Genomic DNA, 53,809 nt, shown 5'->3' with positions numbered 1-53,809 from the left:
GTCGAGCCCCGTCACCGGGGCAGCCGCCGCCGTGCTCGATCGCGTGGAGGACCGCATCGTCCTGCCGCCGCTGGAGCCGGGAGACGTGCAGCAGCTGGCTGCCCGCGCGGGCGTCGCCCTGCATCCCACCCTGGCCGACCGGTTGTGTCGCTTCACCGCCGGACGCCCCGGCCCGGTGCTGGCGCTGCTGGCGGAGCAGCCGGCCGAGCTCTGGGCCGACTTCGAGCCCGTCCTCCCGGCTCCGGCCGCGGTGGCCGCCGAGGTCCACGGCCGGCTGGCCGGATCGAGCGACTCCGGCCGAGCCCTGGCAGAGGCCGTCGCGGTGCTCGGCCGGGCACCCCTCGCCCTGGCGGCGTCGCTGGCCGAGGTCGGCGACCCCCTCGCGCCGGTCGACGAGCTCCTCGGGACCGGACTGGTCAGGTGGGTCGAGCACCTCGGGCTGGCGCTCGTGGAGCCCGCCGACGCGATGGTCGCCGCGGCCGTGCTCGGCTCGCTGAGCCAGGTCAGACGTGCCGACCTGCACCGGCGTTCTGCGGCACTGGTCGCGGACCCGGTGGCCCGCCTCAGGCACCTCGTCGCCGCCAGCCCCCTGCCGGACCCGGTCCTGGCCGATGAGCTCGACGCCCTCGCCGTCGCCCGTGCAGGCACGGGGGAGTGGGCTGCCGTGGCGCAGCTGCTCGCCAGTGCTGCCCGGATGACCCCCGACACCCTGCTGCGGGAGGAGCGGCTCGCGCGGGCGTTCGACGCGCTGGTCGGGTCCGGCGACACGCTCGGTGCGGCGGCCGCCGTCGCGGAGGTCGAAAGCCTCCGCGAGACCCCGCTGCGCAACGCCGCCCTCGGCTACCTCGCGATCGTGCGGGGGCGCCCGGCCGAGGCCGAGAACCGGCTCGGGCGCGCGTGGGACCTCGTCCACCCCGACCGGGACCCCGAGGTCGCTGCCCTGGTCTGCCACCGCTGGGTGCTGCACAGCCTGGCCCGCTGCCGGGGCGAGGACCTGGTCGGGTGGGCGGACCGCGCGATCGCGCTGGCCGCACGCGGATCACCCGCCGCCGTCGAGACGGCCGCGATCCGGGGCCTCGGGGTGGCCGGCACGGGTCGCGGCGCGCAGGCACTGGCGCAGTACGCCGCCCTGGCCGAGGAGGTCGGTCACGGTGCCCAGGCCCAGCGGGTGGCGATGGGCCGCGGCTGGACGGCCCTCTCGCTCGACGAGGTCGACGTGGCCCGGGAGAACCTGTCGTCGGCCACCTCCACCGACTTCCTCGGCGGGTCGACGCGGATCTCGCTGTGGGCGCACGCGTGGCTCGCCCGAGCCCACTTCGTGAGCGGGGAGTGGGACGACGCGCTGCGCGCGGCCGACCAGGGAGAGCTGCTGGCCGAGCGCACGGGGATGCGGCTGATCGAGCCGCTGCTTGCCTGGACCCGCGCCCAGGTCCATGCGCTGCGAGGGGACTGGCCGCTCGCCGACCGCGCCGTGCGCGACGCCGACGTCGGGCCGCGGGACTACGAGATCATGCGCGTCGCCGGTGCGCTGGCCCGCGCGAGCGTGGCCGAGGCGCGGGCCGACTACGCCGCCGTGCTGCGCGCGCTCGACCCGCTCCGCCAGCCGTGGGCAGGCGGCAGCGTCGACGAACCCGGCGCGTGGCCGTGGCCGGACGTCTACGCCAACGCGCTCGCGGTCGAGGGCCGCTACGACGACGCCGACGCCTTCCTGCGCCCGCACGAGGAGCTGGCGGACGTTCGCGGCCACCGGTCCGCCCAGGTCCGGCTCGGCTATGCCCGCGGTCGCCTGCTCGGCGGCACCGGCGACCTCGCGGCAGCGCGTGCGGCCTTCCAGCGCTCGGCCGACCTGCTCGAGGACCTGCCGCTGCCCTACGACCGGGCCCGGGTGCACTTCGCCTGGGGACAGACGCCCCGACGGGCAGGGAAGCGCCGCGAGGCCGACCCGCTGCTCCGGACGGCGCGCGACCTCTACGCCGGCCTGGGCGCCACGACGTACGTCGATCGCTGCGACCGTGAGCTGCGGGCGGGCGGTGTCCATGCCGGTCGCCCCGTCCCGGCAGGGCGAGACGTCGCGGCGCTGACGCCCCAGGAGGAGCTGGTGGCCGACCTCGTCTCACGAGGCATGACCAACCGCGAGGTGGGGACCGAGCTCTTCGTCTCGACCAAGACGGTGCAGTACCACCTGACCCGCATATATGCGAAGCTCGGCATCCGGTCCAGAGGGGAGCTGGCGGCACAGCGCGCCCCCGGCTCCGGCCCCTGACCCGATTCCTGGCTCAGTCCACGGCCGGCCCCGACACCGGCTCCGAGAGGCTGCTGCGGTAGGTCTCCGGCGCCAGGAAGGCCGCCACGAGGGTGATGCCGGCGAGCACCACGACGTAGATCCCGACGGGCCACGACGCGCCGTTGGCCGAGGCCGCGAGGCTGACCGCGATGAGCGGGGCGAAGCCGCCGAAGATGATGGCAGCGAACTCGCGGCTCACCGCCGCGCCGCTGTAGCGGCTGGCGGTGGTGAAGAGCTCGGAGAGCACCACGCCCTGCACGCCGAACATGATGCCGACGCTGCCGCCCTGGGCCAGGGCGAGGGCGAGCATGGCGAGGAGGGGGCGGCCGGAGTCGACGAGCGCGAAGAACGGGAACGCGAACGCGGCGGCGTACAGCGCACCCGCCATGAGCACCGGACGTCGTCCGAAGCGGTCGGAGGCGATGCCGGCGAGTGGGGCGGTGATCATCACGACGAGGCCGGCGACGAGCAGGCCGGCGGTGCCGGTGACGCGGTCATACCCGTGCTCGGCCATGTAGGAAAGGGCGAAGACCTGGTAGAGGTGGCTGAACGACAGCGGAGCGGCGACCAGGCCCATCACGAGCACCATGCTGCGCCATTGAGTGCGCACCAGGGTCAGCAGCGGGGCCTTGGCCGGCGGAGCGTCCTCGGTGACCTCCTCGAACGCGGGCGTCTCCTCGAGACGCAGCCGGATCCAGAGGCCGAGGAAGATGAGCAGCAGGCTCGCCAGGAACGGCAGCCGCCAGCCCCACGACGCGAACTGCGCGTCGGTGGTGAGGGACGTCGTCAGCAGCAGGGCGGCGGACGACAGCACGAGGCCGAGGTAGACGCCGGCGGCGGAGAACGAGCCGAACAGCCCGCGCCGCCCGGGCGGGGCGTACTCCACGGCGTAGACGGACGCACCGCTGTACTCCGCGCCCGAACCCATGCCCTGCAGCAGGCGGAGGACCACGAGCAGCAGGGGGGCGGCCATGCCGATCATCGCGTGGGAGGGGATGAGCGCCATCGCGGTCGTGGAGAGGCCCATGAGCATGAGCGTCGCGATGAGTGCGGGGCGCCGCCCGTGCTTGTCGCCGATGTGGCCGAAGACCATGGCGCCGATCGGCCGGGCGACGAAGCCCACGCCGAAGGTCGCCAGCGACAGCAGCAGAGAGGTCGACTCAGAGGCGCTCGGGAAGAACACCTGGCCGAAGACCAGGGCTGCGGCCGCGCCGTAGAGGAAGTAGTCGTACCACTCGAGGGCCGAGCCGAGCAGCACCGCGGTGCAGACCCGGGTCAGCGTACGGCGGTCGGTGCCTGGCCCGGCGGGCGGTGCCGGCGGCGGGGGTGAGGCGGGCGTGGAGAGGGTGTGGGACATCGAGGTCTCCGGTGGGTGATGGCTGCGCGGGAGCGCGCAGCAGCTGGACCCGGTACGTCGTCGTGCCGGGCGGGGCCGATCGGTGGTCAGGCGCCGGCGGTGAGCCGGTCGAGGGTGCGTACGTCGGCTGCGGCGCGGGCGGGTGCCCATCCGTAGCGACCTGGAGCCCAGCCCTCGTCCTCCGGCACCCAGAAGAAGAACGTCACGCGACGCTCGTCGAAGCGCCACCGTCCGTCGTCACCGCGGACCATCCGGTCCGTGTAGCGACCGGCGGCGATGTGGGCGCGACCGTCGACGACGCACGGCTGGTCGAGCCACGTCTGCCCGGTCGCGGCGTGGGCGGGTGTGCCCACGAGGTCGATCGTCTCGTTGGAGGAGAAGTGCCACCAGGCGGACAGCGGGCCGTCCTGGAGGTCGGCGAAGAAGGTGCGCAGCTGGTCGTGGCCGCGCGCGGAGGAGAGGCCGACGAACGCGCCGTCGGGCGTGAAGAGGTCGACCAGGTCGTCCCACCGGCCGTCGTCGAGCGCCTGGCAGTAGTGGGCGCGGAGCTGGCCGATGGCGTGGAGGTCCTCGAGGCGGCGGACCCGGGCGGCGAGGTCGTCAGTCCCGGTGGCGGGGTCGAGGACGTCCATGTCAGACCCCGACCGGGAGCCGGACCGGGGCGCCGGTGCGCTCCACGACCTCCTCGAGGGTGACCCCGGGCGCGAGCTCGACGAGCTCGAAGCCGTCACCGGCGACGTCGAGGACAGCGAGGTCGGTGATGACCCGGTCCACCGCGCGGCGGCCGGTGAGCGGCAGGTCGCACGCTGCGACCAGCTTGTGCGCGCCGCTGCGGGCGACGTGCTCCATGAGCACGATGACGCGGCGGGCGCCGCTGACGAGGTCCATCGCGCCGCCCATGCCCTTGACCATCGAGCCGGGGACCATCCAGTTGGCGAGGTCGCCGGTCATCGAGACCTGCATCCCGCCGAGCACGGCGGTGTCGATGTGGCTCCCACGGATCATTGCGAAGCTGAGCGAGGAGTCGAAGAACGAGGCGCCGGGCAGCACGGTCACGGTCTGCTTGCCGGCGTTGATCAGGTCGGGGTCGACCTCGTCCTCGTAGGGGTAGGGCCCCACGCCGAGGATGCCGTTCTCGGCGTGCAGGGTCACCGTCGAGTCCGCCGGCAGGTGGGCCGGGATCATCGTCGGCAGGCCGATGCCGAGGTTGACGTACTCGCCGTCGCGCATCTCCAGCGCCGCACGCGCCGCCATCTCGTCACGTGTCCAGCTCATGCTGAGGCCTCCTCGGCTGGTCGGGGGCGCGGTCGGGTGGTGAGCTTCTCGATGTCCTTCTCGTGCGCCTGCGCGGGTGTCAGCTCAACGATGCGCTGGACGAAGACGCCGGGCAGGTGGACGTCGTCGGGGTCGATCGCGCCGATCTCCACGACCTCCTCCGCCTCGACGATCGTCAGGCGCCCGGCCATCGCCGCCGGGATGTTGAAGTTGCGCGCCGAGGCGTGGAAGACGCAGTTGCCGGCGCGGTCGACCCTGGCGGCGCGCACCAGCGCGACGTCGGTGACGATCGACTCCTCCAGGACCATGTCCACGCCGTGGAAGGTGCGCACCTCCTTGGGCTCCGAGGCCAGCGCGACGGTGCCGTCGGGGTGGTAGCGCCACGGCAGCCCGCCCTCGGAGACCATCGTGCCGACCCCGGTGGGCGTGAAGAACGCGCCGATCCCGGCGCCGCCGGCGCGCAGGCGCTCGGCGAGCGTGCCCTGCGGGGTGAGCTCCACGGTCAGCTCCCCGGCGAGGTACTGCCGGCCGAACTCCTTGTTCTCGCCGACGTAGGACGCGATGACGCGGCTGATCCTGCGGGCCTCGAGCAGCAGGCCCAGGCCCGCGCCGTCCACACCGCAGTTGTTGGACACGACGGTGAGGTCGTCTGCCCCTTGGTCGAGCAGGGCGCTGATCAGCGTCCAGGGGATGCCGACGAGGCCGAAGCCGCCTACCGCCAGGCTCGACCCGGGGGCGATGTCGGCCACCGCGTGCTCGGCGCCGGGGACGACCTTGTCGATACCTCGCTCGTCGCGCAGTCCGGTGCTCATGACGATCCGCCCGTGAGGTGCTCGATGATCGCGGGGGTGATGGCCTGCGGCTGCTCGGCGTTGGCGAGGTGCGCGGACTCCGGCACCACGAGGAGCCGTCCGTCCTGCAGGCGGTCGGCGATCGCCTCGAGGTGCGGGGGAGGGGTCGCGGGGTCGTCGGCGCCGGCGATCGCGAGCGTCGGCGCGGCGATGCGGGGGAGGTCGTCGCGCAGGTCCATCGTGGCGATGACCTCGCAGCACGACGCGTAGCCCTCGGCCGGCGTGGCGGCGATGATCGCCTCGCTGGCGGCCCTGGTGTCCGGGTTGGCCTCGAGGTAGGGCGCCGTGAACCACCGTTGGACGACGGCCTCGGCGACCGCCGCGGAGCCGCGCTCGCGTACCGTCGCGGCCCGGTCGTGCCACGCGCTCGCCGGCTCGAGCCTGGCGCCCGTGCAGAGGACGACGAGACGGTCGACGCGCTCGGGGTTGCGGGCGGCGAGGCGCATGCCGGTCATGCCGCCCAGCGAGAGGCCGACGAAATGGGCCTTCTGGACGTCGAGGGAGTCGAGAAGCGCGACGACGTCGTCGGCGAGGTCGTCGATGTCGTAGGGGCCCGGCGGCACGGGGGAGCCGCCGTGGCCGCGGGTGTCGTAGCGGACGACACGGAAGTGCTCGGCGAGCGCGTCGGCCTGGGCGTCCCACATGGACGTCGTGGAGCCCAGCGAGTTGGACAGCACGACGACCGGGGCATCCTCGGGGCCGGTGACGACGTGGTGAACCTCGACGGCGCTCATGACGCGACCCTCTCGAAGACGGCGGCGAGACCCTGGCCGCCGCCGATGCACATGGTCTCGAGCCCGTAGCGGGACTCACGGCGGTGCATCTCGTACGCCATGGTGGCGAGGATGCGGGCCCCGGTGGCTCCGACCGGATGGCCGAGCGAGATGCCCGAGCCGTTCGGGTTGAGTCGCTCGTCGGTCGGGTCGACCTTCCACTCGCGCAGGCACGCGAGCACCTGCGCGGCGAACGCCTCGTTGAGCTCGATCAGGTCGATCTCGTCGAGGGTGAGCCCGGCGCGGTCGAGCGCGGCGGCGGTCGCCGGGACCGGACCGATGCCCATCACCTCGGGCCCGACCCCGGCCACGGCCCATGACCTGAGGGCCAGCAGGGGGCGCAGGCCGCGGCGCTCGGCCTCCGCGCGGGTGGTGACCACGCACATGGCCGCACCGTCGTTCTGGCCGCTGGCGTTGCCGGCGGTGACGGTGGAAGCGGGGTCGACCTCCTCGCGCACCGGCTTCAGCGCCGCGAGCTGTTCGAGGGTGGTGTCGGGCCTGGGGTGCTCGTCGCGCTCGACGACCACGTCGGGCCTGCCGCGACGGCCCGGGACGGAGACAGGCACCAGCTCGTCCGCGAACCTGCCGGCCTCGTGGGCGGCACCGGCGCGCTGCTGGGAACGGACGGCGAACTCGTCCTGCTCCTCGCGGGAGATGTCGTACTCGCGGCGCAGGTTCTCCGCCGTCTCCAGCATGCCGCCCGGGACGGGGTGGTCCTTGCCGCCGGCTGTCTCGCGTGCCCGCACCAGGCGGTCCATCAGCTCCACCCCGCCGCCGCGGACCCCGGTGCGCAGGCCCAGCGCGTAGTGCTCGACGTTGGACATCGACTCGGCTCCGCCGGCGACGATGACGCTGCCGGCGCCACTGGCGATCTGGGCCGCGGCGTAGAGGACCGCCTGCAGGCCGGAGCCGCAGCGGCGGTCGAGCTGGAGGCCGGGGACGTCCGTGCCGAGGCCGGCGTCGAGGGCGGCGATGCGGCCGATGGCTGGGTTCTCGCCGCTTGGATAGCAGTTGCCGAGGATCACGTCGTCGACGTCGCCCTCCTCCAGGCCCGTGCGACGGACGAGCTCGGCGAGGGTGGTCGAGGCGAGGTCGACGGCGGACAGCGACGCGAAGGCGCCGCCGTAGCGACCCACCGGGGTGCGCACCGGCTCACAGATGACGATGTCAGGCATGCAACGACGGTAGGTGCCGAGAGCCATATCGGGAAGTATTCATTTACGCCAGATCGATATCGTGCGAGTCTTGATCGATGGAGCTTCGCCACCTGCGCTACTTCCGGGCCGTCGCCGAGGAGAAGCACTTCGGCCGCGCCGCGCACAAGCTGCACATGGCGCAGCCGCCGTTGTCGCAGCAGATCAAGCAGCTCGAGGACGAGCTCGGAGTCGCGCTGCTGCACCGCACCACGCGTCGTGTGGACCTGACGCCTGCCGGTGAGGCCTACCTCGCCCGAGTCCGGGCGATCCTCCAGTCGGTCGATGCCGCCGGTGACGAGGCCGTCCGGATCGGGAACGGGCTCGAGGGTCGCCTCGTCCTCGGGTGCGTCGGATCGGCGACCTACTCCCTGCTGCCCGCCCTGGCCCGGTCCCTGCGCGAGCAGCTGCCGGCTGTGGACCTCGCCTTCCGCGGCGAGATGCTGAGCCCCGAGCAGCTCGGTGCGCTCCGCGACGGGTCGATCGACCTCGCCCTGCTCCGTCCCTTCGCGGACCTCGCCCAGAGCACCGACGTCTCCGTGACCGCGCTGCGGGAGGAGAAGTACGTCGTCGCCCTGCCGGAAGGACACCGGCTGGCGCGCCGCAGCCGGGTGCGAGTGGCCGACCTGCGTGGGGAGGACCTCATCGTGCACTCGGGGCACGGCCGCTCCGCGATGTACGACGCGGTCACGACGATGTGCCGCGATGCCGGCTTCGAGCCGTCGATCCGGCACGAGGTCGCGGAGACCTCCACCCTCGTCACCTTCGTCGCGGCGGCGCTCGGCGTGGCCGTCGTGCCGGAGCCGGTCTCCGCCCTCGTTGTCGCGGGCACCGTCTACCGGCCGCTGGCGTCGCGTGCCCGGATGGCGCTTGTCGTCGCCACGCGCGCCGACGACGAGTCGGCCCTGCTCGTCCGCACGCTGCGGATCCTCGAGGAGAGCGTCGCGCGAGAGTCCTCGACATGCTGATGGCCCCGGGCTCCCTGACGGGAACCCGGGGGCGGTGTCGACGGCGTACGTCAGGCGTTCTTGATCGCGGAGATGTCGAGCTCGAGCTTGATCTTCTCGGAGACGAGGACGCCGCCGGTCTCGAGCGCCGCGTTCCAGGTCAGGTCCCAGTCCTTGCGATTGATCGTGGTCGCGCCCTCGAAGCCGACGCGGGTGTTGCCGAACGGGTCGACGGCGGTGCCGGTCTCCTCGAAGGGGATCGTGACCGACTTGGTGACGCCCTTGATGGTGAGGTCGCCGGTGATGGTCCACTCGGTGCCGTCGCGCTCGACCGAGGTCGAGACGAAGGTGAGCTCGGGGTGGTTCTCGACGTCGAAGAAGTCGCCCGAGGTGAGGTGGCCGTCGCGGTCGGCGGTGCCGGTGGCGATGCTGGCGGCGCGGATGGTCAGGGCCACGGTCGAGACGGCCGGGTTCTCGGCGTCGACGTGCGCGGCGCCGTCGAAGTCGCCGAACTGGCCACGGACGGTGGTCACCATCGCGTGGCGGGCGGAGAAGCCGAGACGGCTGTGGCTGGCGTCGATGGTGTAGTCACCGGTGAGGACCGACCCGGGGGTTGCCTCGGCGACGGCGACGGTGGGCGCGACGGCGGACGGGTTCTTGGGCTTGCGGCGGAAGATCGGCATGGGGTTCTCCAAGATGGGGGATTTGGTTGATGTTTCAACTACGTCAATGCTCGAGGCTGGCGATTCATTCCCTCTCGGCAGTGATCTGGCTCACCACCTTGTGAAGTCATTCCACAATTCCGTGGAATGACGTAGGGTCCAAAGGCATCCCGTTCGACGTGGTGCCGGAGGTGGTCATGGGCGACGTACGCGTCATCCCGCTCGTGGACGAGGGGTTGGGCAACTCCGCCTACCTGCTCGACCTGGACGACGGTCGCGCGCTGGCGGTGGATGCCAGTCGCGACCTCCGCGCCCTGCGCGACGCCTCGCAGCGTCATGGGTTGACGGTGGCCTACGCCGCGGACACCCACCTGCACGCGGACTTCCTGACGGGTGCGCTGCAGCTCGCACGTACGGACGGGGCGCAGGTGCTGGCCTCGGCGTCGGGGAACCGGGAGTACCGGCACACCGGTCTGGCCGACGGCGACGAGGTCGACCTCGGTGGCCTGCGCCTGCGCGCCCTGGCGACTCCCGGGCACACGCACGAGCACCTGGCCTACGAGCTGCTCGACGGCTCCCGGACGATCGGAGTGTTCACGGGCGGTTCGCTGATCGTCGGCTCCGCGGCCCGGACGGACCTGGTGTCGCCGGACCGCACCGAGGAGCTGGCTCGCGCCCAGTACCGGTCCCTGCAGCGGCTGGCGAGGCTCGACGACGACGTCGCGGTGTGGCCCACCCACGGTGCCGGCTCCTTCTGCTCTGCGCCGCCGGGCGCGGAGCGTACGTCGACGATCGGCACCGAACGGGCCACCAACGCCCTGCTCCGGGCCGGGTCCGAGGACGCCTTCGTGGCGGAGCTCCTCGGCTCGCTGGGCACCTTCCCGCCGTACTTCCTGCGCCTGGGGGAGATCAACCGCCGTGGCCCTGCCGCGGTCGAGGGGGACAACCTCCGCGCGCTGACGGCGGACGAGGTGGCCAGCCTCGTCGCGGCGGGGGCGCAGGTCGTCGACGTACGCCCGCTGGCGGACTTCGGCGCCGGCCACGTGCCCGGGTCGGTGTCGATCCCGCTGCGGCCCGTGTTCGCCACGTGGCTGGGCTGGCTCGTCGACGACGACCGGCCGATCGTGGTCGTCCGGAACCCGGACCAGGACCCGGGCGAGATCGTCTGGCAGGCCCGCAAGGTCGGCTACGACCAGCTCGCCGGTGAGCTCGACGGCGCCCTGGCGGCCTGGACGGCTGCCGGCCGGCCGACAGGTTCGATCCCGGTGAGGGACCCGGACGCCCTCGACGGCGCGCGTGTCCTCGACATCCGGCAGCGCGGCGAGTTCGAGGCAGGCCACGTGCCCGGCGCGGACAACATCGAGCTCGGCGACCTGGTCTCCCGCGCCGCCGACCTGCCGGACGAGCCGCTGGTGGTGATGTGCGGGCACGGCGAGCGCGCCATGGGCGCGGCCAGCCTGCTCGCGAGGTCCGGGCACCAGCACGTCACCGTCCTCGACGGCGGACCCCGGGAGTGGGCCGCCGCGGGCGGCGGACCCCTGGAGACCAGCCGGTGAGCGCCGGCACCCGACCCGCCGGCGCCGGGCGCCGGATCGAGCTGGGGCTGCGCCACAACGCCGCGCAGTTCACGCTGCTGGTCGTCGTCAACGCCCTCGTCGGCGGCATGCTCGGCCAGGAGCGGACCGTGCTCCCGCTGCTCGGCCAGGAGGAGTTCGGCATCACCGCCTACACCGCCGGGCTGAGCTTCATCCTGGCCTTCGGCATCGCCAAGGCCGCCACCAACTACTTCGCCGGCACCTGGTCGGACCGCTTCGGGCGCAAGCCGGTCCTGGTCGCCGGGTGGCTCGTCGCGGTGCCGGTGCCCTTCATGCTCATCTGGGCGCCGTCGTGGACCTGGATCATCGTCGCCAACGTGCTGCTGGGCATCAGCCAGGGCCTGACCTGGTCCACCACCGTGGTGATGAAGATCGACCTCGTGGGACCCGCGCGGCGAGGCCTGGCGATGGGCCTGAACGAGGCCGCGGGGTACGCCGCGGTCGCGGGCACCGCGCTGGCCACCGGCTACGTCGCGGAGTCGTACGGCCTCCGTCCCGAGCCGTTCTTCCTCGGCATCGCGTTCGCCGCCCTCGGCCTCGGCCTGTCGACCCTGGGCGTCCGGGAGACCCGCGACCACGCCCGGCTGGAGGCCACCGGGCACGTCACGCGCGCGGACGGCAGGCACGACCACCTCCACGGCGACCTGACCGACGGCCAGGTGTTCGTGCAGACCAGCTTCAAGGAGCCCGCGCTGTCCTCGGCCAGCCAGGCCGGCCTGGTCAACAACCTCAACGACGGCCTTGCCTGGGGCCTGTTCCCGATCCTCTTCGCCGGCGCGGGACTCTCGGTCGGCAGGATCGGCATCCTCGCCGCCCTCTACCCGGCCGTGTGGGGCGTGGGGCAGCTCGTCACCGGAGCGCTGTCCGACCGGTGGGGCCGGAAGTGGCTCATCGCCTCGGGCATGTGCCTCCAGGCCCTCGCGCTCGGGCTGATCGCGCTCGCCGGGTCGTTCACCCTCTGGGCAGTCGCGGCCGCGCTCCTCGGCGCCGGCACGGCGATGGTCTATCCCACGCTGCTCGCCTCCATCGGCGACGTCGCGCACCCGGCCTGGCGTGCCCGCGCGGTCGGTGTCTACCGGCTCTGGCGCGACGGCGGCTTCGCCGTCGGGGCGCTGCTGGCGGGCCTCGTCGCGGACGCCCTCGGCGTCGCCGCCGCCGTGTGGACCGTCGCCGCGCTCACCGCCGTGTCGGGGCTCGTCGTCGCGGTGCGCATGTACGAGACCCACCACCGCCCGGACGCGCCGACCACGGAGGAGATGACGAATGGGTGACCGGACCCGGAAGGACGCGTTGTTCGCCGAGTTCGCCGCCGTGGGGAAGGTCCTCGGCAACCCCGGGCGACTCGAGCTGCTCGACCTGCTCAGCCAGGGCCCCCGCAGTGTCGAGAGCCTCGCCGAGGCCGCCGGCCTCGGCATGAGCACCTGCTCTGCGCACCTGCAGACGTTGCGGGAGGCGGGCCTCGTGGAGTCCCGCCGCGACGGCAAACGGGTCTACTACTCGCTGGCCGGGAACGACGTCGCGGGGCTCTGGGACCACCTGCGCCGGGTCGCGCAGAGCCACCGCCCCCACACCGAGCTGGCGCGGCGCGCCTACCTGGGACCCGAGGACACAGCGGCCGTCGACACCGACGAGCTGCTGCGCCGACTCGTCAGCGGTGACGTCGTCATCCTCGACGTACGGCCCGGGACCGAGTTCGCCGCCGGCCATCTCCCCGGGGCGATCAACGTCCCCCTCGAGGAGCTGGCCGGGCGGATCGGGGAGCTGCCCCGCGACCACGAGATCGTCGCCTACTGCCGCGGGCGCTACTGCGTCCTGGCGCACGACGCCGTACGCCTGCTCACCGCCGAGGGGCTCGACGCCAGCCGGGCCGCTGACGGTGTCCTCGAGTGGCGCATCGCCGGCGTACGCATCGAGACCGGCGCAGCCTGACCTCGACCGGCGGCGTAAGGGCAAGGGCGGCGAGCGACGCGCCGGCGGCCCGCGGGGCACCGCACGGCTCCGCGGGCAGTCAGTCGCGCGGTCACCCCGGACCGAGCACAGGCGCTCCCGGCGGAGGTGTTCGCCCGCACCGCTCCCGAGCGGCTCCGGTTCGTCACCGGCACGGGCCCGTACCTCCCGGAGGCCGGCGGCTACCCAGCAGAACCTGGTGATCACCGGCGTGCCGGCGTGAACGGGCCGAGCGCACACTGGGAAGCCGTGCCCGTGCAATGACAGGAGACGTCGTGACCGACCTACCGCCCAGCTCCGACCACCCGGTGAGCCCCGACGGACCGCGGCGCCCGCGGCTGCTGGTCTTCGACGTGAACGAGACCCTGTCCGACATGGCGCCGTTGTCGGCCCGGTTCGAGGACGTCGGCGCCCCGCCGCACCTGGCGAAGCTGTGGTTCGCCGAGCTGCTGCGGGACGGGTTCGCGCTGACGGTCTGCGGGGAGAGCGAGTCGTTCTCCACGCTCGGCGCCGAGGCGCTGCGGGTGCGGCTGCACGGTCAACCGCTCGACCGGCCCCTCGACGCCGCCGTCGACCACGTGATGCACGGGTTCTCCGAGCTCGCGGTGCACCCCGACGTCGTGGAGGGCGTCCGGGACCTGGGCGAGCTGGGCATCCGGCTGGTGACCCTGAGCAACGGGTCCGCCTCGGTCGCGGAGGCGCTGCTGCAGGGCGCAGGCGTACGCGACCGTTTCGAGCGCCTGCTCACGGTGGAGGACGCGGGTGTCTGGAAGCCGGCCTCCCGGGCGTACGCCTACGCACTGGAGGAGTGCGGCGTGGAGCCGATGGACGCCATGCTCGTCGCGGTCCACCCCTGGGACATCGACGGCGCTCGACGCGCGGGACTGGCCACGGCCTGGATCGACAGGTCGGACGGTCGCCACCCGTCGTACTTCGGGGCGCCCGACATCCGGGTCGCGTCGCTGACGGAGCTCGCCGACGCGCTCCGGTGACTGCGGACGCCCCGTCCTGCGCGGGCCCTTCGTCTCTGGTCGAGGACCGAGGGCTCGCGCAAGGTGGAGGAGGGAGGACGGAGGCGTGTCGTGGAGAGCCCTGGTGGTCGGGTCGTGGCGGTCGCCGCCCCGACGGTCGGCGTCGAGGAGGAGTTCTTCCTGCTGGACCCGCGGACCGGGTCGGTCGCAGCCGTCGCGCCCGAGGTGATCGCGCTGGCCGCTGCGCCGCGTGTCGTGACCAGCGAGATCATGCGATACATGGTCGAGACCCGCACGCCGGTCTGCCTGACCCTCGACGAGGCGCGAGCGGGTCTCGCCGGCGCGCGGGTCCGCCTGGCCGGGGCAGCGTCTGCCTGCGACGTCATCGGCGTGGCGGTCGGCGTCCCGCCGCGAGGCCTGCCCCGTGAGGTCATGATCACCGAGACGCCCCGGTACGCCGACCTGCTGCGACGCTTCCCCGACCGGGCCCGCACGAGCGGGACCTGCTCCTGCCACGTGCACGTCGGCGTCGCGAACCGGCGGCTCGGCCTCCAGGTGCTGCGTCGGCTCAGGCCGTGGCTGCCGACGCTGCTGGCCCTGACCGCCGCGTCACCCGTGTGGGAGGGACAGGACTCCGGGTGGGCCAGTCGCCGCTTCCCCCTCATGACCGGGTGGCCCACCGTGCGACCCCCGCCGGACGTGCTCTCGGTCGAGGCGTACGACGCCGAGGTGCGTGCCGCGGTGTCGTCCGGACTCGCGCTCGACGCGCGGAACGTCTACTACCTGGCGCGGCTCTCGCCGCGGTACCCGACCGTCGAGGTGCGGGTGGCCGACGTGTGCCTGACGACCGACGATGCCGTGGCCTACGCAGGACTCGTGCGGGCGCTCGTGGCCACGGCCGTCGACGAGGCACGCCGAGGGGTCCCGCCCCTGCCCGTGCCTGACCGGGTGCTCCTCGAGTCGTGCTGGTCAGCCGCCCGCCACGGTCTCGCCGGAGACCTGCGCGATCCGCGGAGCGGTGAGCGGGTCCCGACCCCGGCGGTGGTCGAGGGCCTGCTTGACCTGGTGGGACCCGAGCTGGCCGCGTGGGGTGACGAGAGGATCGTGGTGCCGACGATCGAGCAGCTGGTCGCCGTCGGGGGAGGTGCCGCACGCCACCGCCGGATCCTGCGTTCGGCCGGCGCACCGGCGGCGTACGCCCGAGCGCTCTCCGAGCTCACCTGCCCGCAGGCGTCGTGAGCCGGTGCCCGACCTGTCCCATCGAGCGGACGGCTCGACCCGCTGGAGCTACAGCGTCACCACGGCTGACCCCGTCACCCGGTCGGCGGCCAGGTCCGCCAGCGCCCGCCCCACCGAGTCGAAGGGATACGTCGTCACGTGGATGTCGAGCGGGATGTGAGCGGCCAGGCGGAGCAGCTCCGCACCGTCGGCTCGGGTGTTGGCGGTGACGCTCCGCACCGTCCGCTCCCGGAACAGGTGCCGGTCGTAGTCGAGTGCGGGAATGGTCGTCATGTGGATGCCGGCCAGGGCCAGGGTGCCGCCGCGGCCCAGGGCAGCCAGCGCCACAGGCACGAGCGTGCCGGCAGGCGCGAAGACGATGGCGGAGTCGAGCTCGACCGGCGGGGTCTCCTCGGCGTCGCCCACCCAGGTGGCGCCCAGGCTGCGAGCGAGGTCCTGGGCGTCCCGGCTGCGGGTCATCACGTGCACCTCCGCGCCCTGCGCGAGCGCGATCTGGGCGGTGACGTGGGCGCTCGAGCCGAAGCCGTAGATGCCCAGCCGACCACCCGGGGGGAGGTCAGCCCGTCGGAGTGACCGGTAGCCGATGACCCCCGCGCACAGCAGCGGTGCCAGCTGCGGGTCCGGGACGTCGTCGGGGAGGGGGTAGGCGAACGCGGCCGGGACCGTGGCGTACTCGGCGAAGCCTCCGTCGGCGTCCCAGCCGGTGTAGAGCGACGACGGGCAGAGGTTCTCCGCCCCGGAGCGGCACCAACGACACTCGCCGCAGGTGCCTCGCAGCCAGGCGATGCCCACGCGCTGCGCGACCTCCAGCCCGGTGACCTCCTCGCCCCTGGCGGCCACGAGCCCCACGACCTGGTGCCCCGGGACGACCCCCCGGCGACGCGGGGCGAGGTCCCCTTCGCACAGGTGCAGGTCCGTGCGGCAGACACCGCACGCGGTCACCCGTACGAGGACCTCGTGCCGCTGCGGAGCCGGGACGGGCCGGGTGACCGGCACCAGGGGTCCGTCGGCGATCGGGCCCGGTCTGTCCACGGCCCACGCGGACATGGTGGCCGGGATCGTGGTCAGCACGTCGACCGTGACCTGGGTCGGTCACGGTCGAGCCGAGCCGTCGAGGTCGACGCAGCGCACCTCATGGGCACAACCTCTCGCACCTCCTGCACGTGGGCTGATCCGATGTCAGCCGCGCGCGATCGGGATCTTCGTCGCCTGCGCGGTGGCCGCGGCCTTGGGGGCCGGGACCCGGACCTCGAGGATCCCGTTCTTGTACGACGCCGTCACGTCGTCCACCGACGCTCCCTGGGGCAGCCGGATGCTGCGCGCCAGTCGGCCGTAGTGGAACTCGCTGCGGTATCCGTCCGCCTGCTTCTCCTCCTTGTGCTCCTCCCGCTCGGCACGCAGGTGAAGGATGCCGTCGGCGACGCTGATGTCGACGTCCTTCTCCGGGTCGATCCCGGGCAGCTCCGCGCGGATCACGCACGTGTCGTCCTCGAGGTACTCCTCCAGACGCATGACGTGCGTCCCCTGGACGCGGTCGAGCATGCCCTCGGTGCCGAAGAAGTTGCGGAACATGTCGCCGAACGCCGTGTCGACCAGGTCCTGGCTCCACATCGTCTCCAGGGGCCAACCCGAGGGACGTTCCCTCTTGATCAGACTCATCACTCACACCTCTTTCCGGTCCTGTTGCTCTGTCTCTCGACCGGACTCGGCGTCCACCGTCAGGCGCACGTGCAGCTCGAGCCCGGACACCTCCATCCTCGGCCGTGCACGAGCCGCGGCACAGAGTCCTTCGACCCCTCGTGGGCCGGCCTCGCCCAGGCGCAGGTGGGGTCGCCCGGATACTGGTGCTATGGACGTCGACGTCGAGGTGCGAGCCGTGCTGCCCTTCCCGCGCGAGGTCGTGGCCACCTACGCGGGCGATCCGACCAACGCACCCGACTGGTACGCCAACATCGACTCTGTGCGCTGGCGGACGCCGCCGCCGGTCGCGGTCGGGTCACGGATGGACTTCGAGGCCAGGTTCCTCGGCAGGCGGCTCGCCTACACGTACGAGGTGGTCGAGATCGTGCCGGGCGAGCGGCTGGTGATGCGGACCGCCGACGGCCCGTTCCCGATGGAGACGACCTACACGTGGAGCGAGGACCCGGCCGGCACCGAGATGAGCCTCCGCAACCGCGGCACCCCCAGCGGTTTCGCCAAGGTCGCGGCGCCCGTGATGCGGAGGGCGATGAAGGGGGCGATGACGAAGGACCTGACGCGTCTCGCCGAGCGCCTGGCCCAGGCCTGAGACCAGGCCTGAGACCGGGCGCCGGTCGAGCCGGTCGGGGTCCTCAGGTGCTCCTCCGGGTGACGGCACGGACCGGAACGGCGACGAGCACTGCCCCCAGCAGGAGCAGGAGCGCCGCGATGACGAACAGCACCGCGATCACGGTCGCCAGCACCGGGACCTCTGCACCTGCCGCGACGTCGACCTCGATCGCGGCGGATCCGTCGGCGTTCATCACCACGGCGGACCAGTCGCCCTCGGCGAGGGCCCAGGTGACGGTCGGCGCTGAGCCGGTCGCCTCGGCGGCCCAGAAGGTCTGCTCGGTCGGCGGCGTCGCCGGGGCTCCACCCGACGTCGAGCGGTAGACCGGGTCTCCGTCCCGTACCTCGACCAGCGTGTCGTGCTGCACGTCTGCGAGGTAGGTCCGTACGTCGGCAGCGGGTCCGATGCCGACGAACACCTCGCCGCCGGTGCCCTCGGCGGACAGGCGTACGTCCCCGATCACGGCGTCGGGCAGCCGTTCGAGGTCCTCGTCGGTCCGGAGGTGGGCGTCCTCCGACGTGATCGCGAAGCCGTCCGTGGTGAGTCGTTCGCGGGGGCTCGTCAGGAACCCGTCGTCGTCCCGCGACAGCTGGTCGGCGGCGACCAGGGTGACGGCGGCGCCCGCGCTGCTGACCGCGCCGACCACCAGCAGCGAGCCGAGCACGAGGGCGACCACCCGGCCGGTCGTCCAGCCGCTGCGGGACACGGGGTGCGGGGGAGGTGCGGGTGCCCCGTGCGACACCGCGGACGGGCTCGACGGGGGAGCGATGACCGGCGGCGCACCGGCGACCGGGGGTTCGTGGCCGCCCTGGTCGAGGCTGAACGGCGGATAGCGGTCCGTCATCAGCGCGACGTACGCCGCGACGCGCAGCACCCACCGGTTCAGGCCGAGCACGACGTCGAAGACCGGCTGGGGATAGCGACCGGTGAACAGGAGGACCACACCGGCGACCAGCACGAGCAGCCCGATGAGGCTGATGCTGAGGAGCGGCTCCTCGTCGGCTCCCCGGACGCCGTAGCCCAGGCCGCCGATGAACAGTCCGACGACCAGGTAGTGAGGGATGGCCAGCAGCCACCACTTCACCAGCACCAGCCCCCGGGAGAGGCGCTCGGGGTAGTCGACCTCGAGGTGTGCGGGATAGTCCGGGACGTCGGCCAGGGTGAAGGGCGGGTAGCGGTCGGTGCCGAGCGCGCCGTAGGCGTAGTAGGCGACGCGCCAGCTCCACCGCATGACCCCGACGTTGAAGTCGAACAACGCCCGCGGGTAGTGCGCGGTGAACAGGATGGCGAAGAACGCGATGACGCTGGTGACGGCGAAGGCGAGCCACAGGAAGGCCAGCACGACGTAGTGGCGGATGGCCAGCAGCCACTTCACCAGCCACAGGCCGCGGCTCAGACCGGGGTCCAGGTCCGCATCGACGTGGACGGGGTAGGCCGTCGGGAAGGGGTCAGGAGTCGGGACAGGAGTAGGGGTGGGGGTGGTGGTCATGGTCGGTCACTTCCTTGTGGAGTGCGTGCTGCGGGACGTGCTGGTGGGCCGCCCGGGTGGCGCGTACGCCCGGCGACCGTGCGCAGCCAGAGGGCCAGGGGTACGGCCGTCGCTGCGGCGAGAACGACGAACAGGACGACGCCGGCCGTCGTGGCCACGTCGGAGCCCGGATCGGCGCGGTGGCCGAACCACTGGTCGACGGCGACGCCGACCGACTCGATGACCCAGAAGACGAGGCCCGGGCCGGCGAGGAACACGCCGGACGGGCGCCGCTGCCAGAGCAGCACCGCCACGATCGCCATGGCGGGCAGCCAGAACGCGAGGTCCTGCACGTGGATCGGGTTGGTGGTCAGCCCGGTCCCGGCCAGGAACCCGGGCGGGTCCTCGCCGAGGTCGGGCACGACGAGGCGCAGCCACGCGAGCGCGTTGAGGCCCACGACGACCAGGATGAACGCCGCGATGCCGCGCGCGGGGAGCCCGTCAGCGAGGAGCGGCAGGCGGGGGTCGAGCAGCGCGCTGACCAGCGCCCAGAACGACAGCCCCAGGAGGGCGACGTAGACCAGGAACAGCTCGTTGAACGGCGTGGCGTACACGAGCAGGGTGGCGTTGTAGGTGAGGTAGGCGAGCGCCCCGAGCAGCGCGGCAGCACCCAGGGGCGTGCCGCGAGCCGACGTGACCATCCCGAGGACGAGCACGGGGAGCGCCAGCGCGACCATGACGAGCGCGGTGCCGCGCGCCGAACCGTTCATCACCGGCGGACCGTTGAGGATCCCGTCCACGACGAACGTGGGGACCGCGGCGACCACCACCAGCACGGCGACCGACGCGCAGAGGAGCCGGGTCCGGCGGGTCATCGGGTCGACCTGGCGTCGGGCGCGGCCACTGGCGCCGGCGAGGCCGCCTCGTGCCGGCGCGGTGTCGCCGCCACGACGAGGACACCGGTCACGAGGTAGATCACCTGCAGCGGGTGGAAGGCGCGGATGGAGGCGACCTCGCCGACGATCCAGATCACCATGACGGTCCCGGCGACGATGCCGGCGAGCTGCCAGCCGTCGGCGCGCTTGGCCAGCGCCACGGCGGCGACCATGGAGCTGCCGCCGACCACGGCCATCAGGATCACGCCCGGGAAGTAGTTGCTGGCGAAGTCGGTGTCCCGGACCCACGACGTCTGTTCGGGGATCCAGTCGGTCATCAGGGCGAGACCGCCTCCCACGGCGCTCACGCCGTTGAACAGCAGCAGCGCCAGGAGGACCTTCGTCCTGCGGTCCATGTCCCCTCCTCCGTCGTCTCCTCTCTCATGACCACGCTAGGTAGGCTCGGGACCGCCACACAGAGCCGAACGTCCCGTGGATCGGCGCCGTGGTGCCCGTCTCGCGCCCCTCTCGCCCGCCGCCCCCGTGCTGCTGCAGTGCTACTGTCGAAGTGGACTGCCAGCGCAAGGTCCACGCCGCGGGCTCTCCGGGCGCACGGGCACTGGCGCAGGCAGCAACGACAGGCGGTAGCGAGATGTTCTCGCCGCTCAGCACGACGTCCCTTCCCTGCACGGGCACGCCCTTCGCCGTCGGCACCAGGTGATCTCGTTCGTCTGGTCCCCGGGAGAGCGCCTGCCCGCGGGCACGGGCGGTTCGGAGAACTTCACGGTCGGGCAGGTCCGGGAGCTCAACCGCCGCGCCATCCCCGCCCGGGTCGTCACCGTCGGGCTCGGGACGGCTGACGGACGCGAGGAGTTCGACGACGTCCCGTTCCACTGCGTCGCCGACCTCGACGCCCTCGCGACCCTCGACGACACGTTGATCTTCGTCAGCGAGGCCCCGCCGGTGGTGACGATGCACCCGGCCTACCAGATCCTCCACGTGCCGCCGCCGCTGCGCGAGCACCGGCAGGCATCGGTGCTCGCGGGGACGCGCAACCGTACGCTCATCGCGACCAGCCGTTACGCGGCGGCGCTGTGGGCGGAGTTCCTCGACGTCAGCCTCGACACCATCCGGGTCGTCTACCCGTTCGCCGAGAGCGCCTTCGCCCGCCAGCCCCGTGCCCAGGCGAGGCCGGACATCACCCGCGTGCTGTACGCCGGACGGCTGACGCCCGAGAAGGGCATCTACACGCTGTTGTCGATGCTGCACACCGATCTCTTCGACCCCGGCTCCGTCACCTTCACCGCCACGTCCGCCGGGGCCGACAAGCCGCAGGGCGCGATCATCGAGCGGATGCTGCGCACGCACCCCGGGATCGACCTCGTGCCGGCGCGGCGCACCCCGGCCGGCATGGCCTCGCTCCTGGCCGAGCACGACGTCGTCGTGATGCCCTCCAACAGCCAGTACTGGCACGAGACCTTCGGGATCGTGTCCATCGAGGCCCAGCACGCCGGGTGCCGGGTCGTCGCATCCCACGACGGCGGGCTCCCGGAGACCGACTGCGGGGCGCTGGTGCTGGTGCGGCCCGACGACGCCGAGGCGCTCGCCCAGGGGATCCTGGCTGCCCGCGACCAGGGCCCCGTACCGCTCGCCGACCGGCGGCGGGCCGGTCGGGACTTCACGGTCGCCGACTCGGTCGACAGCCTCCTCGAGGCACTCCGCGCCCCGGCGCCGCCGACCCCGTGGGCGGTCATCCAGGAGCTGGAGGAGCTGGTGGCGCTCCCGCCGGCCCAGCCGGCCACACCATCACGAGCAGGGAGAACCAGATGATCATCGCGCAACCAGCAGGCGCCCCGGGTGTCGCGGCACGACCGCGTCTCGGCGTACGCCCGGACGGCAACGCCGCCGACCAGCAGTACCTCGAGGAGGCCGCCGCTGCCCTCGGTCCGATCATGGCCGCCTGCGAGGCGGGTGCTGCCCGCAGTCCTCGTCCCGACGTCCGGGTCCTGGTCCGCGAGGCCCGCGGCGTGCACGCGGCCCAGCTCTCGGCGATCGCGGACATCCTGCACGCGCAGGGTCGGCCGGGTCCGTCCTACGTGCGCGCCCGTGAGGTCGCCGACCTCGCCCGCCTGACGGGTGCGGCGCTGGACCGCGCGCTCGTCGAGCGCCTCACCGCGCATGCGCACGCCTCGATCGCGGCCGCTCGTACGGAGCTGGTCGTCGGTGCCAGCCCGTCGGTCCGCATGCTCGCCGAGCGCGCCCTGCACGCCGGGGACCGGCTGCTCGCGGCGCTCGAGCGGATCTCCTCCGAGACCGACCACCCGTCCGGCCTCGGGGAGTAGGGGGCCGGGCGCGCAGGCGCACACAGCAATTCCGGTCAGGCGACCGAGCCCGCGGTGCCCCAGACTGGGGCCATGGGCGCGTCAGGACGTGACAGGCTCCGCGAGCTGCTCGACGCGGTGCTGGACGAGGACCACGCGACCCTCGCCGACATGGCCGGCGGGGCGTACTCCTCGCCCTTCCACTTCAACCGGCGCCTGCGCCGGGACGCCGGGGAGCCGCCCGTGGCGATGCGACGTCGGGTGATGCTGGAGCGGGCGGCGTGGCAGATCTCGCGCGGGTCGAGCGTCACCGACGCGGCCTTCGAGGCCGGCTACGAGTCCGTGGAGGGCTTCGGTCGGGCGTACGCCCGCGCGTTCGGGCACCCACCGAGCACGCCGGGCACGGGCCAATGGCTCCCGGCGCCCAACGGCATCCACTTCCACCCGCCCACGTCGCTGTGGGTCCAGTCCACGGAGCAGGCCATGAACCCGATCACCGAGCACCTCGTCCGCCACGACCTCGACGACACCAGGCACCTCCTCGACCTCGCCAAGGGAGTGCCGCACGAGGCGTACGAGTCCCCGCGGCTGCCGGGCCTGCAGGTCCTCTGCTTCGACGGGCCCGACGAGTCGCTCGCGCAGCTCCTGGAGCACCTGGTCGCGACGAAGGAGATCTGGCTGGCCGCGATCGAGGGCGCGGACTTCCCGGCCGCCGGCGAGCGCGACCCCGCGAGCCTGCTGGCACGTCACGACGTGGTGGCGCCCCGCTGGCTCGGCACGGTCCGCGACCTGGACGCCCGCGGGGCGTGGGAGGACCGGCTGGTCGACGCGCTGTGCGACCCGCCGGAGAGCTTCGTGATGGGCAGCGTGTTCGCCCACGTCGTCACGTACGCCGCCGCGCGCCGTCAGCTCGCCCGGCACCTGCTGCGACAGCACGGCGTCGACGTCGACGACGGCGACCCGATCAGCTGGCTGCGCCGCCAGCGCGGCGAGGAGTGAGCCCCTCGACCTCGGCGACGTGGGCGCGCACCTGGGCGGCGACCGCCTCGGGGCGGGTCGTCGGAGCCCAGTGCCCGGCGGCGAGGGGCACGCGACGGAGGTCGTCGCACCACGGGTCGCTCGCGGCGAGGGCGGCCTCCCGGACGGCCGGGTCGTGGGTGAGGGCGAGCTGGAGGACCGGCACGGATGTGCGCCGCTCGCGCAGGCGGTGGGGCGAGACGCGGTTGCCCCGGTAGTAGCGCAGCCCGGACGCGGCGTCGGGGCCGACCGCGAGGCGGACGACCGGGGGAGCGAACGGGGAGGCTAGGAACGGCACGTAGGACGACGACAAGGCCTGGCCCACGAGACCGGCGACGCCGGCCGGTGACGGACGCCGGAGCGTACGACGCACCCACGCCGCGACGTGGTCGAGACTGGGGCCGCTGAGGGACGTGAAGGAAGCGATCCGCTCCTCGGCGCCCGGCTCGCAGACGGCTTCCCAGCCCTGCACCGAGCCCCAGTCGTGACCGACCAGGTGGACGGGCCGGTCGGGGCTGACGTCGTCGAGCACGGCCATGAGGTCGGCGGCGAGGTGCGCGACGGCGAAGGAGGCGTCCGGGGCACGCGTCGGCGAGAGACCCATCCCGCGGGTGTCGTAGAGGACGACTCGCAGGTCGTCGGCGAGCAGGCGTGCCACGGGCAGCCACACCCGGTGCGTGTCGGGCCATCCGTGGACCAGGACCACCGGCACCGCATCCGGATCGCCGACCTCGTGCACCGCGAGGTCCACTCCGTCGCCGCGGACGGTCCGCTGTCGCCAGCGTCGGCGGGGGGCGGTCGCCATGTCAGGGAGGTCGGTCATGCACCCCGGTACCCACGATGGCGCGTCCGAACGTTCAGGTCCGCAGCACCTTCTCCATCGGCCGGCCCTTGGCGAGCTCGTCGACGAGCTTGTCGAGGTAACGGATCTGCCGCATGAGCGGGTCCTCGACCTCCTGCACCTTCACCCCGCACACCGAGCCCGTGATCTGGTCGACGTGGGGGTTGAGCGTCGCCGCCGCGAAGAAGTCCGCGAACGTCGTCTCCTCGTCGAGGTGCCGGTGCAGCGTGGCGTCGTCGAACCCGGTCAGCCACTCGATGACCTGGTCCACCTCGGCCTTCGTCCGGCCCTTGCGCTCGGCCTTCGCCACGTAGTGGGGATAGACCGAGGCGACGCTCGTGGTGAAGATCCGGTGCTGCATGGTCCGAGGATAGGTCGTGCGGGCCGGCGTCGGGGGGCCGCCAACTGACGGGTTGGCGGGCCAACTGGTGAGTTGGCGACCAGGGGGCGACCCCAGCCGGCGTCCGTCAGCCCTTGTCGGTGTCGGCAGCCCGGCGCAGCACGTCGGACTCGCTCTTGACGGCCTTCGCGGTGGCGGTGTCCAGCAGCGGCTCGGTGCCCGGCTGGAGGTCCGTCGCGGTGCCGGGGTTCGTCCCGCCGCCCGCCGCCGAGGTCCCGGAGGGGGTGCGCAGGACGGCCTCGGCCTCGGCCTCGCTCAGTCCGAGGGCCGGTGCCACCACGGCGGCCTTGCGAGAGGGGGCCTTCTTCGCGGGGGCCTTGCGAGAGGGGGCCTTCTTCGCGGCGGCCTTCGTGGCAGGGGCCTTCTTTGCAGCGGCCCTCTTCGCGGTGGCCTTCTTGGCAGGGGCCTTCTTCGCGGGCGCCTCGGCGACGGTCTGCTGCGCGGTCGTAGGCGTCGCGGGCTCCACGACCTCGCGCGCGGCCGCAACGTGCCCGGCCGCAACGTGCTGGCCCGGCGCGTGCCCGACCGGCGAGTCCGTCGTCCGCGCGGTCGCCCCGGGCGCCCAGGAGGACTGCTGCGGAGGCGTGCCGGCCACCCGGCGGGCGGCCCATCCGATGACGCGCGCCGTCGTGCGCGCGCTCGTGGTCGCGACGCCTGCTGCAGTCCCCATGGCGGCCGCTGCGGCGTGCGCGGGGAGCTGGATGAGTCCGGTGGCCGTGCGGATGGGGTTCACGGGGGTCCTCTCGTCAGGTTCTCGACACGTGGTGCCGTCCGGTACCCGTTCCGCGCCGGCTCAGACGGTGACGTGCGCCACGGCTCCGGCCCAGCGGGAGCGCTCCTACCCTCTGGGAATCTCCGCGAAACGCATGTCCGGACGCCGTCCGGGGAACTGGATGCGATGGCCGCCTTCCTCCAGCACGCACCCGTCCAGCGGTCGTACGCAGACCTCACCGACGCCGAGGTGGACGAGATCGGGCGCGCCCTCGACGCCCTGCGCGAGGACGTCCTGGCCGATCGCGGCGCTCGCGACGCGGCGTACGTCCGCCGGGTCATCGCCGCCCAGCGCTGCCTGGAGGTGGCCGGTCGGGTGGTTCTGCTCGGCAGCCGCAGCCGCACCGCCTGGTGGCTGGGCACGACCTCGCTCGCCCTGTCGAAGGTGCTCGACAACATGGAGATCGGGCACAACGTGCTGCACGGACAGTGGGACTGGATGCGCGACCCGCGGATCCACTCCTCGACCTGGGACTGGGACTACGCCTCGGCCCCGAGCCAGTGGAAGCGCGCGCACAACGACCGCCACCACGTGAACACCAACGTGCTCGGCATGGACAACGACCTCGGCTACGGCATCCTGCGGGTCGACGAGGCGCAGGAGTGGCACCCGCGCCACCGCCTGCAGCCCCTGCTCAACCTGCTCAACGCGATCTTCTTCGAGTACGGCATCGCGACGTACGACCTCGACCTCGGCGAGACGCTGAGGCAGGGCACGGAGCTGACGCCGGAGCAGCGGGGCGAGCTGCTCACGACGGCGCGGCGGGCCGCGCGCAACGCGCTGCGCGACTACGTCCTGCACCCGCTGCTGTCGACGCCCACCGGCTCGGGCCGCACCACCCTCACCGCCAACCTGGTCGCCAACCTGGCCCGCAACGTGTGGAGCCACTCGGTCATCATGTGCGGTCACTTCCCCGAGGGAGTGGAGACGTTCGAGGTGCCCGAGCTCGACGAGCACGAGACGCGTGGTCGTTGGTACGTGCGCCAGATGCTGGGCTCGGCCGACATCTCCGGCCCGCCCCTGCTCCACGTGCTGTGCGGCAACCTCTCGCACCAGATCGAGCACCACCTCTTCCCGGACCTGCCGAGCAACCGCTACCGCGAGATCGCCGGTCCCGTCCGCCAGCTCTTCGAGCGCCACGGGCTGGCCTACAACACCGCGCCGCTGTGGCGGCAGGTCGCCAGCGCCTGGCACAAGGTCGTCCGGCTGTCGGCGCGCCCGCGACCCTGATCCGAGGGGCGCCGGGTGGGGCGGCCCATCTCCCGGCGGACTCCCGCAGCATCCAGGCGCGCCGGCGTGCGTCGAGGGCTGAGACCGCGTACGCCGACCCTGGTGCAGCCGGCGCCCGCGGTGATGCCACCCCGGGCGCCACGTGCGCCGTCACTGCTCGAGCATGTCCTCCATCAGCTCGATCTCGGCCGTCTGGCTGGCCTCGATCGACTCCGCGAGCGCGATGGCATCGGCGAACAGGCCGTCCTCCTGCTCGGCCTCGGCCATCTCGATGGCACCCTCGTGGTGCTCGATCATCATCTGCAGCCACATCGTCTCGAAGCTGCTGCCGTTGGCGTCCTCGAGCATGGCCAGGTCCTCGGGATCCATCCCCATCCCGTCCATCCCCATCCCGCCGTCGTCGCCCCCGTCGCCCTCGTCGTCCCCGTGCGAGCCCATGTGGCTGTTCACGTGGTCGCGGGAGGTCTCGGGGACCTCCTCGCCCCACGCGGTGAGCCAGTCGACCATCGTCTCGATCTCCGGCGCCTGGGCGGCACGGATGTCCTCGGTGAGCCGGGCCAAGTCGGGGGACAGGTCGCGACCCTGGGTCATGTCGACCATGACGAGGGCGTCGGCGTGGTGCGGGATCATCTCGGTGGCGAACTCGACGTCGGCGTCGTTGTGGACGTCGCCGTTCGCGGCGGTGCGCTCGGCGGCGGGTGCGTCGCCCGAGGCGTCGTCGCCGCAGGCCGCGAGAGTGGCCGTGGCGAGGGTCAGGAAGAGGGCGGCCGCGGTGGTGCGGCGCGCGCGTGCAGCAGTGCGTGCGGACATGGGTGTCTCCTTGTCGGGTGTCCGTGCTGGTGTGGTGGGGCGCGTGGCCCGGCGGTGCCGGGCGCGGGCGCGGCTCAGCAGCGGAGGATGGACAAGGAGTGCAGGTCGGGTGGTCCGAGGTCGTGGCGCGCTGCGGCCGGAGGCGTCCGTGGGCCCGTGGCCCGCGGGAGCAGCGCCACCAGTCCGGGCCGGGTGCGGGCGACCCCGAGCAGGGCGATCGCCGCAGTGGCGAGCACGGCCAGGCAGAGGCCGAGCACCTGCATCGCCTGGTGGTCGTCCCCGTGGCTCGTGGCGGACCACGTGGCAGCCTCCGCGAGCTCCTCGTCGACCGCGGCAGGCGAGTGCGCCGCGTGTGCGCCGTGGGCGGCATGGGTCGCGGCGGTCCCCTGCGCGGCGGGCGCCGGGAGTGCGGCCGGCCCGGCGGCGCTGGCATGCGTGGCCAGCCCGTGCATGGCGAAGATCGCCAGCAGGGCAGCCGCAGCCCACCAGGTCCTGGTCACGGGCCCCAGCCTAGGTCGACCTGCGCATGACCACACGGGGGAACCCCGCCGAGGTCGCGTCGGTCCGCGCGGCCAGGGTGAAGCCGGCGTCCTCGAACAGCTTGCGGGTGCCGACGTAGGCCATCGTCAGGTCGACCTTCTCGCCGTGGTTGTCCACGGGATAGCCCTCGACCACGGGAGCGCCGCGCCCGTCGGCGTAGGCGACCGCCCCCGCCAGCAGCACGTGCGAGATCCCGCGGCCACGGTGGCCGGGGCGGACCCGGATGCACCACACCGACCAGGCGGGCTGGTCGTCGACGTGCGGGATCTTCGTCGAGCGCGCGAACGGCAGGTCGGCCCGCGGCGCCACCGCCGCCCAGCCCACCACCTCGTCGCCGTCGTAGGCGAGCACGCCCGGCTTGGTGCGCCTGCGCGTCAGCGCCTCGACGTAGGCCCCGCGATCCGGCCCGGTGAGCTCCCGGTTCTGCTTGGCGGGAATGCGGTGGCTCAGGCACCAGCACACGCTCGAGGCCGGGTTCTTCGGGCCGACCATCGTGCGTACGTCGTCGAAGCGCGCGTGCGTCGCGGGGAACACGCGGAACCCGTCGGAGGCGGCGAGGGGCGTCGTGGCCATGCGACCACGCTAGACCGGACCGCCGACGCCCGGGCCTGTCCCCGGGCCTGTTCCCGGGCCTGTTCAATGGCCACCATGGCGCACGCGATGCGGAAGATCGGCCTGCTCGGCGGGATGAGCTGGGAGAGCTCGGCGCTCTACTACGCGGTGGTCAACGAGGCCGTGCGCGAACGCCTCGGTGGCTACCACTCGGCCCGCGTCGTGATGTCGTCGGTGGACTTCGCCGAGGTCGAGGCGATGCAGGCCGCGGGGGAGTGGGCCGCCGCAGGGGACCTGCTCGCCGGTGAGGCCGCCGCGCTCGAGGCCGCGGGTGCCGAGTGCCTCGTGCTGTGCACCAACACGATGCACAAGGTCGCCGACGCCATCGAGGCGGCGACCACGGTGCCGCTCGTGCACATCGTCGACGTGACGGCCGCCGCCGTCCGAGCGGCCGGGCTCACCCGCGTGGCGCTGCTCGGCACCCGCTTCACGATGGAGCAGTCCTTCGTCCGTGAGCGCCTGGCAGCGGGCGGCGTCAAGGCGCTCGTCCCGCAGGGTGAGGACCTCGAGACGGTGCACCGGGTGATCTACGACGAGCTGGTCCACGGCGTCGTCCGCGAGGCCTCGCGCGCGGCGTACGTCGACGTGATCGACCGGCTCGTGGCCGCGGGGGCCGAGGGCGTGGTGCTCGGCTGCACGGAGATCGAGCTGCTGGTCGGTCCGGACGACGTGGACGTCCCGGTCTTCGCCACCACGCGGCTGCACGCGCTCGCCGCGGTCGACCTCGCGCTCGGCTGAGCTCGCGAGCGGCCACCTCCGCCGCACGTGCGCGGCCTCAGGCTTGCGCGGGGAGCTCGCCGCCCACGAGGTGGTGCAGCCAGTCGTCGAGCCGTTCGAGCTGCTCGACGCGGCCGAACATCGGTGCCTTCCCGGGTGGCGGGAGGTAGCCGACGGCGTCCATCACGAGCCAGTACGGGTCGGTCGGGCCCGCGGCCACCGCGGCGTACGCGTCGAGAAGGGCCTGCGCCGGTCCGGCGCCGTGCATCACCGCCAGGTTGGACGCGGCGTGCGCCGCGTCGAGCCACGCCGGGCCCGTCGAGGTCTCCACCCAGTCGACGACCCCGCTGATCGCGCCGTCGGACCAGAGCAGGTTGCGGTGGTCGAAGTCGCGGTGGAGGAACGTCGGCTCGTACGCCGGGGCGGGCCCGGCCAGCACGGCGAAGGCCCGGCGCCACGACTCCGGGTGTCGCGACCACGTCGGCACGACCCACTTGGCCGGCCACGCCCACGACTGGAAGGTCCGGAACGGCTGCTGCGGGTGCTGGGCGTGGATGGTCGCCAGCAGGTCGGCCATCGCCAGGACGGCAGCGTCGTCGACCTCGCGCAGCGGAGCACCGGGCAGGCGGGACATGAGGTGGGCCGCAGCGCCGGCGACGACCCCCTCGGCGTCGAGGGCCAGGCTGGTCGGGGCCGGCACCGGGGTCGCGGCCACCGCGAGCTGGGCGTCGCGCTCGCGGGCGGTGAGCTCGGCGCCGTGGGTGCGCCACGGCTCGGCGGTCATCAGCCGCAGCACCGACTCGGTCCCGTCGCCGTGGCGCAGCGCGAGCATCGTCGAGGTCATCCCGCCGTCGAGGGTCCCGGAGGAGACCACCGGCGACCCGAGCTCCGAGCCGGCCCAGGCGAGCGCGGCGGCGACGTCGACGGGGCTCTCCAGCACGCCCCGACGCTAGCGCGGCCTCACCCCTGCGCGGGCCAGAGGGAGTGGTAGGCGTTGATCGCGGGCTGCCCGCCGAGGTGGGCGTAGAGCACGTGGGAGTCGGCCGGGATCTCGCGGGACTCGACGAGGTCGATGAGCCCGGCGAGCGACTTCCCCTCGTAGACCGGGTCGGTGATCATCGCCTCGAGCTGCGCGCCGAGCGCCATCGCCTCCATCGTCGAGTCCACCGGGAGGCCGTACAGCTCGCCTGCCCAGCCCTCGAGCACCGTGACCTCGTCGTCGCGCAGGTCGCGGCCGAGCTCGATGAGCTCCGCGGTGTGGCGCGCGATCCGGCCCACCTGGTCGCGGGTCTTCTCGATCGTGGCGCTGGCGTCGATGCCCAGCACGCGGCGGCGTACGCCGGTGAGGTCCTCGAGCGCCGCGAACCCGGCGATCATCCCGGCGTGGGTGGAGCCGGTGACGGTGCAGACGACGATGGTGTCGAAGGTGACGCCGAGCGCCTTCTCCTGCTCGGCGACCTCGAAGGCCCAGTTGGCGAACCCGAGGCCGCCGAGGCGGTGCTCGCTCGCGCCGGCCGGGATGGCGTACGGAGTGCCGCCCGCCTCCTCCACCTCGCGGATCGCGTCCTTCCACGAGTCGCGGATGCCGATGTCGAAGCCGTGCGGGTCCAGGCGCGAGTCGGCGCCCATCATCCGGCTGAGCAGGATGTTGCCGACCTGGGTGTTGGTCGGGTCGTCCCACGGCACCCACTTCTCCTGCACGAGGCGGCACTTCAGCCCGAGGTGCGCCGCGACCGCGGCGACCTGCCGCGTGTGGTTGGACTGGAAGCCGCCGATCGACACGAGCGTGTCCGCGCCGCTGGCGAGCACGTCGGGGACGATGTACTCGAGCTTGCGGACCTTGTTGCCGCCGAAGGCGAGACCGCTGTTGACGTCCTCGCGCTTCGCCCACACCTGCGCGCCCCCGCCGCGGGCGGCCAGGTGGTCGCTGAGCCGCCGCAGGTGGTGGACGGGGGAGGGCCCGAAGGTGAGCGGGTGGCGGGGGAACTGGTCGAGGATCACGGGGTCTCCTGCTGGTCGGGCTGGGCGTCGGGGATGAGGTCGGCGAGGTTCTGCCAGGTGCGGAAGGCGACCTCGGCCGCCGCGTCGGCGTCGCGGGCGGCGCAGGCCGCGACGAGGCGGGCGTGGAGCGCGACGGACTCAACCGCGGCGTGCGAGGCGAACCGGCGCCGCTCGAGGCGGCGTACGACGGGGGTGAACTGGGCGAGCACGGTCGCGACCGCGCGGTTGCCGGCCGCCTCGACGGCGACCGCGTGGAAGTCGTCGTCGGCCGACAGGGCCGCGGCGGTGTCGCGGGACGCCAGTGCGTCGGAGAAGCGCTCGTTGGCCGCCCGCATCCGGTCGAGGTCGTCGTCGGTGAGCCGCGCGACCGCCTCGGACACCGCGAGCCGGTGCATGGCGACGACGACGGCGTGCGCCTCCCGCACCTCGTCGAGGTCGATCTCGGCGACCACGGTGGACCGGCCCGGGGCCGCCCTGACCAGCCCGCTCTCCCCGAGCCGCAGCAGCGCCTCGCGCACGGGCGTACGGCTCACGCCGAGCCACGCTGCCAGCTCGGTGTCGCGGACCACCTCGCCCGGCGCCAGGGTGCCGTCGACGATCGCGTCGCGCAGCCGGTCGTGGACGGTGTCGCGCAGCAGCGACGTACGGATCGGCGCGTGGTCGACGGGGACGGGCATGCAATATATTGCACATCGCGGAGCCGTTCCCGTCAAGAGCGGTCTCGGGAACAACCACGGTGGTTGAGCGTTGAACCAGTCATGAAGAAGATCGGGTTCCTCAACTTCGGCCACTGGACCGACTCGCCGCACTCGCAGGTGCGCTCGGCGTCGGACACCCTGCTCCAGTCGATCGACCTCGCCGTCGCGGCGGAGGAGCTCGGCGCGGACGGGGCGTACTTCCGCGTCCACCACTTCGCCCGCCAGCTCGCGTCGCCGTTCCCGCTGCTCGCCGCCGTCGGCGCGCGCACCAGCCGGATCGAGATCGGCACCGGCGTGATCGACATGCGCTACGAGAACCCGCTCTACATGGCCGAGGACGCCGGATCGGCTGACCTGATCGCCGGCGGTCGCCTGCAGCTCGGCATCAGCCGGGGATCACCGGAGCAGGTCGTCGACGGGTGGCGCTACTTCGGGTACGCCCCGGCCGAGGGCGAGGACCAGGCCGGTATGGCCCGGCGGCACACCGAGGTCTTCCTCCAGGTGCTCGAGGGCGAGGGGTTCGCCCAGCCCAACCCGCGCCCGATGTTCCCCAACCCGCCCGGCCTGCTGCGCATCGAGCCGCACTCCGAGGGCCTGCGCGAGCGCATCTGGTGGGGTGCCGCCTCCGACGCGACCGCACGCTGGGCGGCGGAGAAGGGCATGCACCTGATGAGCTCGACGCTGAAGGCCGACGAGACCGGCGAGCCCTTCCACGTCCAGCAGCGCAAGCAGATCGAGGTCTTCCGCGAGGCGTGGAAGGAGGCCGGCCACGAGGGCGAGCCGCGCGTGTCGGTGAGCCGGTCGATCATGCCGATCACCACCGACATGGACCGGGCCTACTTCGGCCACGAGGGCTCGAGCCAGGACCAGTTCGGCCAGATCGAGGCGGACCTGCGCGCGGTCTTCGGCCGCACGTACGCCGCGGAGCCGGAGATCCTGGTCAAGGAGCTGGCGGACGACGAGGCGATCGCCGCCGCCGACACCCTGCTCCTGACGGTGCCCAACCAGCTGGGGGTGGACTACAACTCCCACATCCTGGAGTCGGTGCTCACCGACGTGGCGCCGGACGTCGGGTGGCGCTGACGGGCATCCCCCACCCTGCGTCGAACCAGTCGCGCAACCAGCGCCGCATCATCGCGATCTCGCGGCTCTGCTCGTCGCGGATGTCCTCGGCCAGACGGTCGACGGCCGCGTGGTCGGCGAGGTCGCGCATGAGCAGCTGTTGCGACATCATCACCGCTGCCATGTGGTGGCCGATCATGTCTGTCAGGAAGGTCTCGTCGAGCTCGTCGCCGGAGAGGTCGTCGAGGTCCCGCATCATCGGGTCGTAGTCGACCTCGTCGGGCCGGTCGGCGTACCACTCGTCCAGCCAGTCCTGCATCTGCTCGACCTGGGCCGACTGGCTCTCGATGATCCGGGTCCCGAAGTCCCTCATCTCGGAGCGGTCCGAGCGGGCCAGCTCGCCGGCGGCGTCGATCGCCTCCTCGTGGTGGGCGATCATCTCGACGAGGAACCCGTGCTCGCTGTCCACCGAGGCGTGCGACATGTGCCCCATGAACCCCGTCGGTCCGGGCGGTCCGGCGCGCCCCATGTGCTGGCCGGGCCACCACGAGCCGTCGTCCTGGCCTGCCATGACGGCGGCGGTCGTGGCGCTGCCGAGCGCAAGGGCAGCCACCGCCAGTCCTGCTGCTGCACGTCGTCGCATGGCCGTTCAACTCCTCCACCCCAAGCCTGCGCGGGGGACGGGCGGGGTGACAGGGCCGAGCGGCCCCCGATCGCCCGGCGAACGGCCCCGGTCAGGGCGCGGCAGCGCGCAGCTTGTCGAGCAGCGGTCCGGCCGCCTCGGCGAGGAACCGGTCCTGGCCCTCGTCGCCGACCTGCACGAGCGCCACGTCGGTGAACCCGGCCTCCCAGTAGGCCGAGACCGCGTCCACGACCTTGTCCGGGTGGCCGGGCGGGACCGTCCACCACCCGACGAGGTGAGCCGCGCTTGGACCGCGCTGGTTGTGTCGGGGGTGAGTGACGACCAGCCGGACACCCACACCCGCCTACCACCAGGAGAAGCCCATGAGCGGCAAGGACGACAGCGAGGGACAGGTCTCGGAGCTGGCCCAGGACGCACCCGAGCCGATCAGCTCCGGCGACTCCGTGGCGGGTCAGCCCAGCGAGGAGTCCGGTGACGTCGACGAGGGCGCTCAGGGTCCCAATGCGATCCCCGACGACCCGACGGGGGAGCACCCGCACAAGCCCTGACCGCCGTCCGGCTCCTGCGGTAGAACAGTCGCCATGAGGAAGCCAGTGATCGTCGTGGTGGGTGCCGGGCCGGGTGTGAGCGGGTCGGTGGCGCGCCGCTTCGCCGACGAGGGCTACGACGTCGCGCTGCTCGGCCAGGACCAGGACGTCCTCGACGACCTCACCGCCGACCTCGAGGGCCGCGGGGCGACGGTCGGCCACGCCGTCGCGGACGTCACCGACGAGCAGGCCGCACGCGACGCCGTGCGCCGCTTCGGGGAGCACACCGGCCGGATCGACGTGCTGCACTTCAACCCGAGCGCGTTCCGGGAGAAGGACCCGCTCACGCTCGCCGTCGGCGAGCTGCTCGAGGACGTCGCCCTGGGCGTGGGAGCGCTGCTGACCGTCGTGCAGGCCGCGCGTCCCTTCATGTCGGCCGGCGGGCGGGTGAGCGTCACGGGCAGCATGGCCGCCGACGAGCCGTGGGAGGGCGCGGCGTCGCTCGGCGTGCAGAAGGCAGGGGTGCGCAACCTCGTGCACAGCCTCGACAAGACGCTCGCCCGCGACGGCATCCGTGCCGTCTCGGTCACGGTCCGCGGGACCCTGTCCCGCGAGGGTGCGTTCACGCCGGACCGGGTGGCCGAGGCCGTCTGGGCTGCGGTCACGAGGGACGACGACGGATGGACCAGCGAGGTTCCCTACCGAGGACAGTGACGGGGCGTCAGCGCTTGCGGCCCCACACCAGGTAGGCGATCGGCCCGAGCGGCTGCACCGACAGTGCCGGCCCCCACAGCAGCTTGGGTCCGCGGACCAGCTCGGCCGGACGCTGCCGGAGGTCCTTCACGCACCAGGCGGTGAGCGCGACCTCCGCGATCCCGGTCACGACCACGATCTTCTTCTGCGTCGGGGTCATGTCGCCCCAGGACTTCTTCGCCATGGCTCGAACCTACCGGGCGAGCGGTGCGTCAGGCGCCGCGGAACCCGTTGAGCAGGAACCAGAAGACGATCACGCCGACGAACGCCGCCAGGAGTCCCCACCATGCCCCGGTCAGCGCGCGCCTGCCGGTGGTCGCGCCCTCGCGGGCCATCCCCGGCAGCCCGATCGTCACAGCCGCGCCGACGGCCGCCATCGCGAGCAGCTGGACCGGGACTATCCAGTTCTCGGTGCCGGGGTCGTCGAGGACGTACGCCGCCGCCGGCAGGCTGAGCATGCCGAGGACGAGGAGGACGACGATCCCGACGACGCGCTGTGCTGACCGGCTCACAGGCGTCACGCTAGTGCTCAGGCCTCCTTGGCCACCAGCGTCAGCACGTCGTACGTCGCGACGGGCTCGTCGTCGGCGTTGGTGACCAGCGCGTCCCAGCGCACCTCGCCGTAGTCGGCCGACGAGCGCGGCGTGATCTGCTTGACGGTGAGCATCACCCGGATCGAGTCGCCGGCCTTGACCGGCGTGAGGAAGCGCAGGTTGTCGACGCCGAAGTTGGCGAGCACCGGGCCGGGCGCCGGGTCCACGAAGAGGCCGGCGGCCATCGAGACGATGAGGTAGCCGTGGGCCACGATCCCGCCGAAGAGCGGGTTCTGCGCGGCGGCCTCGGGGTCGGTGTGGGCATAGAAGGTGTCGCCGGTGAACTCCGAGAAGTGGTCGATGTCCTCCAGCGAGATCACCCGCGGCTCGGACTCGATCGTGTCGCCGATCCTGAGCGTCGCCAGCGAGTGGCGGAACGGGTGCTCGGGCGTCACCGTGCGCCGCGACCCGCGCGTCCAGCGGCCGGTGATCGCGGTGAGCATGTCGGGGGAGGCCTGGATCGCCGAGCGCTGCATGTGGTGCAGCACCCCGCGTACGCCGCCGAGCTCCTCGCCGCCGCCGGCACGGCCGGGGCCGCCGTGGACCAGCATCGGCAGGGGAGAGCCGTGGCCGGTGGACTCGGGGGCGTCGTCGCGGTCGAGGACGAGGATGCGGCCGTGCCAGGGCGCCAGGCCGAGCACGAGGGTGCGAGCCACCTCGGGGTCGTGGGTGATGACCGAGCCGGCGAGCGAGCCCTTGCCGCGCGCCGCGAGGGTCACCGCCTCCTCGAGCGAGTCGTACGTCATCACGGTGGAGACCGGGCCGAAGGGCTCCACGTCGTGCGGCTCGACCGCACCGGCGCGGGCGCGCAGCAGCACCGGCGACATGAAGGCGCCGCGCTCGGCGTCGCCGTCGACCTCGCCCTCGTCGAGCACCACGTCGCAGGACGAGCGGAGCGCCTCGACCGCCTTGCGGACCTCCTCGCGCTGCGCCAGCGAGGCCAGCGGACCCATCCGGACCGACTCGTCGTCGGGGTTGCCGACGGTGATGGACGAGAGCTTGGCCGCGATGGCGTCGGTCATCTCGTCGGCCACGGCCGAGGGCACGATGACGCGGCGGATGGCGGTGCACTTCTGGCCCGCCTTGGCGGTCATCTCGGTGACCACGCCCTTGACGAAGAGGTCCCACTCCGGGTCTCCTGCGGCGACGTCGGGTCCGAGCACGGAGCAGTTGAGCGAGTCGGCCTCGACCTGGAGCCGTACGCCGCCGTGCAGCACCGACGGGTGCTGGCGCAGGATGCCGGCGGTGTGCGCGGAGCCGGTGAACGCCACCGAGTCCTGCACCCCGAGGTGGTCGAGCAGGTCGCCCGCCGAGCCGGACAGCAGCTGCAGCGAGCCCTCGGGGAGGATGCGCGACTCGATGATCCGGCGCACCACGAGCTCGGTGAGGTAGGCCGTCTGGCTGGCCGGCTTCACGATCGAGGGGAGGCCGGCGATGAAGGCCGGCGCGAGCTTCTCGAGCATGCCCCAGACGGGGAAGTTGAAGGCGTTGATCTGGACGGCGACACCGGGGCGCGAGGTGTGGACGTGCTGGCCGAGGAAGACGCCGGTGCGGCCGAGCTGCTCGAGGTCGCCGTCGCAGACGACGTGGTCGTTGGGGAGCTCGCGGCGACCCTTGGACGAATAGCTGAAGACGGTGCCGAAGCCGCCGTCGATGTCGATCATCGAGTCGCGCCGGGTGGCGCCGGTGGCCAGTGACAGCGCGTAGAACTCGTCCTTGAGGCCGGTGAGGTGGGTGGCCAGCTCCTTGAGCAGCAGCGCCCTCTCGTGGAAGGTCAGCTCGCGGATCGCTGGGCCGCCGACCGTACGGGCGTGGTGGGCCATCGCGCCGAGGTCGAGGCCGGCGCTGGAGATCCGCGCCACCTCCTCGCCCGTGGCCGCGTCCAGCAGCGGGTGGCCCTCGGTGGACGCGGTGTGCCAGCGGCCGGCGGCGTAGCTCTCGAGCAGACGGGTCACGAGGGTCTCCAGGGGTTCGGCAGTGGCGGGACGGTGGGCGGATCGAGGTTTGCGTGGCAGGGTGACGGGTGCCACACTAATAGCAGACCGATCGGTCAGTAAATGTGGTCGAAGACCCACGCAGCGGAGGACGGATGACCCTCACCGAGACCGCGCCCGGAGCGTCCGAGACGGACCTGGAGCGCCAGTTCGAGGCGACGATCGCGCGCAACGACCGGATCGAGCCGCGCGACTGGATGCCGGAGGGCTATCGCAAGACGCTGATCCGCCAGATCGCGCAGCACGCCCACAGCGAGATCATCGGCATGCAACCGGAGGGCAACTGGATCTCCCGCGCGCCGAGCCTGCGCCGCAAGGCGATCCTGCTGGCCAAGGTGCAGGACGAGGCCGGCCACGGGCTCTACCTCTACTCCGCGGCCGAGACCCTCGGCGTCTCCCGGCTCGAGCTCACCGAGCTGCTGCTCGCCGGGCGGCAGAAGTACTCCTCGATCTTCAACTACCCGACGCTGTCGTACGCCGACGTCGGCACGATCGGCTGGCTGGTCGACGGTGCCGCGATCTGCAACCAGGTCCCGCTGTGCCGCACCTCCTACGGCCCCTACGGCCGCGCGATGATCCGGGTCTGCAAGGAGGAGTCCTTCCACCAGCGCCAGGGCTACGAGCTGCTGGCCACGATGATGCGCGGCACCGACGAGCAGCGCGCGATGGTGCAGGAGTCGGTCGACCGGTTCTGGTGGCCGGCGCTGATGATGTTCGGCCCGCCCGACGCCGACTCGCCCAACACGGCGCAGTCCATGGCGTGGGGGATCAAGCGCAACACCAACGACGAGCTGCGCCAGAAGTTCGTCGACATGTCCGTCCCGCAGGCCGAGGCGCTCGGCGTGACGCTGCCCGACCCCGAGCTGCGGTGGAACGAGGAGCGTGGCCACCACGACTTCGGCCAGCCCGACTGGGAGGAGTTCATGGAGGGCGTCAAGGGCAACGGGCCCTGCAACGCGCAGCGGATGGCCCACCGCCGCCGCGCCCACGAGGAGGGTGCGTGGGTCCGCGAGGCCGCGACCGCGTACGCACGGAAGCAGGCGTCGGCATGAGCAACCTCTCCGCCGAGGGCGGCCACGGGGCGGTGCCCCTGGAGGGCGTGCCGACCGGGGTCGACGTCCCGGCCCCCGAGCCCGAGTGGCCCCTCTACGAGGTCTTCGTCCGCGGCAAGCGCGGGCTCAACCACGTCCACGTCGGCTCGCTGCACGCGGCCGACGACCGGATGGCGCTGCTCCACGCCCGCGACGTCTACACCCGGCGCAACGAGGGCGTGAGCATCTGGGTGGTGCGCGCCGACGCCATCACCGCGTCGAGCCCCGACGAGAAGGACCCCATGTTCGCCCCGAGCGGCGACAAGGTCTACCGCCACCCGACGTTCTACGACATCCCCGACAACGTCCCCCACATGTGATCCCACCCCACGACATGAGCGAGCACATCCACACCTCACCCGAGGACGAGCACGACAGCGCCTACAGCGGCCTGCTCGTCAACGACGCCCACTGGGCCTTCGGCACCGACTTCGAGGACCCGCTCGCGGGCGTCGACACCACGATCCCCGACGGCGTCGACGCGCCCGCGCTCGCGGCGTACGCCCTGATGCTCGGTGACGACGCGCTGGTCATGTCGCACCGGATCGCGGAGTGGACCAGCAACGCCCCGGACCTCGAGGACGACATCGCGCTGTCCAACATCGCGCTCGACCTGCTCGGCCAGGCGCGGCTGCTGCTGGCCCGTGCCGCCAAGGCCGACGCGTCGGTCGTGCCCGCGCTGCCCGAAGGCTCGCCGGCACCGCCCGAGGACGCGCTCGCGTTCTTCCGCGAGGCCCACGAGTTCCGCAACGTCCGCCTGGCCGAGCTCGTCAACGGCGACTTCGCCGAGGCGACCGTGCGGGTGCTGCTCTTCTCGACGTGGCGGCTCGCGACCTTCGAGCGCCTCCGCACCAGTCGCGACCACGTCCTCGCCGCCGTCGCGGCCAAGGGCGTCAAGGAGCTGGCCTACCACCGCGACTACTCGGCGCGCTGGTTCGTCACGCTCGCGCAGGGGACCGACGAGTCACGCCGTCGGCTGGTCGCGGCCCTCGACGCGCTGTGGCCGCTGTGGCCCGAGCTGTTCGACACCCACGCCGTCGAGGCGGCAGCCGCGGCCGCGGGGGTCGGGGTCGACCCGGCCACGGTCCGCGAGGCCGCCGAGGGCGTGCTCGACCAGGTGCTCGGCGCCGCCGACGTGCCCCGCCCCGAGGTCGCCCGCCGCGCCGGCGTGCTCGGCCGTACGGGCCGCGACGGCATGCACGGCGAACCGCTGGGCCGGATGCTCGCAGAGATGCAGTCGGTGGCCCGCGCCCACCCGAGGGGGCAGTGGTGAGGTTGATGAGTCGTACGACGACCGAGCGCGCCCGCCGCACGGCGGAGCGCGTCACCGACCCCGAGCTCCCGATGCTGACGCTGGCCGACCTCGGCGTGCTCCGCGACGTCGAGGTGGTCGGCGACGGGCACGTGGTCGTGGAGATCACCCCGACCTACTCGGGTTGCCCTGCGATGGCCGCGATGCGCGACGACCTGGTCCGCGAGCTCGAGGGCGCCGGCTTCGACGAGGTCGAGGTGCGGATCAGCCTCCACCCGGCCTGGACGACCGACTGGATCACGCCCGCCGGGCGAGCGGCCCTCGCGGCCGCCGGGATCTCCCCACCGGGACCGGCCCCGTCCACCTCCGGGCCGATCCCGCTGACGCTGCTCCCCACCGCACGGCAGGTCCGGTGCCCGCAGTGCGACTCGAGCGCCACCGAGCTGGTCTCGGAGTTCGGGTCGACCGCCTGCAAGGCGCAGTACCGCTGCACGTCCTGCCTCGAGCCGTTCGACCACGTCAAGGAGATCTAGGGCAGTGGCCACGAACTTCCACGAGCTGACCGTCCGCGACATCGAGCCGCTCACCGACGACTCGGTGGCGGTCGCCTTCGACGTGCCCGACGACCTGCGGCAGCTGTTCGACTTCGAGCCGGGGGAGTCGCTCACCCTGCGCCGGGTCGTCGACGGCGTCGAGCACCGCCGGACCTACTCCATCTGCGCCCCGGCCGGCTCCGCGCCGCGCATCGGGGTCCGCGAGATCCCGGGCGGCGAGTTCTCGTCCTGGTTGGTGCACCAGGTCCGGCCGGGGGAGCGGATCGAGGTCGCCGAGCCCTCGGGCAGCTTCCGTGCCGACCCCGCCCAGCCGGGTCGCCACCTCTGCATCGCGGCCGGCTCGGGCATCACGCCGATGCTGTCCATCGCGGCGTCGGTGCTGGGCAACCCCGACAGCACCGTGACCATGCTCTACGGCAACCGGGAGACCACCTCGGTGATGTTCGCCGAGGAGCTCAGCGACCTCAAGAACCTGCACGGCCCGCGCTTCGACCTGGTGCACGTGCTCTCGCGCGAGCCCCGCGACGTCGAGCTGTTCTCCGGCCGGCTCGATGCCGACCGGTTGCGTCGTCTGCTGCCCATCAAGGTCCCGCTCGCGGCCGTCGACCACGTGTGGCTGTGCGGACCCCTCGGACTCGTCCAGGACGCCCGCGCGGTGCTCGCCGAGCTCGGCGTACCGGCGGAGAAGGTCCACTTCGAGCTCTTCTTCGTCGACGAGCCGCCGCCGGTGCTGCGTCACGCCGACCGGGTCGTCGAGGGCGTGACCAGCGACGTCACCGTCGTCCTCGACGGGCGTACGACCACCACGCCCATGTCGCGCGACGCGACCCTGCTCGACTCGGCGCAGGCCGTGCGCAGCGACCTGCCCTTCGCCTGCAAGGGCGGTGTCTGCGGCACCTGCCGCGCGAAGGTCGTCGACGGCGAGGTCGAGATGGTGCGCAACTACGCCCTCGCGCCGGACGAGGTCGAGCAGCAGTTCGTGCTGACCTGCCAGTCCTTCCCGGTGAGCGACTCGGTCACGGTCGACTTCGATGCCTGAGGCAGCCCGGGCGATGTGGGCCGCCGACGCCGCCAGCGCGATGCTAGGCATGGAGCTCGTCGAGGTCGGCCCCGGCCGCGCGCGGGTGTCGATGGTCGTGCGTCCCGACATGGTCAACGGCCACGACCTGTGCCACGGCGGGCTCATCGCCAGCCTCGCCGACTCCGCCTTCGCGCTGGCCTGCAACTCGCACGGCCCGGTCACCGTCGCGGCGGGCTTCGCGGTTGACTTCCTGGTCCCGGGCCGCCTCGGCCAGACGCTGTACGCCGACGCGCGCGAGGTCTCCCTGCGCGGGCGGTCGGGGGTCTACGACGTCACGGTCCGGGCGGACGACCCCGGGACGGGGGAGGTCGTCGCGGAGTTCCGCGGGCGGAGCCGCTCGCTCGCCACGGCGGCCCCCGCCGATCCAGCCTGACCCGGACCCCTCACAGGATCCGCGCCGCGCCCGGCACCCGGCTGACCAGCAGCCATGCCGCCCCGAAGGAGCCGGCGACGGCGGCGAGGGCCACGACGAGCGCCTTGACCTCGGCCGGGAGTGCCGCCGGGCGCAGCGCCACAGCCACCCCCAGGAGGAAGACGGCCTGGAGCATGAAGGCCCCGTAGGCGCTGCGGCGCAGCTGCTCGCCCCACGGGAGGCTGCGCTCGAGCCTGCGTCGGGCCGAGTCGAGCAGCCACACCGACCCGAAGACGACGAGCGGCGCCTCGATGCACGCGAACGCGACCGCAGCCCAGTGCCGGCCGCCGAGCATGTCATCGACGGCGCCCCGCGACCCGGTGACGTAGAGCAGCACGGTCATGGCGACGACACCGGTCGCGGTGACCGCGCGGCTGACGCGCACCAGGTCGTCCGGCACCGAGCGGGTCCAACCGTGCGGGGCGGCACGGACGCCCAGCGCGAAGACGGCGATGCACGCCGGCCACTGCCAGAAGTTGAGGTCCGTGGGCCCGCTCTCCCCGCCGTAGGGGTAGACCAGCCGGACGGCGAACGACGACGGCGCGACGACCAAGGTGCTCACGACCAGGGTGCGGGTGGTGGGTGGTCGCGATGGCCGCCCTTGCGGTCGGCGCAGCCGCCGCCACGCGGCGTAGGCGAGTGAGTAGACCAGCAGCACCCCCACGAACCACAGCGGGCCGGTGTCGACCTGGCGCCCCGCACCGAGGTACTCCTGCCGGAACGACCCCGTGGCGTTGCCGTACGGGTGCGCCACGGCGTAGACGAGTGCGGGCTGGACGACGAAGACGTAGAGCGCGAAGGGCACACCGAGCCGGAGCAGCCGGTCGACGACGAACTGCCTTCCGCCCTTGCGGTCGTGGGAGCCAGGGGTCAGCAGGCCCGCGACCAGGAAGAGCAGCGCGATCAGGAAGAACCCGAAGGGGCTGAGCACGACGAGCAGCACCATCTCCACCACCGGGTGCAGCGTCACCTCGCGGAGCCCGGAGTAGGTCCACGCCTCCACGATGCCGACGTAGCCGAGGAACGCGTGCAGGACGATGATGAGCGCGATCAGGACGACCTTGAGGTTGTCGAGGTAGAGCAGTCGGGCCCTCATCCCTCATCCTGCGACCGGCGAGATCGCGGCAGGTAGTGGAGGAGGACCCGGTCCAGGGGTCATAGGTCCCTACCCACGGCGCGTCCGAGCCCCTAGCGTCGAACCGAGTGCTCCGGTCGGTCGGGAGGTGGGGTCGTGAGGGTCCCGAGGAAGCTGTTGTCGTTGCTGTCGCTCGCACTGGTCCCGGCGCTGGTGCCGGCCCTGGTCACGTCGCCAGGTGCGGGGGCCATGGAGCCGGTCGTCTCCGCCGCACCACCGACACCCGTGCTGGTCGCCGTACGCGCGGCGCACCGCGGTCAGTGGGACCGGGTGGTGTTCGAGTTCGAGGGCGGCCTGCCGGCCGACCGCCGCGTCGAGTACGTCGACCGGCTGTTCGCCGACGGCTCCGGCCGGCGCGTCCGCGTCGCCGGGCAGGCCATCCTCCGGGTGCGCTTCGAGCCCGCCCAGGCGCACACCGACGACGGGTCGCCCACCGCGGCCCCGCGCCGCGTCGCCTTCCCCCTGCCCAACGTCCTCACGGCCGTGCGGGCAGGCGACTTCGAGGCCGTCACGACGTACGGCCTCGGGCTGGCGAAGCGGACCCGGGTGCGCGTGACGACGCTGCAGGCGCCGCCCCGCGTCGTGGTCGAGGTGCGAGCAGGCTTCCCGACCGTGCAGCGCCGGGTCTGGTTCTTCCACCGCGACCGGTTCGTCGAGAACCGGGAGCCGTTCTTCGTCCCGGTCCGGCGCCTCGTACGCCCCGCTGCTCCTGCGGCCGGCGTGCTGGACCGTCTCTTCGCCGGCCCGCTGCCGGGTGAGCGCGAGCGTGGCCTGCGCCTGCTCCGTTCCGGAGCTACCGGCTACGACGACCTCACGATCGCGGGAGGCGTCGCCGACGTCAGGCTCACCGGCCGGTGCCGCAGCGGCGGCTCGACGGTGACGGTAGCGGGCGAGGTCCTGCCCGCGCTCCACCAGTTCGCCACGGTGGACCGCGTCGTGCTGCGCGACCCGACGGGAGCCACGCTCGACCCTGACGGCCCCGGTGACTCGACGCCGGAGTGCCTCGAGCCCTGAGCCTGCTCGTCGACGGGCCGGTGGGACGACTCACCCGTGCCGCATCAGCCCGTCGAAGGCCAGGGTCGTGACGGTGTCGGCGAGGGCCTCCGCGTCGCTGTCGTCACGCAGCCACTCGGTCATCGAGTTCACGGTGCCGAAGAGGAGCCGGCTGGCCAGCAGCGGGTCGACGTCCGCGCGGATGGCGCCGGCCTCGGCGGCCTCGCGCACCATCTCGGCCAGTCGGTGGTCGATGTCGCGGCGGCGGGCCAGGGCCTTCTGCTCGGCCGGGGTGTTGCCGCGCACGCGCAGCAGCAGCGTCACGGCCGGCAGGTGCTCGGTGAGCACGACGACACTGCTGCGCACGGCCGCCCGCAGCCGCTGCTCCGGGGAGTAGGACGGGTCGGCGCGCACCGTGTCGAGCGCGGCCGTGAGCTTGCCCAGCGCCTCGTCGAGGGCCAGCTCGAGGAGGTGCTCCTTGCTGGTCACGTGGTGGTAGATGGCCGACTTCGTCAGCCCGAGCTCGCGGGCGAGGTCACCCATGCTGGTGGCGTCGTAGCCTTGCCGGTTGAAGAGGTCGATCGCGACACGCAGCACGCTCTCCTGGTCGTGGCCCGGCCGGCCCCGACGTACGCGCTCTGACATGGATGAACGTTCTCACGACCCGCTCCACGATCCGGAGGACCACACCGTGCTCGACCTCTCTCCTCGGCCCGGCGACCTGGACCCGATCGAGACCGCACCGGTCGAGGACCTGCGTGCGTTGCAGCTCCAGCGGCTCCAGTGGTCCGTGCGGCACGCGTACGACAACGTCGCCCACTACCGCCGGGTCCTCGACGAGGCCGGGGTCGCACCCGGGGACATCACCGCCCTCGACGACCTCGCGAGGCTGCCGTTCACGACCAAGGCGACGCTGCGCGACAACTACCCGTTCGGGATGTTCGCCGTGCCGCGCGACGAGGTCGTACGGCTCCATGCGTCGAGCGGCACGACCGGCAAGCCGACGGTGGTCGGCTACACCCGCGACGACCTCGACATGTGGGCCGACGTGGTCGCTCGCTCGATCCGCGCCGCCGGCGGGCGGCGGGGGATGGTGCTGCACAACGCGTACGGCTACGGGCTCTTCACCGGCGGGCTCGGCGCGCACGCCGGAGCGGAGCGCCTCGGCTGCACCGTCGTGCCCGTCTCCGGTGGGATGACGCAGCGGCAGGTGCAGCTCATCCTCGACTTCGAGCCCGACGTGATCATGGTGACGCCGTCCTACATGCTCTCGATCATCGACGAGCTCGAGGCGCAGGGCGTCGATCCGCGCTCGACCTCGCTCAAGGTCGGCATCTTCGGCGCCGAGCCGTGGACCAACGACATGCGTCGCGAGATGGAGGAGCGCACCGACATGCACGCGGTCGACATCTACGGGCTGTCCGAGGTGATCGGGCCGGGCGTCGCGAGCGAGTGCGTCGAGACCAAGGACGGCCTGCACGTCTGGGAGGACCACTTCTACCCCGAGGTCATCGACCCGGTGACCGGCGAGGTGCTGCCCGACGGCGAGGAGGGCGAGCTGGTCCTCACCACGCTGACCAAGCAGGCCATGCCCGTCCTCCGCTACCGCACCCGCGACCTGACCCGGCTGCTGCCGGGCACCGCGCGCAGCATGCGACGGATGGAGAAGATCACCGGCCGAACCGACGACATGATCATCCTGCGCGGGGTCAACCTCTTCCCGACCCAGATCGAGGAGATCGTCCTGCAGCTCCCGACGCTGTCTCCGCACTTCCAGTGCCACCTCGACCGCAGCGGGAACCTCGACTCGCTCACGGTCCGCGTCGAGCGGCGCGACGCGACGACCGACGCCGAGGCGGCCGCCGCGCAGGCCGAGCTGGCGCGCAGGATCAAGGCCTCCATCGGTGTCACCGTCGGGGTCGAGGTCGTCGACGTCGCCTCGATCGAGCGGTCCGTCGGCAAGATGCGCCGGGTCGTGGACCACCGTCCGGCGCGCTGACAGGCGGATATTTACCGCCAACGGTCGGTCGAGGGCTAGAGTGGACGCAGCGTTCCAGACGCCGTGCCGCTGTGATCACCCCAGATCCGCCGGCCACCGCGCACCTGACGCCCGCTCCACACCTCCACGCCGTGGCGTTCCGGGCCCGAGCCGACAGTGGCTCGCCGGCTCCACGACGCGTACCCAAGTCCGGGAGGACCCCTTGGCCCAGCGCCAGCGCCAGCGCGGCGGACGCCGCACCCCTGCTCACGCCCGCCACAAGGACAACGAGGGCATCGTCCCCGTCCTGGCCCGTGCCGTGCGTGAGCTCGAGTCCGCCGTGCAGCGCGGGCCGCTCGCACCCGGCCAGCGGGTGCGCTTCCAGGTGGTGGCGCTGCTGGTGCGCGAGCACCGCAGCGACGTACGCGCCTCCGCGGAGCTCACCGACGCGCAGAAGGCCGACGAGCTCAAGCGCCTCGACGGCATCGCGACGATCCTCGCCAAGACCGCCACGCGCGACCCCTCGCTCTTCGGCCTGCTGTCGGAGGAGGCCGTCGTCACCGACAGCGCCCGCGACCTGCGGCTCGAGATGCTCCGCAAGGCCGGCGTCGAGGTCGTCCCCGACGAGCCCAAGCCCGATGACGAGGCCGGTCCCGGCCTCGGCGAGCGCCGCGTGATCCCGCAGTCGGTCGTGCAGCACCAGCTCGCCAACCCGTTCCTCGTGCCCGACTTCGAGATCGGCCGCGAGAAGCGGTCGGTCCACGGCCGGCTCAGCACCTGGGAGCTGCTCGGCCCGCTGTTCCGCTCCTTCGAGCTCGGCGGCGCCTCGTCGTGCATGGAGCTGCCGGAGGCCACCTCGCTCAACGCGCCCGGCAAGCTCGAGCTGATGCCGCACCAGGCGCGGATGATCGCCGCGGCCGCCGAGGGGCACCGCACCTTCCTCCTCGCCGACGAGCCGGGCCTCGGCAAGACCGCCCAGGCGCTGCTGGCCGCGCAGGCGGCGAACGCCTACCCGCTGCTCGTCGTGTGCCCCAACGTCGTCAAGACCAACTGGGCCCGCGAGACCGAGCGCTGGACCCCGCGTCGCCGCGCCACGGTGATCCACGGCGACGGTGACGAGGTCGACGCCTTCGCCGACGTCATCATCGTCAACTACGAGATCCTCGACCGCCACGTCGGCTGGCTCGGGACCTTCGGCTTCCGCGGCATGGTCGTCGACGAGGCCCACTTCATCAAGAACAAGACCTCCCAGCGCTCGCGCCACGTGCTCGAGCTGTCGGAGAAGCTGCGCGCGCGCACGGCACGACCGCTGCTGATGGCGCTGACCGGCACGCCCCTCATCAACGACATCGAGGACTTCCGCGCGATCTGGCAGTTCCTCGGCTGGATCGACGACAACAAGCCGCTCGCGCGGCTGATGGAGACGCTGGAGGAGACCGACCTGACCCCGGCCGACCACTCCTTCTACCCCGCCGCGCGCAAGGCGGTCATCGACATGGGCATCGTGCGCCGGCGCAAGGTCGACGTTGCCGAGGACATCCCCGCCCGCCGCATCGCCGACATCCCGGTCGAGCTCGACGACGAGGACACCCGCTCGATCCGCGCGGCCGAGGAGGACCTCGCCCGCCGGCTCGTCCAGCGCTACAAGGCCGCGCTCGAGGCGCGGCGTACGGGCTCCGTCGTCGACGGCATCGACCACGAGCTCGTACGCCGGGTGGCGACGTGGGAGCGCGAGGAGATGGACTCCGGCACCGGCGGTGAGAACGTCTTCTCGATGTTCCGCCGCATCGGCCGCGCCAAGGCCGGCCTGGCGGCCGACTACGCCGCGCAGCTCGCCCGCAACGTCGGCAAGGTCGTGTTCTTCGCCCGCCACGTCGACGTCATGGACATCGCCGAGGACACCTTCACCCGCCGCGGTCTCAAGCACACCTCGATCCGCGGCGACCAGACGCCCAAGGCGCGGGAGAGGGCCATCGAGGCCTTCGTCAACGACCCGGACGTCCAGGTCATCGTCTGCTCGCTGGCCGCGGCCGGCGTCGGCGTGAACCTCCAGGTCGCGTCCAACGTCGTGCTGTCGGAGCTCTCGTGGACCGACGCCGAGCAGACGCAGGCGATCGACCGCGTGCACCGCATCGGCCAGAGCGACCCGGTCACCGCGTGGCGCATCATCGCCGCTCAGACCATCGACACGCGGATCGCCGAGCTGATCGACTCCAAGGCCGGCCTCGCCGCCCGGGCGCTCGACGGCTCGGACGAGGAGGTCTCGTCCTCGGCCAACATCCAGACCGAGGCCCTGGTCGCGCTGCTCACCGACGCGCTGGAGCGCGAGCTCGGCTGACACACCCGTTCGGCCCTTGTCCGCGCCTCGTCGGTCCGGTACGCCTGTAGGCATGAGTGAGGACCGCGAGATCTACGGCGACATGTCCATCGACGACGAGGACCAGCTCCAGCCGGGAGACACGCTGGACGACGGAGACCTCGAGGACGTCCTGGACCGGGGGTACTCACCACCGGACCGGGCGCCCAAGGGCTACGACGACTACCCCACCGAGGCCGAGCGCCGCCAGGGCGAGTCCCTCGACGAGAAGCTCGCCGAGGAGGAGCCCGACATCGACCCCTACGCCGAGGTCGACGAGGTCGAGGACCACGAGGACGAGAACGCCCTCGACGAGCAGCTCGGGCTCGACGAGGCCGACGAGCGCACCGGCCGGCTCGTCGCCCCCGATGGTGGCGTCGGGGAGGACGTCGACAAGCAGGAGGTCGCGCTCGACGTCGGCATCGACGGCGCCGGTGCGTCCGCGGAGGAGGCGGCCATGCACATCACCCGCGAGCCCGAGCCGCCGGAGGGCGACGAGCTGTAGCCGGGCGGGAGGTTGCGAGCATATTCGAACACGTGTACGATTGCGTGTAGCACGCCGATCCGGAACGGATCTCGTCTGAGGCGACGAGGATCCCGGGGTCGGGACAGTCATCCATAGAACCCGTCCTGGTGCTGGCGGGGTGCCGTTGGTGCGGCTCTCGGGTGGCGACCGTGGCGAATGGGCCGGCACGTCTCACCGCACCACCCCGGAACAGGGTGGGCGTCCGTGACGTGCTCGAGGAGATGGCCCAGTGCACCAGCCCCACCCCCAGTCCCACCCGATCGTGGCGTGTGCGGCGGTCCTCGACGGGGCGCTGAAGGACGTGGCGGCGGTGGAGCCGGGGTTCATGTCGGTGGGCGACAAGCAGGCCGCGCTGACGGCGCTGGCGGCTGTACGCTCCCAGCTCGACGCGCTGAGCGCGCGGGTGCTGGCGGCCGCGGGTGACGTGGCCGAGGCGCACGGGTTGCGCGATGCGGCGGCGTGGGTGGCGGTCCAGACCCGGGCCACGCAGCGCGAGGCACGCCGCGACCTCGCGCTGGGGCGGGCGCTGGAGGAGCACCCGTGGGTCGCGTCGGCGTTGACGTCGGGTGGGCTGCGCACGGAGCAGGCGCGGGTGATCGCCGAGGCGGTGGACGCGCTGCCCTCGCACGTCGACGCGGACACGCGGGAGGCGGCGGAGTCGGTGCTGCTGGGGTTGGCCGGTAAGCACGATGCCCGGGACCTGAAGCAGATCGGCAAGCGGATCCTCGACGTGGTCGCGCCGCAGGTGGGGGAGTCCCACGAGGCGGCGGCACTGCAGGCGGAGGAGCGCCGCGCCGCAGCGACGGTCGAGCTGACCATGAGCGACGACGGGGAGGGCCGCTGCCGTGGCAGCTTCGTCGTGCCCTCCCACATCGCCAAGATGCTCCGGCGTCACCTCCTCGCCCTGGCCAACCCGGCCCGTCACACCGAGGCCGAGCTGCGCGAGGAGTCCGGCGACTTCAAGCCGCTGCGCCGGCGGATGGGGGAGGCGTTCGTGGAGTACGTCGAGCGCTACCCCAGCGATGCCACGCCGCACACCGCGGGCGCCAACGCCACCGTGGTGGTGACCATGACCCTCACCGAGCTGCTGGCCGAGCACGCCACGGCACTGCTCGACGACGGCACGCGGATGTCCGCGGGGCAGGCGCGCCGGCTCGCGTGCGAGGCCGGGATCATCCCCGTCGTCCTCGGCGCCGACTCCCAGCCCCTCGACCTGGGACGCACCCGACGGCTGTTCACCAAGGCCCAGCGCATCGCGCTGGGCCTGCGTGACGGCGGCTGCACCGCCACGGGGTGTGAGACCTCGGCATCGGGCTGCCACGCCCACCACGACCACCCCTGGTCCCGCGGGGGACTCACCGACCTGACCAACGCCCGGCTGCTGTGCCCCCGCCACCACCGCCTCGCCCACGACTCCCAGTACGCGATGACCGTCCACGCCGACAACAAGGTCACCTACGCCCGACGGACGTAGGCCGCGGGTGGAGCCGTGCGTGGCCGTACGGATCGAAGATGGCAGTGACGCTCGGTCGGAGACCCGAGCTGACGGCTCGCGGGTGGGGCACTTCTGCCTGCCCCGAACCGCCGCTTGTCGGCGTGGGCCAAACAGCCGATGCAGCCCGGTCTGCATGGACCGGCGAGTCAGGGCGCTCAGCGCCGGTCGCCTTCAAACGTCCGGATCTAGCAGCGGTGGAGGTGTGGATGAGTGTGTTTCGTTGCGGATCGGCTTGCGGTGGCGATGCACAGATTTCCGCGTGGGCTAGCGTTTAAGAAATGACGTTGAACCATGCGCGCCGCGGAAGCGGCAGGCCGTTGTTGCTCGTGCACGGTCTGGGCGCTGGATGGCGATCCTGGTCCCCGATCATCGACGAGCTGGCCGAGAGCCGTGAGGTCATCGCCGTCGACCTGCCGGGTTTCGGCGAGTCGCCTCCTTTGACCGGCGAGGTCTCGATCGCCACCCTGACCGACTCCGTCGCAGAATTCATCCGCGAACAGGGTCTGGACGGGGTGTCGACGGTCGGTCAGTCGATGGGTGGCCGAATGGTGCTTGAGCTCGCACGGCGAGGCGTCGGCGGCGACACCGTGGCGTTGGACCCGGGTGGTTTCTGGAGCGACCGCGAGGTCGCCGTCTTCGGGGCCACGCTTCGGCCATCGATCGCCTTGGTCCGGGCGCTGCGAGGCACGCTGCCAGCACTGCTGGGCAACCCCGTGGGAAGGACGCTGCTGTTGGCGCAGTTGTCGGCGCGGCCCTGGGAACTCTCGCGCGAGACCGTGCTGCCGGATGTGCGCGGGCTGGCTGAGTCCCCGTCGACTGGCGCGGCCTTGGACGCCCTGACCAAGGGGCCCAAGCAGCAGGGTGCGCCGGCCGGCACTGTGCCCGGCCGGGTCACGATCGGCTGGGGCCGTCGTGACCTGGTGACCGTGCCGAGGCAGGCCGCACGTGCGACGGAACTGTTTCCGGACGCGGTGCTGCACTGGTTCGAGCGGTGTGGCCACTTTCCACAATGGGACGCACCACATGAGGCGACCCGATTGATCCTTGACAGCACCAGTTGAGGTCGGTCGCGCTGCCCGGCCGACGAGGGCGCTTGTCGCCCTAGCCGGATCGTCATTCGGAACGGGTCGATCTGCGTCTTAACGCCGCGTGCCAGCGCCATCGGTCGCTGGGCCTGGGACGCGGGTCGGACTGCAGTCAGAGTGGAGGGAGTCGCCGCCAGGTCCTGCGAGATCGTCGAACAGGTGGCCCTACAGGATTGAGCAGGTGCGCGATAGCGCGCTCGAGCCACTCGACGCTGTCGGCAACACCCCCGAGCTTGGAATTGCAGCCGGCACAGACCAGTCCACGGAATCGGTTGGTCTTGTGGTCGTGGTCAAGCACGAGCGGCAGATCCCGTCGGCAGATCCGGCAAAGTCCGCCGATGTCGCGCCGATGGGCTTCGAGGAAGGCCTCGTCGATTCCATACTTCCTCAGCTTCGCCGGCAGGCCCCAGTACAACGCGTACCGAGTCGGGTCGTTCGCCTTGATCCAGTGATACCGGGCGTTGTGTCGGCGCCGAAGCTCGGGGTTAGCGGCCAGGCGCTCCCGCCGCCGGGCGCTGTAGCAGGCAATGCACACGGTGCGGCGGCGTCGGTACGGGGTGCCATCGCTGCGCCGCCGCTTCTCGGTATAGAAGCTGGAGATGGGCTTCTCCTCGAGGCATCTGGTGCACGTCTTGGACTGATCGTCGGACATCGCGTTGACTTTCTCTCGCGCGAACTGACCCTCGAGAAGCCGTGACCCCGGAGCAAGATGAACGGGTCTCCTCGAAGACCCGGTCGCTCAAACGGGTGGTTCTCTAGTTGTCGTGATGCCGCCACAGCTTTCGCGCCGACGACGAGTCATGTCAACAGGACATCGTTCAACGGAGCGCGTCTTTCCGCCGCGATAGCTCCATGGCACCGTTACAGTGCCGGCCGATCCGGTGGCGCCGAGTTCGGGCTGCGGCCGCCTCTGCTTATGAGCGCGCTCCGGCCGCTTCGCACACGGCTGCTTGCCCGAGGATGCGAGTCGCGTCGAAGGAGCTCTTCGCCTTCGAGAGGTTGTCCGCCAAGCTGTTTATCTTGGACGCGTTGGCTGCGCTGGTGCCCGTCCGTTCAATCACGTACGTGGCCGCGTCCTTGCCGTCCTCTACGGCCATGGCGTCAACGTAGTCACAGGTGGCGTTGATGACCTCCCATCGTTCTGGGCTCGGTAGGTCGTCGGCGGGTTGGGCGATGGAGCGGGCTTCTCGAGCGACGTCGTCAGAGGCAGGGAGGGGTGCGCTGGGAAGGTCTGGTGGAACCCAACGAGACTCGGTGAGTTCGTCGACGTTTCTAGCCTCGTTCCGGAGCACGCGAAGAAGGTCGTCCCCGCTCTGTCGGGCAGGGCCGCACCCGGAAAGAAGTGCGGTCACCACTGTCGTGGCGGCCAGCGTGACTCGGGTCATCGACTTGCTCCGATACTTCGTTGACGGGATGTCGCGGTTAGTACCGTTCACGGTGAACCTGTTCTTTGGGTCTGGCCATACCCAACTGCGATCAAGTGGCTGCGCTACCTCTACCCGTGACCGCCGGTACGACCGTCGCCTGTGATGTCCGCCCTCTGTGCGCTGAGCATCGACACCCGCGTCGGCGGGCGAAAAGATGGACCGGTGACGCGGAGCTCAAAGGAACGTACGAGCGCCCGGGGGGACGATGCTGTCGCCCCTGGGCAGCTGTCGGCCCAGGGCTGGAGCGAGCTCGTGCGACGCGCCGCGAAGCACGTGGTGGGGGCGCGTCTTCACTTCCTCAGCGCCGGTGTAGCGTTCTTCGCCGTCCTGTCGGTCGCCCCCGTGCTGGTGACCGCGCTCTCGGTCTACGGCGCCCTCAACACGCCGGCCCAGGCGCGCAACCAGCTAGCCCGGGTTGCGGAGGTGCTCCCGCCGCAGGTGGAGCTGCTGGTCACCGACCAGCTGACCACCATCACGACCGCCTCGACGGAGGTGCTGACGGTGCGTGGCCTCGTCGGGCTCGCGCTTGCGTTGTGGACTGCCACGACAGCCGCGGTGGCCTTGATCGACGCACTGAACGTCGCCTACCACGAGACCGAGACCAGGGGCTTCGCGCGACGGACCCTGCTGGGGTCTGCTGTTCGTCCTCGGCGGTGCATTGCTGCTGGGTGCCGCCATCGCCATCGGCGGCGTCGTCTCACGGGCCGTCGAGGAGTCACCGGACACCGTGGGGTCCGTGTTGGCGATGGCTGTCTGGCCGGCGCTGGCGCTGCTGATGACCACGATGCTGGCCGTCCTCTACAGGTTCGCCCCTGACCGCAAGAACCCGCAGTGGCGTTGGACTACGTGGGGTGCCGCAGGCGCCACCCTGCTCTGGGCAGCCACCACCGCCGCGCTGTTCACCTACGTGCAGCACCTCGGCACCTACGGGACCACCTACGGCTCGCTAGCTGTACTGATCGGTGAGGTTGGTCAACCTGGTGATGGGTGTTGACCCGCCGATTGCGGTGTGGGGCCGGTGGTGGTTGTACTCGTGGAGCCATGCTGGCAGAGCTGCCCGGCGCGCTGATTCGGAGTTGTAGAACTTCTTGAATGCCCAGCCGTCGGCCATGGTGCGGTGGAAGCGTTCGATCTTGCCGTTGGTCTGG

Annotated in this window: 59 protein-coding genes and 1 pseudogene (1 of these 60 cut by a window edge); 29 read left to right on the top strand and 31 right to left on the bottom strand. The window is 72.4% G+C overall.

The window, feature by feature from the left end:
* Positions 1-2,263, top strand: partial view of a LuxR family transcriptional regulator gene (locus IEZ24_RS19485; RefSeq protein ID WP_207206921.1) — the 3' portion only. Its footprint begins 446 nt before the window's first position; the window shows 2,263 of its 2,709 coding nt (coding positions 447-2,709); the start codon falls outside the window, past its left edge; the stop codon is at positions 2,261-2,263.
* Between the two features lie 13 nt (positions 2,264-2,276).
* On the opposite strand, the gene IEZ24_RS19480 is transcribed toward IEZ24_RS19485, so the two are convergent.
* The 6 genes from IEZ24_RS19480 to IEZ24_RS19455 all read right to left on the bottom strand — a co-directional run bounded on the left by IEZ24_RS19480 (position 2,277) and on the right by IEZ24_RS19455 (position 7,715).
* Positions 2,277-3,641, bottom strand: a complete 1,365-nt coding sequence (locus tag IEZ24_RS19480) for an MFS transporter (RefSeq protein WP_165356197.1) — start codon at positions 3,639-3,641, stop codon at positions 2,277-2,279.
* An 86-nt stretch (positions 3,642-3,727) separates the two neighbouring features.
* The gene (locus IEZ24_RS19475) at positions 3,728-4,273 is read right to left on the bottom strand and encodes a nuclear transport factor 2 family protein (protein ID WP_129456722.1); all 546 of its coding nucleotides are present in this window, start codon (positions 4,271-4,273) and stop codon (positions 3,728-3,730) included.
* 1 nt (position 4,274) lies between these two features.
* The gene (locus IEZ24_RS19470) at positions 4,275-4,916 is read right to left on the bottom strand and encodes a 3-oxoacid CoA-transferase subunit B (protein ID WP_129456721.1); all 642 of its coding nucleotides are present in this window, start codon (positions 4,914-4,916) and stop codon (positions 4,275-4,277) included.
* Positions 4,913-5,728, bottom strand: coding sequence for a CoA transferase subunit A (locus IEZ24_RS19465; protein ID WP_129456720.1), 816 nt, complete (start codon positions 5,726-5,728; stop codon positions 4,913-4,915). Before IEZ24_RS19465 ends, IEZ24_RS19470 begins: the two co-directional genes overlap by 4 nt.
* Positions 5,725-6,501, bottom strand: coding sequence for a 3-oxoadipate enol-lactonase (pcaD, locus tag IEZ24_RS19460; protein ID WP_129456719.1), 777 nt, complete (start codon positions 6,499-6,501; stop codon positions 5,725-5,727). Before pcaD ends, IEZ24_RS19465 begins: the two co-directional genes overlap by 4 nt.
* Complete coding sequence (locus IEZ24_RS19455) at positions 6,498-7,715, bottom strand: acetyl-CoA C-acetyltransferase (protein ID WP_129456718.1); 1,218 nt, start codon at positions 7,713-7,715, stop codon at positions 6,498-6,500. Before IEZ24_RS19455 ends, pcaD begins: the two co-directional genes overlap by 4 nt.
* Positions 7,716-7,792: 77 nt before the next feature.
* Here IEZ24_RS19455 and IEZ24_RS19450 point away from each other — a divergent pair, with 77 nt between their 5' ends.
* Positions 7,793-8,701, top strand: a complete 909-nt coding sequence (locus IEZ24_RS19450) for a LysR substrate-binding domain-containing protein (protein WP_129456717.1) — start codon at positions 7,793-7,795, stop codon at positions 8,699-8,701.
* Between the two features lie 50 nt (positions 8,702-8,751).
* Here the strand turns inward: IEZ24_RS19450 and IEZ24_RS19445 are convergent, their stop codons facing one another.
* The gene (locus IEZ24_RS19445; protein WP_129456716.1) at positions 8,752-9,363 is read right to left on the bottom strand and encodes a YceI family protein; all 612 of its coding nucleotides are present in this window, start codon (positions 9,361-9,363) and stop codon (positions 8,752-8,754) included.
* A gap of 176 nt (positions 9,364-9,539) precedes the next feature.
* Here IEZ24_RS19445 and IEZ24_RS19440 point away from each other — a divergent pair, with 176 nt between their 5' ends.
* From IEZ24_RS19440 to IEZ24_RS19420, 5 genes are all read left to right on the top strand, one after another.
* On the top strand, positions 9,540-10,898 hold the full coding sequence (locus IEZ24_RS19440) for an MBL fold metallo-hydrolase (protein WP_129456715.1): 1,359 nt from the start codon (positions 9,540-9,542) through the stop codon (positions 10,896-10,898).
* Complete coding sequence (locus IEZ24_RS19435; RefSeq protein WP_129456714.1) at positions 10,895-12,208, top strand: MFS transporter; 1,314 nt, start codon at positions 10,895-10,897, stop codon at positions 12,206-12,208. The genes IEZ24_RS19440 and IEZ24_RS19435 overlap by 4 nt, the downstream gene beginning before the upstream one ends.
* A complete protein-coding gene (locus IEZ24_RS19430) occupies positions 12,201-12,866 on the top strand; it encodes an ArsR/SmtB family transcription factor (protein WP_129456713.1) in 666 nt (221 codons plus the stop codon). The genes IEZ24_RS19435 and IEZ24_RS19430 overlap by 8 nt, the downstream gene beginning before the upstream one ends.
* A 293-nt stretch (positions 12,867-13,159) precedes the next feature.
* Positions 13,160-13,876 (top strand): haloacid dehalogenase type II, encoded by a 717-nt coding sequence (locus IEZ24_RS19425; RefSeq protein ID WP_242498594.1) that lies wholly within the window; start codon positions 13,160-13,162, stop codon positions 13,874-13,876.
* A gap of 90 nt (positions 13,877-13,966) precedes the next feature.
* Positions 13,967-15,094 carry a carboxylate-amine ligase gene (locus IEZ24_RS19420; protein WP_165356196.1) on the top strand — a complete coding sequence of 376 codons (1,128 nt, stop codon included), beginning with the start codon at positions 13,967-13,969 and terminating at the stop codon, positions 15,092-15,094.
* A gap of 48 nt (positions 15,095-15,142) precedes the next feature.
* On the opposite strand, the gene IEZ24_RS19415 is transcribed toward IEZ24_RS19420, so the two are convergent.
* Complete coding sequence (locus tag IEZ24_RS19415; RefSeq protein ID WP_242498593.1) at positions 15,143-16,165, bottom strand: zinc-dependent alcohol dehydrogenase family protein; 1,023 nt, start codon at positions 16,163-16,165, stop codon at positions 15,143-15,145.
* Between the two features lie 108 nt (positions 16,166-16,273).
* A complete protein-coding gene (locus IEZ24_RS19410) occupies positions 16,274-16,753 on the bottom strand; it encodes an Hsp20/alpha crystallin family protein (RefSeq protein ID WP_207206920.1) in 480 nt (159 codons plus the stop codon).
* 190 nt (positions 16,754-16,943) lie between these two features.
* On the opposite strand from IEZ24_RS19410, the gene IEZ24_RS19405 reads away from it, so the two are divergent.
* Positions 16,944-17,381, top strand: coding sequence for an SRPBCC family protein (locus IEZ24_RS19405; protein WP_129456710.1), 438 nt, complete (start codon positions 16,944-16,946; stop codon positions 17,379-17,381).
* 43 nt (positions 17,382-17,424) lie between these two features.
* Here the strand turns inward: IEZ24_RS19405 and IEZ24_RS19400 are convergent, their stop codons facing one another.
* The 3 genes from IEZ24_RS19400 to IEZ24_RS19390 are packed head-to-tail and all read right to left on the bottom strand — an operon-like array spanning position 17,425 to position 20,161.
* Complete coding sequence (locus IEZ24_RS19400) at positions 17,425-18,891, bottom strand: DUF4389 domain-containing protein (RefSeq protein ID WP_129456709.1); 1,467 nt, start codon at positions 18,889-18,891, stop codon at positions 17,425-17,427.
* A complete protein-coding gene (locus tag IEZ24_RS19395; protein ID WP_129456708.1) occupies positions 18,888-19,745 on the bottom strand; it encodes a hypothetical protein in 858 nt (285 codons plus the stop codon). Before IEZ24_RS19395 ends, IEZ24_RS19400 begins: the two co-directional genes overlap by 4 nt.
* Positions 19,742-20,161, bottom strand: a complete 420-nt coding sequence (locus tag IEZ24_RS19390; protein ID WP_129456707.1) for a hypothetical protein — start codon at positions 20,159-20,161, stop codon at positions 19,742-19,744. Before IEZ24_RS19390 ends, IEZ24_RS19395 begins: the two co-directional genes overlap by 4 nt.
* A gap of 301 nt (positions 20,162-20,462) precedes the next feature.
* On the opposite strand from IEZ24_RS19390, the gene IEZ24_RS19385 reads away from it, so the two are divergent.
* The 3 genes from IEZ24_RS19385 to IEZ24_RS19375 all read left to right on the top strand — a co-directional run bounded on the left by IEZ24_RS19385 (position 20,463) and on the right by IEZ24_RS19375 (position 23,065).
* Positions 20,463-21,575: a glycosyltransferase family 4 protein gene (locus IEZ24_RS19385; protein ID WP_129456706.1), complete on the top strand. Its 1,113-nt coding sequence runs from the start codon at positions 20,463-20,465 to the stop codon at positions 21,573-21,575.
* Positions 21,572-22,087 (top strand): hypothetical protein, encoded by a 516-nt coding sequence (locus IEZ24_RS19380; RefSeq protein ID WP_129456705.1) that lies wholly within the window; start codon positions 21,572-21,574, stop codon positions 22,085-22,087. The genes IEZ24_RS19385 and IEZ24_RS19380 overlap by 4 nt, the downstream gene beginning before the upstream one ends.
* Before the next feature lie 72 nt (positions 22,088-22,159).
* Positions 22,160-23,065 carry a helix-turn-helix domain-containing protein gene (locus IEZ24_RS19375; RefSeq protein WP_129456704.1) on the top strand — a complete coding sequence of 302 codons (906 nt, stop codon included), beginning with the start codon at positions 22,160-22,162 and terminating at the stop codon, positions 23,063-23,065.
* Here IEZ24_RS19375 and IEZ24_RS19370 read toward each other — a convergent pair.
* The 3 genes from IEZ24_RS19370 to IEZ24_RS19360 all read right to left on the bottom strand — a co-directional run bounded on the left by IEZ24_RS19370 (position 23,031) and on the right by IEZ24_RS19360 (position 25,057).
* Positions 23,031-23,906: an alpha/beta fold hydrolase gene (locus IEZ24_RS19370; RefSeq protein WP_129456703.1), complete on the bottom strand. Its 876-nt coding sequence runs from the start codon at positions 23,904-23,906 to the stop codon at positions 23,031-23,033. The two genes, IEZ24_RS19375 and IEZ24_RS19370, sit on opposite strands and share 35 nt — an antisense overlap.
* Positions 23,907-23,940: 34 nt before the next feature.
* Positions 23,941-24,285, bottom strand: coding sequence for a DUF2200 domain-containing protein (locus IEZ24_RS19365; RefSeq protein ID WP_129456702.1), 345 nt, complete (start codon positions 24,283-24,285; stop codon positions 23,941-23,943).
* Between the two features lie 106 nt (positions 24,286-24,391).
* Entirely contained in the window at positions 24,392-25,057 is a 666-nt protein-coding gene (locus tag IEZ24_RS19360) for a hypothetical protein (RefSeq protein WP_129456701.1), read from the bottom strand.
* 165 nt (positions 25,058-25,222) lie between these two features.
* Here IEZ24_RS19360 and IEZ24_RS19355 point away from each other — a divergent pair, with 165 nt between their 5' ends.
* A complete protein-coding gene (locus IEZ24_RS19355; protein WP_129456700.1) occupies positions 25,223-26,326 on the top strand; it encodes a fatty acid desaturase family protein in 1,104 nt (367 codons plus the stop codon).
* Positions 26,327-26,476: 150 nt separating this feature from the next.
* Here IEZ24_RS19355 and IEZ24_RS19350 read toward each other — a convergent pair whose 3' ends face one another.
* From IEZ24_RS19350 to IEZ24_RS19340, 3 genes are all read right to left on the bottom strand, one after another.
* Positions 26,477-27,136 (bottom strand): DUF305 domain-containing protein, encoded by a 660-nt coding sequence (locus IEZ24_RS19350; protein WP_129456699.1) that lies wholly within the window; start codon positions 27,134-27,136, stop codon positions 26,477-26,479.
* Between the two features lie 74 nt (positions 27,137-27,210).
* Entirely contained in the window at positions 27,211-27,636 is a 426-nt protein-coding gene (locus IEZ24_RS19345; protein WP_165356195.1) for a DUF6153 family protein, read from the bottom strand.
* Positions 27,637-27,646: 10 nt separating this feature from the next.
* Complete coding sequence (locus tag IEZ24_RS19340) at positions 27,647-28,249, bottom strand: GNAT family N-acetyltransferase (protein WP_129456697.1); 603 nt, start codon at positions 28,247-28,249, stop codon at positions 27,647-27,649.
* 75 nt (positions 28,250-28,324) lie between these two features.
* On the opposite strand from IEZ24_RS19340, the gene IEZ24_RS19335 reads away from it, so the two are divergent.
* A complete protein-coding gene (locus IEZ24_RS19335) occupies positions 28,325-29,026 on the top strand; it encodes an aspartate/glutamate racemase family protein (RefSeq protein ID WP_224745576.1) in 702 nt (233 codons plus the stop codon).
* A gap of 37 nt (positions 29,027-29,063) precedes the next feature.
* Here IEZ24_RS19335 and IEZ24_RS19330 read toward each other — a convergent pair whose 3' ends face one another.
* Genes IEZ24_RS19330 through IEZ24_RS19320 form a run of 3 tightly spaced genes read right to left on the bottom strand, consistent with a single transcriptional unit; the run spans position 29,064 to position 31,683 of the window.
* Complete coding sequence (locus tag IEZ24_RS19330; protein ID WP_129456696.1) at positions 29,064-29,945, bottom strand: phosphotransferase family protein; 882 nt, start codon at positions 29,943-29,945, stop codon at positions 29,064-29,066.
* Between the two features lie 20 nt (positions 29,946-29,965).
* Positions 29,966-31,006 carry a 1-aminocyclopropane-1-carboxylate deaminase gene (locus IEZ24_RS19325; RefSeq protein WP_129456695.1) on the bottom strand — a complete coding sequence of 347 codons (1,041 nt, stop codon included), beginning with the start codon at positions 31,004-31,006 and terminating at the stop codon, positions 29,966-29,968.
* Positions 31,003-31,683 (bottom strand): GntR family transcriptional regulator, encoded by a 681-nt coding sequence (locus tag IEZ24_RS19320; RefSeq protein WP_129456694.1) that lies wholly within the window; start codon positions 31,681-31,683, stop codon positions 31,003-31,005. The genes IEZ24_RS19325 and IEZ24_RS19320 overlap by 4 nt, the downstream gene beginning before the upstream one ends.
* 81 nt (positions 31,684-31,764) lie before the next feature.
* Between IEZ24_RS19320 and IEZ24_RS19315 the strand changes: the two genes are divergently transcribed.
* A complete protein-coding gene (locus tag IEZ24_RS19315; protein ID WP_129456693.1) occupies positions 31,765-32,787 on the top strand; it encodes an LLM class flavin-dependent oxidoreductase in 1,023 nt (340 codons plus the stop codon).
* Here the strand turns inward: IEZ24_RS19315 and IEZ24_RS19310 are convergent.
* Both IEZ24_RS19310 and IEZ24_RS19305 read right to left on the bottom strand, forming a co-directional pair.
* Positions 32,753-33,409 (bottom strand): DUF305 domain-containing protein, encoded by a 657-nt coding sequence (locus IEZ24_RS19310; RefSeq protein WP_129456692.1) that lies wholly within the window; start codon positions 33,407-33,409, stop codon positions 32,753-32,755. The two genes, IEZ24_RS19315 and IEZ24_RS19310, sit on opposite strands and share 35 nt — an antisense overlap.
* A 91-nt stretch (positions 33,410-33,500) precedes the next feature.
* Complete coding sequence (locus IEZ24_RS19305) at positions 33,501-33,638, bottom strand: hypothetical protein (protein ID WP_224745575.1); 138 nt, start codon at positions 33,636-33,638, stop codon at positions 33,501-33,503.
* 133 nt (positions 33,639-33,771) lie between these two features.
* Here IEZ24_RS19305 and IEZ24_RS19300 point away from each other — a divergent pair, with 133 nt between their 5' ends.
* Positions 33,772-33,957, top strand: coding sequence for a hypothetical protein (locus tag IEZ24_RS19300; protein WP_129456691.1), 186 nt, complete (start codon positions 33,772-33,774; stop codon positions 33,955-33,957).
* Positions 33,958-33,990: 33 nt separating this feature from the next.
* Entirely contained in the window at positions 33,991-34,650 is a 660-nt protein-coding gene (locus IEZ24_RS19295; protein ID WP_129456690.1) for an SDR family oxidoreductase, read from the top strand.
* Positions 34,651-34,657: 7 nt separating this feature from the next.
* On the opposite strand, the gene IEZ24_RS19290 is transcribed toward IEZ24_RS19295, so the two are convergent.
* Genes IEZ24_RS19290 through paaZ form a run of 3 tightly spaced genes read right to left on the bottom strand, consistent with a single transcriptional unit; the run spans position 34,658 to position 37,237 of the window.
* On the bottom strand, positions 34,658-34,873 hold the full coding sequence (locus IEZ24_RS19290) for a PLDc N-terminal domain-containing protein (RefSeq protein ID WP_129456689.1): 216 nt from the start codon (positions 34,871-34,873) through the stop codon (positions 34,658-34,660).
* Between the two features lie 28 nt (positions 34,874-34,901).
* The gene (locus tag IEZ24_RS19285) at positions 34,902-35,201 is read right to left on the bottom strand and encodes a hypothetical protein (protein WP_129456688.1); all 300 of its coding nucleotides are present in this window, start codon (positions 35,199-35,201) and stop codon (positions 34,902-34,904) included.
* A gap of 17 nt (positions 35,202-35,218) precedes the next feature.
* Positions 35,219-37,237 carry a phenylacetic acid degradation bifunctional protein PaaZ gene (gene paaZ, locus IEZ24_RS19280; RefSeq protein WP_129456687.1) on the bottom strand — a complete coding sequence of 673 codons (2,019 nt, stop codon included), beginning with the start codon at positions 37,235-37,237 and terminating at the stop codon, positions 35,219-35,221.
* 134 nt (positions 37,238-37,371) lie between these two features.
* Between paaZ and paaA the strand changes: the two genes are divergently transcribed.
* The 6 genes from paaA to paaI are packed head-to-tail and all read left to right on the top strand — an operon-like array spanning position 37,372 to position 41,627.
* Entirely contained in the window at positions 37,372-38,328 is a 957-nt protein-coding gene (gene paaA, locus IEZ24_RS19275; RefSeq protein WP_129456686.1) for a 1,2-phenylacetyl-CoA epoxidase subunit PaaA, read from the top strand.
* Complete coding sequence (paaB, locus tag IEZ24_RS19270; RefSeq protein ID WP_129456685.1) at positions 38,325-38,687, top strand: 1,2-phenylacetyl-CoA epoxidase subunit PaaB; 363 nt, start codon at positions 38,325-38,327, stop codon at positions 38,685-38,687. Before paaA ends, paaB begins: the two co-directional genes overlap by 4 nt.
* A gap of 14 nt (positions 38,688-38,701) precedes the next feature.
* Complete coding sequence (gene paaC / locus IEZ24_RS19265; RefSeq protein WP_129456684.1) at positions 38,702-39,640, top strand: 1,2-phenylacetyl-CoA epoxidase subunit PaaC; 939 nt, start codon at positions 38,702-38,704, stop codon at positions 39,638-39,640.
* Positions 39,641-39,645: 5 nt separating this feature from the next.
* Entirely contained in the window at positions 39,646-40,152 is a 507-nt protein-coding gene (gene paaD, locus IEZ24_RS19260) for a 1,2-phenylacetyl-CoA epoxidase subunit PaaD (RefSeq protein WP_129456683.1), read from the top strand.
* A 4-nt stretch (positions 40,153-40,156) separates the two neighbouring features.
* Positions 40,157-41,212, top strand: coding sequence for a 1,2-phenylacetyl-CoA epoxidase subunit PaaE (paaE, locus tag IEZ24_RS19255; protein ID WP_129456682.1), 1,056 nt, complete (start codon positions 40,157-40,159; stop codon positions 41,210-41,212).
* Entirely contained in the window at positions 41,205-41,627 is a 423-nt protein-coding gene (gene paaI, locus IEZ24_RS19250; protein ID WP_129456681.1) for a hydroxyphenylacetyl-CoA thioesterase PaaI, read from the top strand. Before paaE ends, paaI begins: the two co-directional genes overlap by 8 nt.
* Positions 41,628-41,637: 10 nt before the next feature.
* On the opposite strand, the gene IEZ24_RS19245 is transcribed toward paaI, so the two are convergent.
* Positions 41,638-42,762, bottom strand: a complete 1,125-nt coding sequence (locus IEZ24_RS19245; RefSeq protein WP_129456680.1) for an acyltransferase family protein — start codon at positions 42,760-42,762, stop codon at positions 41,638-41,640.
* Positions 42,763-42,897: 135 nt separating this feature from the next.
* On the opposite strand from IEZ24_RS19245, the gene IEZ24_RS19240 reads away from it, so the two are divergent.
* On the top strand, positions 42,898-43,815 hold the full coding sequence (locus IEZ24_RS19240; RefSeq protein ID WP_129456679.1) for an AMIN-like domain-containing (lipo)protein: 918 nt from the start codon (positions 42,898-42,900) through the stop codon (positions 43,813-43,815).
* A 30-nt stretch (positions 43,816-43,845) separates the two neighbouring features.
* Here the strand turns inward: IEZ24_RS19240 and IEZ24_RS19235 are convergent, their stop codons facing one another.
* Positions 43,846-44,439 carry a TetR/AcrR family transcriptional regulator gene (locus tag IEZ24_RS19235; protein WP_129456678.1) on the bottom strand — a complete coding sequence of 198 codons (594 nt, stop codon included), beginning with the start codon at positions 44,437-44,439 and terminating at the stop codon, positions 43,846-43,848.
* On the opposite strand from IEZ24_RS19235, the gene paaK reads away from it, so the two are divergent.
* The 5 genes from paaK to IEZ24_RS19210 all read left to right on the top strand — a co-directional run bounded on the left by paaK (position 44,438) and on the right by IEZ24_RS19210 (position 51,210).
* Complete coding sequence (paaK, locus tag IEZ24_RS19230) at positions 44,438-45,793, top strand: phenylacetate--CoA ligase PaaK (RefSeq protein WP_207206919.1); 1,356 nt, start codon at positions 44,438-44,440, stop codon at positions 45,791-45,793. The genes IEZ24_RS19235 and paaK overlap by 2 nt on opposite strands.
* Positions 45,794-45,995: 202 nt before the next feature.
* Entirely contained in the window at positions 45,996-48,110 is a 2,115-nt protein-coding gene (locus IEZ24_RS19225; protein ID WP_129456677.1) for a DEAD/DEAH box helicase, read from the top strand.
* Between the two features lie 52 nt (positions 48,111-48,162).
* Positions 48,163-48,633, top strand: a complete 471-nt coding sequence (locus IEZ24_RS19220) for a DUF5709 domain-containing protein (RefSeq protein ID WP_129456676.1) — start codon at positions 48,163-48,165, stop codon at positions 48,631-48,633.
* Positions 48,634-48,883: 250 nt separating this feature from the next.
* The gene (locus tag IEZ24_RS19215) at positions 48,884-50,128 is read left to right on the top strand and encodes an HNH endonuclease signature motif containing protein (RefSeq protein WP_129456675.1); all 1,245 of its coding nucleotides are present in this window, start codon (positions 48,884-48,886) and stop codon (positions 50,126-50,128) included.
* Positions 50,129-50,427: 299 nt separating this feature from the next.
* Positions 50,428-51,210 carry an alpha/beta fold hydrolase gene (locus IEZ24_RS19210; RefSeq protein WP_129456674.1) on the top strand — a complete coding sequence of 261 codons (783 nt, stop codon included), beginning with the start codon at positions 50,428-50,430 and terminating at the stop codon, positions 51,208-51,210.
* Between the two features lie 136 nt (positions 51,211-51,346).
* Here IEZ24_RS19210 and IEZ24_RS19205 read toward each other — a convergent pair whose 3' ends face one another.
* Together IEZ24_RS19205 and IEZ24_RS19200 are read right to left on the bottom strand one after the other, a co-directional pair.
* Positions 51,347-51,886: an endonuclease domain-containing protein gene (locus tag IEZ24_RS19205; protein WP_129456673.1), complete on the bottom strand. Its 540-nt coding sequence runs from the start codon at positions 51,884-51,886 to the stop codon at positions 51,347-51,349.
* A gap of 262 nt (positions 51,887-52,148) precedes the next feature.
* On the bottom strand, positions 52,149-52,619 hold the full coding sequence (locus IEZ24_RS19200; RefSeq protein WP_129456672.1) for a hypothetical protein: 471 nt from the start codon (positions 52,617-52,619) through the stop codon (positions 52,149-52,151).
* Between the two features lie 144 nt (positions 52,620-52,763).
* Between IEZ24_RS19200 and IEZ24_RS22580 the strand changes: the two are divergent.
* Positions 52,764-53,655: pseudogene (locus IEZ24_RS22580) on the top strand (YihY/virulence factor BrkB family protein).
* Here IEZ24_RS22580 and IEZ24_RS19190 read toward each other — a convergent pair.
* Positions 53,608-53,809 (bottom strand): integrase core domain-containing protein (locus IEZ24_RS19190; protein WP_191192884.1); only part of this gene is annotated, 202 nt, incomplete at its 5' end. The pseudogene IEZ24_RS22580 and the gene IEZ24_RS19190 sit on opposite strands and share 48 nt — an antisense overlap.

Origin of the sequence: Nocardioides ganghwensis (assembly GCF_014779655.1) — a bacterium.
Taxonomy (GTDB): domain Bacteria; phylum Actinomycetota; class Actinomycetes; order Propionibacteriales; family Nocardioidaceae; genus Nocardioides; species Nocardioides ganghwensis.
This window is presented reverse-complemented; position numbering and strand designations above follow the sequence as displayed.

Excerpts from the sequence above, each read along its gene's own strand:
- IEZ24_RS19480 (WP_165356197.1), bottom strand. The coding sequence starts at position 3,641 with ATGTCCCACACCCTCTCCACGCCCGCCTCACCCCCGCCGCCGGCACCG.
- IEZ24_RS19475 (WP_129456722.1), bottom strand. The coding sequence starts at position 4,273 with ATGGACGTCCTCGACCCCGCCACCGGGACTGACGACCTCGCCGCCCGG.
- IEZ24_RS19470 (WP_129456721.1), bottom strand. The coding sequence starts at position 4,916 with ATGAGCTGGACACGTGACGAGATGGCGGCGCGTGCGGCGCTGGAGATG.
- IEZ24_RS19465 (WP_129456720.1), bottom strand. The coding sequence starts at position 5,728 with ATGAGCACCGGACTGCGCGACGAGCGAGGTATCGACAAGGTCGTCCCC.
- pcaD (WP_129456719.1), bottom strand. The coding sequence starts at position 6,501 with ATGAGCGCCGTCGAGGTTCACCACGTCGTCACCGGCCCCGAGGATGCC.
- IEZ24_RS19455 (WP_129456718.1), bottom strand. The coding sequence starts at position 7,715 with ATGCCTGACATCGTCATCTGTGAGCCGGTGCGCACCCCGGTGGGTCGC.
- IEZ24_RS19450 (WP_129456717.1), top strand. The coding sequence starts at position 7,793 with ATGGAGCTTCGCCACCTGCGCTACTTCCGGGCCGTCGCCGAGGAGAAG.
- IEZ24_RS19445 (WP_129456716.1), bottom strand. The coding sequence starts at position 9,363 with ATGCCGATCTTCCGCCGCAAGCCCAAGAACCCGTCCGCCGTCGCGCCC.
- IEZ24_RS19440 (WP_129456715.1), top strand. The coding sequence starts at position 9,540 with ATGGGCGACGTACGCGTCATCCCGCTCGTGGACGAGGGGTTGGGCAAC.
- IEZ24_RS19430 (WP_129456713.1), top strand. The coding sequence starts at position 12,201 with ATGGGTGACCGGACCCGGAAGGACGCGTTGTTCGCCGAGTTCGCCGCC.
- IEZ24_RS19410 (WP_207206920.1), bottom strand. The coding sequence starts at position 16,753 with ATGAGTCTGATCAAGAGGGAACGTCCCTCGGGTTGGCCCCTGGAGACG.
- IEZ24_RS19405 (WP_129456710.1), top strand. The coding sequence starts at position 16,944 with ATGGACGTCGACGTCGAGGTGCGAGCCGTGCTGCCCTTCCCGCGCGAG.
- IEZ24_RS19400 (WP_129456709.1), bottom strand. The coding sequence starts at position 18,891 with ATGACCACCACCCCCACCCCTACTCCTGTCCCGACTCCTGACCCCTTC.
- IEZ24_RS19395 (WP_129456708.1), bottom strand. The coding sequence starts at position 19,745 with ATGACCCGCCGGACCCGGCTCCTCTGCGCGTCGGTCGCCGTGCTGGTG.
- IEZ24_RS19390 (WP_129456707.1), bottom strand. The coding sequence starts at position 20,161 with ATGGACCGCAGGACGAAGGTCCTCCTGGCGCTGCTGCTGTTCAACGGC.
- IEZ24_RS19380 (WP_129456705.1), top strand. The coding sequence starts at position 21,572 with ATGATCATCGCGCAACCAGCAGGCGCCCCGGGTGTCGCGGCACGACCG.
- IEZ24_RS19375 (WP_129456704.1), top strand. The coding sequence starts at position 22,160 with ATGGGCGCGTCAGGACGTGACAGGCTCCGCGAGCTGCTCGACGCGGTG.
- IEZ24_RS19370 (WP_129456703.1), bottom strand. The coding sequence starts at position 23,906 with ATGACCGACCTCCCTGACATGGCGACCGCCCCCCGCCGACGCTGGCGA.
- IEZ24_RS19365 (WP_129456702.1), bottom strand. The coding sequence starts at position 24,285 with ATGCAGCACCGGATCTTCACCACGAGCGTCGCCTCGGTCTATCCCCAC.
- IEZ24_RS19355 (WP_129456700.1), top strand. The coding sequence starts at position 25,223 with ATGGCCGCCTTCCTCCAGCACGCACCCGTCCAGCGGTCGTACGCAGAC.
- IEZ24_RS19350 (WP_129456699.1), bottom strand. The coding sequence starts at position 27,136 with ATGTCCGCACGCACTGCTGCACGCGCGCGCCGCACCACCGCGGCCGCC.
- IEZ24_RS19340 (WP_129456697.1), bottom strand. The coding sequence starts at position 28,249 with ATGGCCACGACGCCCCTCGCCGCCTCCGACGGGTTCCGCGTGTTCCCC.
- IEZ24_RS19335 (WP_224745576.1), top strand. The coding sequence starts at position 28,325 with ATGGCGCACGCGATGCGGAAGATCGGCCTGCTCGGCGGGATGAGCTGG.
- IEZ24_RS19320 (WP_129456694.1), bottom strand. The coding sequence starts at position 31,683 with ATGCCCGTCCCCGTCGACCACGCGCCGATCCGTACGTCGCTGCTGCGC.
- IEZ24_RS19315 (WP_129456693.1), top strand. The coding sequence starts at position 31,765 with ATGAAGAAGATCGGGTTCCTCAACTTCGGCCACTGGACCGACTCGCCG.
- IEZ24_RS19310 (WP_129456692.1), bottom strand. The coding sequence starts at position 33,409 with ATGCGACGACGTGCAGCAGCAGGACTGGCGGTGGCTGCCCTTGCGCTC.
- IEZ24_RS19300 (WP_129456691.1), top strand. The coding sequence starts at position 33,772 with ATGAGCGGCAAGGACGACAGCGAGGGACAGGTCTCGGAGCTGGCCCAG.
- IEZ24_RS19295 (WP_129456690.1), top strand. The coding sequence starts at position 33,991 with ATGAGGAAGCCAGTGATCGTCGTGGTGGGTGCCGGGCCGGGTGTGAGC.
- IEZ24_RS19290 (WP_129456689.1), bottom strand. The coding sequence starts at position 34,873 with ATGGCGAAGAAGTCCTGGGGCGACATGACCCCGACGCAGAAGAAGATC.
- paaA (WP_129456686.1), top strand. The coding sequence starts at position 37,372 with ATGACCCTCACCGAGACCGCGCCCGGAGCGTCCGAGACGGACCTGGAG.
- paaB (WP_129456685.1), top strand. The coding sequence starts at position 38,325 with ATGAGCAACCTCTCCGCCGAGGGCGGCCACGGGGCGGTGCCCCTGGAG.
- paaC (WP_129456684.1), top strand. The coding sequence starts at position 38,702 with ATGAGCGAGCACATCCACACCTCACCCGAGGACGAGCACGACAGCGCC.
- paaD (WP_129456683.1), top strand. The coding sequence starts at position 39,646 with ATGAGTCGTACGACGACCGAGCGCGCCCGCCGCACGGCGGAGCGCGTC.
- paaI (WP_129456681.1), top strand. The coding sequence starts at position 41,205 with ATGCCTGAGGCAGCCCGGGCGATGTGGGCCGCCGACGCCGCCAGCGCG.
- IEZ24_RS19245 (WP_129456680.1), bottom strand. The coding sequence starts at position 42,762 with ATGAGGGCCCGACTGCTCTACCTCGACAACCTCAAGGTCGTCCTGATC.
- paaK (WP_207206919.1), top strand. The coding sequence starts at position 44,438 with ATGGATGAACGTTCTCACGACCCGCTCCACGATCCGGAGGACCACACC.
- IEZ24_RS19235 (WP_129456678.1), bottom strand. The coding sequence starts at position 44,439 with ATGTCAGAGCGCGTACGTCGGGGCCGGCCGGGCCACGACCAGGAGAGC.
- IEZ24_RS19220 (WP_129456676.1), top strand. The coding sequence starts at position 48,163 with ATGAGTGAGGACCGCGAGATCTACGGCGACATGTCCATCGACGACGAG.
- IEZ24_RS19210 (WP_129456674.1), top strand. The coding sequence starts at position 50,428 with ATGACGTTGAACCATGCGCGCCGCGGAAGCGGCAGGCCGTTGTTGCTC.
- IEZ24_RS19205 (WP_129456673.1), bottom strand. The coding sequence starts at position 51,886 with ATGTCCGACGATCAGTCCAAGACGTGCACCAGATGCCTCGAGGAGAAG.
- IEZ24_RS19200 (WP_129456672.1), bottom strand. The coding sequence starts at position 52,619 with ATGACCCGAGTCACGCTGGCCGCCACGACAGTGGTGACCGCACTTCTT.